Origin of the sequence: Synechococcus sp. MU1625 (assembly GCF_020514205.1) — a bacterium.
Lineage (GTDB): Bacteria > Cyanobacteriota > Cyanobacteriia > PCC-6307 > Cyanobiaceae > Parasynechococcus.
In genome coordinates this window covers 115,025-170,238 of the sequence record NZ_VTLA01000003.1, presented here as the reverse complement: position 1 = coordinate 170,238, position 55,214 = coordinate 115,025, and the positions used below count along the sequence as shown (strand labels likewise).

Sequence of the window (55,214 nt, the reverse complement as noted above, 5' to 3'; positions counted from 1 at the left end):
CCAGCAAAAGCGTGGTCTTGAAGGTGATTGCCGCAGGGATCAGCTACAGCTCCGATGCTGTGGTCGTCACGGTTGAGGCATCCCCATGAAGCGGGTGGCCGTGCTCGATCCAGGCCGCTGCAAATGTGGCCTTGTGCTGGCCGATCTTCAGCATGGTCTTGTTAGCGAGGGCCATGTTCTGACCCCAGAGGCCGTGGAACCCTGGCTCGAGCAGTGGAATCAAGACCAAGCTCTAGATCGCATCCTGATTGGCGACGGAACAGGAAGCCAAGCGTGGATCAAGCGGCTGGAAGGCCTGGGCAGCCTCACCGTGATTCCGGAGCAGGGGACCACCCTGCGGGCAAGACAGCGTTACTGGACGCTGTGGCCGGCTCGGGGTTGGCGCCGAGTTCTACCGAAAGGGCTGCGCATTCCACCGGTGGACCTGGATGCTGTTGCCGCCTTAGTCATGCTGGAAGAGCACCTGGGGTGCCACCTGCAATGGCCAGAGCCTGCACCCACTTTCGTGCTCAAAACCTGGCCCTGACCATGAAGGTGTAGTCACCTCCTGGTTCGAGCTTGTAATCAGAACGCACCAGGAACCGCCGCAAGGCATCCTCGATCAGGGCACGTCCTAAGGACGGCTCCACCATCAGCTCGCCGCGGTCAAAAGCCCAGGAAAACTGCCACTCAAAGCCTCCGGCAGAGACCTCACCCTCAACACATTTCGCCTGAAAACATTGGCGAAGCACCCGTAGATGGGCTGTTGTCGCCGGAAGAGCCGGCATCAGTCTTCGGACTCCAGGTCGTAGCGAAACCCGTTGATCCAGGTCCCGGCGCGCTCAAAGCTCTGACATTGAAGACGATGAATCCCTTCCAGGACAGCGTCTAGGACAGCGCCCACACAGGGTTGCTCCAGCTTGCTGAAGGGACCAAGCACGTGAGACACCGTTCGGGCACGACGCTCGGCAGGGTTCTCAGCCGGAGCACCAATCCCGATCCGCAGCCTGGGGAACGCCTGGGTGCCGAGATGCTGAATGGTGCTACGCAGTCCGTTGTGACCACCAGCACTCCCCTGAGCACGCAGCCTCAAACGGCCAAGGGGGAGATCCATGTCATCCACCAACACCAGCAGTTGATGGGGCTCGAGGCCAAACCAATCGAGCGCAGCACGAATGGCACGACCGCTGTCGTTCATGTAGGTCTGCGGCATGAGGAGGCGCAAACGCTGATCACCCACTCCTGTGTCGGCCGCCAAGCCATGCAATTTGGCTTGCTGCCGAAAGCTGAATCCGGAACGCTCCGAAAAAAGCTCCAAAGCCATGAAGCCGATGTTGTGGCGCGTGCCCGTGTATTTGGTGCCGGGGTTCCCCAGTCCCACGACAAGCTTGAGATCGGTGGTCATACCACTGCGGCGACTCAGTTGTGGCGACTCAGTCGCCGGGGGGAAGTTCTTCGATGGGTTTGGCAGCGTCCGCTGGCACCTCCGGATCTGCCATGGCTTTGTTGATCTCGCGCTCAAATTCCTTGGACGCGGATTGGAATCCCTTCAGGGTCTTTCCCAACGTGCGACCAAGCTCTGGCAAGCGCTTCGGACCGAAAACCAATAACGCAACGGCGCCGATAACCGCCATTTCGGGGAGACCGACGCCGAAGATATTCATGGGTTCAGATCAGCCGAGGCCGTTCCAGTTCACGTTGATGCCCTCAAGGATGAGGGACTTGTTGTAGAGCTGAAGGATCACCAGAAGGAACACCAAGAAAAGCACCATGAAGATGCCCATCACGGGAGTGGTGCCCCATCCGGGAACCACCTTGCCGTACTCGGAGTTCAGCGGGCGGAGAAGGTCTCCCAGACGGGTGCGTTGGGCCATGACGACGCTGGGTCTCGGGTGGTTTGAAGTCCCGATACTGTAGGGGCCGACTCCGGTTAGGGGTCGATCCTGTCGAGAGATGTGATGGAAACGTCGTCCCCAGCCCTGTCCGTTGCCATCGGTGTGCTCGCCGTTTTGTTCGGACTCACCGGTTTTGGTGTGTACCAGGCCTTTGGTCCGCCATCAAAAGCACTCGATGACCCGTTTGACGATCACGAGGACTGAGACAGCACGAGAGACACGAGGTCTCCGGGAGCGATCACCACTTGATCTGTTGCAGTTGAGTCGGCCTGAAAGCGAACGCGCCAGCCTGAACCGGGGGCCCATCTACAGCGAGCAGATCCCGCGTTCATCAGCTTCAGCAAGCAGTCACCGCCATTCCGCTGCAGAGCAACCGGCGTGAGCTGATTCGGGAGCGATGGGACCCACTGACGCAGCTCAGCGGGCAGAGGTGCACAACAACCCGGCTCGCGAAATGCAATCGCAGCCTGGGGTACACCGGCATCGCTCCAGGAGCCTGACAGCGGCATGAGGGCAAGACGCTGGCGATGCCAGCCCTGATCAGCACTGGGATCAGGCCAGGTTGGACCGCGCAGCAACGAAATGCCCAGTCGTGATGGAGACCAATCAACCCCCTGAGGACCATCCAGCAACACAGCCAACCCACCTCCAGGAGCCGCCGACTGTGAAGCGAACCAGGAGATCACAGGGACTTCCCAACGGGCTTTTTCCCGGGGTGTCATCGGCTCAGCAGGGCGTTCAATCACCCCTCCACTGGTGTCGGCACCGATCCGAACGGCGCGAGTCGCCAGCGGCAGCTCCAGGCGCAACAACTCGTGGGTCTGGCACCAGTCGATGCTGCAGATCAGCTCCAGCCAAGGCGTATCGGCCTTCAGCCGCAGGTCCAGGCGCATGGAACTGGCACCAATTTTGCGCCTCAGCACCAAATGGGCGACCAGGGGGCCCTTGTCGAGCCATTGCAACGATCCCGTGGAGTCAACACCCAGGGGATTGGAGCGGTAACCAGCAGCCAGATCCCAGGCATCCCAAAATTCTCCACGGTCTCGGTAGCGCTTGAGCTGCAGCGGCGCCGACAACTGCTCTCTTCCATCACGCCCCTTGAAAGCAAGGAGTCCGGCTGCGGAGACCTCAAGTTCAACCAAATCATTACCAAGACGCCAGGCTCCTGACCCCAGCGACGCGATAACCACGGGATGACGGGGTTCAGAAGGACAGTGCTTCAACCCTGGTTCAAGCCTGAGGGGCACAGAGCAACTGCCTTGCTGAAGTGGCAACTGCACCCAAGTTCCACCAACCGCAGCAGCCTGCTGGGGCAGTGAAACGGCATCGACCGACCACGATCCAGCTGGAAGCCGAACCAGTGGTGACCAAGAGGCCAAAGGTTGCAGACCCCACCAACTCCAGTCCACCGCGGAGTCATTCGCACGGGGCAGCCTTGCCAGTCTCCGGTCGCGTTCCTGGCGGGCCTGGCGCCGAGCCGTGCACCAGACCGGTTCCGCCTGCTCAAACACCTCCGGGATCGAAGTTCCCGGAAGGATGTCGTGAAACTGCTGAAACAACAGCGGACGCCAATCGCTGCTGCCGCTGTCCTGACCAGCGAGTGCCAATAGGGCCGAAGCAGCGTCGGCTTCCCGCAAAAGCCGCTCCAGCGTGCGGTTGTGACGCTTCTGATCTGGGCGGCTGGTGGCGCAGCCGCGGTGCAACTCCAGAAACAGCTCATCACGCCACACCGGCCAGGCCTGATCACCCCGCTCCAGCTCCGTCAGGAACTCACGCACCGTGCCGGCTTGGGTAGGCAACGCATTCGTTTGCCCCTCCCAGAGCTCGATCTGCTCCAGCAACTCATCGGTGGGACCACCACCGTGATCTCCAACACCAGGGATCCAGAGCGCCGTTTCTAGCCCCGTGGCCTCATGCCATGCACGCTGCTCCACCAACATTTCCACGGGGTCAGCACGACGCCCGATCGGCGGCAACATCAGGCTCCGCAGTTCGGATCGTCCCCGTCCACGCCAACGGAACACACGGTGCGGAAAAGGGTTCTCGGCATTCCAGGCCAACTTGTGCGTACAAAACCAGCGCACACCGGTGGCGGCAGCCACCGCAGGCAATCCTGCCGCGAAGCCAAAGCTGTCTGGCAGCCAGGCCAATTCATGGACCCATTCCGGGAAGCGGCGACGGCTGTCGTCCTGACCAAGAGCGAATTGATTCCACAACGACGCCGTGCTGACCAGAACGCAGTCCGTCTCCACCCAGGGACCATTAATCGGCTCCCAGCGGCCGTCGCGGCTGGCCTCCTGGATCTCAGCAAACAGAGCAGGGCGATGCTGCTCCATCCAGGCGTAAAGCGCCGGCGTGGAATGGGCAAAGCGCAGCTCTGGCCAGCGCCGCATCAGAGCCAATGCCGATCGAAAGGTGCGTTCAGCGGCCTGCCATGTATCGGCAACCGGCCAGAGCCAGGCCAGATCCAAATGAGCATGACCGAGCCAATGCATTGAACCTCCAGGGCTTGCCGCCTGGTGAAGGTGCGTCGCGACAGCGACCTGAGCCTCAGCGCCGCTGGGGTCCAGATCCGCCCAATGCGGCGGCAGATCACCATCCGCTGCCAGATGCAGTTCCAAGGCCGAGGGGAGCAGCGTGCCCTCTGGATCCGTGCTCGCTGATTGCGGCTCCAGGTCCAGATGGCTGCTGATCAGAGCTCCATCGTCATGCAGTGGGCTGCGAAGCTCCAGCAGAAGATTCAGCGCAGACCCCTGGCGGCATCGCTCGGGAAGAGGCCAGCGACAGGCGGTATCAAACAGATCCCCCTCATGCACCAGCACGTCGTCAACCCATAGCCGCATGTGCTCAGCCCACCAGCTCAGCACCAGCCGTGCACGGCAAGACTCCTTATTGCACCAGCCATCTGGCCAGAACAACCGCTGTTCAAGACGCAGCCATTGACGCCCCCTTGGCCAAATCAGCAGACCACGTTTGGCCCAGTCCGGGCGATGGGTCGATCCCCAAGTTTCATCAAGAAAAACACCGGCCTTGGCAGAACCTGACCGGCGCCAATCCGCACGCAGATCACGACGCGACCGACTGCGAAACGTTTCAATCCACTCCGATCGAGCGACCTGTTCAGGGTTCATGCCCCAGCTAACGCTGTTATGCCCCATAAGATGATGCCCTTGTCACAGACGCCGGTCGGTCTCCATGCTCGCCCTCAAGATCTCCGTCTATTCGGTCGTCTTCTTTTTCATCGGCATTTTCGTGTTCGGGTTCCTTGCGAGCGATCCAAGCCGCACTCCCAGCCGTAAAGACCTCGAAGATTGAGTGACCCTCTCGAACAGACCGCGCAACGCACTGGTCTGAACAAGGCTGGATCCTGGGGCTGAGCTGGCAGGATCGTGGCCCGCAGCAGGATTGCCTTGGGGGCTCATCGCCTTCTCTTCGCACTGACTGGAACCCTGATTACGGGATCGGTCTCGGCATTGCCAGTTTCAGCTTCATCGGCTGAACATATTTCCGCTGTGGCACCAGCACCTGCGCATCTGAAAATCAAGGCAGATCGTCAATACAGCGATCGCAACACCAAGGCCACAATCGCCGAAGGCAACGTCAGCATTCAGCTCGGAAACGCTGAACTGCGCGCCGATCGGATTGAATTCGATGCTGGCTTCCGCACGCTCTATGCACGCGGTGCCGTGCGTTTAAGACGCGGCAAGCAATATTTTCAAGCGTCAAGCTTCCGCTACAACCTCGTCCAAAACGAAGGTCAACTCAATGATGTCTATGGGGTCATCGACCTAGAGGAGCCCCTCACCAATCCGTTTACAACCTCTCGCACAACATCCCCAGCGACTGAGAAACGGCCTGAGACACCATCTGAGTCGCCGTCAAAGATTTCCTCCACAGAAGACACCCCAGAGAGCAACGAGAACATGCCTCCGGTGGCCTGTCCTCCTCTCCTCCCTCCGGTACCCGACTGGCATCCACAACCCTGGGCGGTCACGGCCTGGGGAGGCCAAATGATTGACGCCGCCTTCGGCGACACCTTCATGTTCAACGGTCGGATGCGACCGGAAGCCGTGCTGGGCTTGGGCGTGCAAAGGCGAATCATGCGCGCTGGGCCACTGGCCATCGAACTTGAGGCTGACCTGTTCAGCCACATGGCCAAGCAGCAACAGGGGGGCGAATTCAACCAGAGCAACCCCTATGCCGATCTACCCCCACAAGGCTTCGGCGAAGGGGTCCTCGGGATCGGAGCGCGCGTCTGGGTTCAGCCGTGGCTGAGCCTCAGCTTCGTGGAAGGCATCAGTTACAACTCTGACGTCAGCCTTTACGAGAAAACGTTCCGCGAGAACTACACCCAACTGCTGAACTATCTCGGCTTCGAGGTCGAGGCCGCTGTCTCCTCCGACCTGTCACTCGTCGGCCGAATTCACCACCGCTCCGGTGCGTTCGGTACCTATGGAGGGGTCAGCGAAGGCAGCAATGCCTACTTGCTCGGCCTGCGCTACCGCTGGGGACGGGACACACCCCAGCCGGAGAGCGCCATGATGCCTCCCCTGCCGGAGTGTGCAGATCCGGATCGCGACCATCGCGTCAAGCCTTCCTCCCTCTCTGACCGCCTCGACTCCATTGCCCTCGGTGACGGCGGTGACCCCCAGCGCCATGTCTCCAGTGATGGCAAAACCGAACAGGAAGCGATTCCCCCGGCCCAGCAGCAAGCCATGCGGACGGAGGCAATTGCCAAGATCGACCAGCGCGTCTCGGACATCGACTTCCAGGGCAGCTTCAGCATCGAACGACGCAGCGGCATCCCCGTTCAACGCCTGAATTCCTCAATCAGGGATGAAAACCGCTTCGGTGTGGTCAAAGTTCCTCAACTCAAGAGTCTGGGAAGCACAAATCTCCTTAATGGCACGATCAGCCGCTGGAGAATCCAGGCTTCGAAGGTCTTGATCACGGCGGATGGCTGGCAAGCCGACCGCATGGGATTCAGCAACGATCCGTTCACCCCTGCTCAAACCAGGATCGATGCAGAGGATGTGATTGCCAGGGAACAAGCCAATGGTGATGTGCTGATCTCGGCGCGTCGCAACCGCCTGATCGTCGAAGAGCGACTGCCCATCCCTGTGACACGTCGACAGCTCATCCAGAAGGAGGAGGAAGTTGAGAACCGTCTGGTTGTTGGCATCGACAACAAAGACCGCGGTGGCCTTTTTGTGGGACGCAACCTCCAGCCTCTAACCATCGGTACCAGCACGGAGCTATCCCTTCAGCCGCAGTTCATGCTCCAGCGCGCCATGGACGGCGATTTCAACAGTGCCGGTGATTTGTTTGGCTTGGACGCCAAACTTCGCGGCCGGTACGGGGATTACAGGCTGAGCGCCGACGCCGACATGAGCAGCTTTGATCCCGATGACATCCTCAGCGCAAGTCGCTTCTGGGGAAGCTTCGGCAGAGATATCGACCTGGGCAGCTTGGGCGTGCTGGAGACCAAACTGTTCGGGGCTTACCGCTATCGCACCTGGAATGGCTCCCTTGGTGAGACCGACATCAATGCGGCCTATGGCGTCTACGCCCAAACCCGGGGCAGCTGGTCGTCAGGGGACATAGACCACAACTATCTGATTCGAGGTGCCATCGGTGACTACGACGCCGATCGCTTCAACAGCAACCGCCCCTTACGTACTGGGCGTGGCAGCTTGTATGCCTCAATCACCAGCCAGATTCCCTTGTTGAAAGGGAACACAGCAGAGCTGATTCCAACGGCGGCCTATCGCTACTCCCCCGTTCCAATTGTTCCCGGGTTGAGTCTGAACACCAACGTCAACACTTCGGTGGCTGTCTATGGCGATGGCCGTCACCAAGAGACCCTGAGCCTCAGCGGAGGCCCCACCATCACCCTGGGCACCTTCAGCAAGCCTTTCCTCGATTTCACACAGATCTCGATCGTGGGCAGCGGCTCCCTGAAAAACGGCAACAGCCCCTTCGCCTTTGATCGGAACGTCGATCTCGCCACCCTTGGGATCGGGCTCACACAGCAGATCGTGGGGCCGGTCGTGCTGAGTACAGGCGTCAGTTACAACGTCGACCCCGGTTCGGAGTACTACGGCAAAACGGTCAACTCGAACGTCGAACTGCGCTGGCAACGTCGCAGTTACGACGTCGGGATCTACTTCAATCCGTACGAAGGTATTGGTGGCGTCCGCTTCCGTCTCAACGACTTTGGCTTTAAAGGCACAGGAGTGCCGTTTGTGCCTTACACCCCGACGAACTGGATGGAGACGAACAACTCGGATCGACCCTTCTGATCAGTCACCGCCCCCGATGATCAGATCACTTCCGAGCAGTGAAGCACCGGCATAACGCATGCCGGTGGTCCGAACGTTCGGCGCATAGGCATTGATCACCTGAGCGTCCCGCAGATCGGCATTGCGCAGATCCACACCAGACAGCTCTGCATTGGTGAGGTTGGCTCCCCGCAGGTCAGCTCCTTGCAGCAGGGCCCCCGTGAGATCAGCACCTTCAAGATTCGCCTCCCTGAGATCGGCTCCGCGCAAATCGCTGCCCCGAAAATCAGCGCCGATGAGGTGAGCCTGACGGAAATCCGCATGGCGCAGGTCACAACCAGGACAACTGCGATCCAAGGGATCGTGGGGCTGGACCTGAAGCGGCATCGCACCTGCGGGACCGACACCGACAAGAACCAACAACGGCAACAACAACCGCGACAACGAATGAGCCATCAACACGCAACCTCCTATCTCTTTCATAGACACAGGAGTCGCGCTTGACCGTCAATTGGCGGCGAATTGGTTGATGTACGGCAGTGATTGCATCAACGCTGCGACCTGAGGACCATGGTCCAGAAGCTGGGACGTGGCATCCCAGCGACCGCTGCGCAGCATGTCCAAAGGGCCGGCATCGATCGACACAGGCCAGCTGGACTCCGCCGACGTCAATTGCAAACCAGCAAGGTCCAGCTGCCACGAGCCACCTGGTTCACGAGACACCTGCGCCTGAATCGCCTTGATCTCATCCGGCGCAGCCGTTGCACAGGGAATGCCCAGAGCGAGGCAGTTGCCATAGAAAATCTCGGCAAAACTGACACCGACCACTGCACGGATTCCCCAGCGCATCAACGCCTGGGGTGCATGCTCACGGCTGGAACCGCAGCCGAAATTGCCATTCACCACCAGGATCGAGGCACCCTGATAACGGGCCTGATCAAAGGGATGCTCGCCGGAGAGTTCCAGACGGTCATCAGCAAACACCTGGTCGCCCAGCGCCTCGAAACTGACGCATTTAAGAAAGCGTGCCGGAATAATCCGATCCGTATCGATGTCTTCGCCTGGCACGGCAATGGCCGTTCCACTCACATGCTGAACAGGACCAGTCGGGAAGAGAGCCATCACGATGCTGACGGAGAAATCAAAGTACGGACATCAGTCACACGACCATTCACGGCAGCAGCGGCCACCATCGCTGGACTCATCAACAAAGTCCGCCCACTGGCCGATCCCTGCCGACCCTTGAAATTTCGATTGCTGGAGCTGGCGCTGATTTGGCGTCCCTCCAACCGGTCAGGATTCATGGCCAGACACATCGAACAACCAGGTTCCCGCCACTCGAAACCTGCGGCACGGAAAACCACATCCAGCCCTTCCGCTTCAGCGGCTTTTGCCACCTGCTCCGAGCCGGGAACCACAAACGCCTTGATGCCCTCAGCCACCTGGCGCCCACGGGCCACATCGGCAGCGGCACGGAGATCGCTGAGACGACCATTGGTGCAGCTGCCGATGAAACAGACATCCACAGGGACTCCAGCAATGGCCGTTCCTGGCTGGAGATCCATATAGCGGTAGGCCTCCTCCGCGATCGGACGCTCCCCTGAATCCAGCTGATCGAGGCTGGGAACCGTTTCATCGATCCCCAATCCCTGGCCGGGAGTGATGCCCCAGGTCACCGTGGGTGGAATCGCAGCCGCATCGAAGACCACCTCATCGTCGACCGTTGCATCGGGGTCGGTGGACAGGGAGCTCCACCAGGAGACAGCGCGGGTCCAGGCATCACCCTCCGGGGCATGGGGACGACCTTTCAGATAGTCAAAGGTGATCTGGTCAGGATTGACGTAACCGCAACGGGCTCCACCCTCGATCGCCATGTTGCAGAGGGTCATCCGCTCTTCCATAGACAGCGCCTCGATCGCAGGCCCTGCGAACTCATAGGCGTAACCAACGCCGCCTTTCACGCCAAGGCGGCGAATCACATGAAGGATCAGATCCTTGGCAGACACCCCCTCCGACAGGAGGCCATTCACCTGAATTCGGCGCACCTTGAGCTTGTTCATGGCCAGGCTCTGGCTGGCAAGCACATCGCGGACCTGACTGGTCCCGATTCCGAAGGCGATCGCCCCGAAGGCGCCATGGGTGGAGGTGTGGGAGTCACCGCAAGCCACCGTCATCCCCGGCTGGGTCAGACCGAGCTCCGGGGCAATCACATGAACGATGCCCTGCCTTCCGCTGCCGATGTTGTTGAGAGGAATGCCGTACTCCTGACAGTTCCGCTCCAAGGTGCTGAGCATCTCCTCCGCCAACGGGTCGGCGAACGGACGTTGCTGGGAGGTGGTCGGCACAATGTGATCCACCGTGGCGACAGTACGCTCGGGACAACGCACCGTCAGGCCCTTGTCCTTCAGAGCCGAGAACGCCTGGGGACTGGTGACCTCATGGATGAGATGAAGACCGACAAACAATTGGGTGGATCCGCCGGGAAGCTCCGCCACCCGATGCAGATCCCACACCTTGTCGTAGAGGGTGCCGGAACTCAACTGTTCAGCCGCAGTAACCGTCGACCCTAAACCTGAGCGAGCAAGCGCAGACGAAGACGGTCTAAGCCGCGGATCACGCTCAACCTCTGAATAGCCGCCCGGCCACGGCGCTCACCGAAGCGGTGCACCCAAGCCTCACAACCATGGGGGCCGGCCAAGGCAAGGTGCACCAAGCCCACAGGCTTCTCGGCGCTTCCACCTCCAGGCCCGGCAATTCCACTCACCGCAATCGCCCAGTCACAATTCAGGCGCTCCCTGGCTCCCCGGGCCATCGCTTCGACCACTGGCTGCGAGACAGCACCGTGGGTCATGAGCAAATCCGTCGACACCCCAAGCAGGCCCTGTTTCACCGCATTGCTGTAGGCGATGACGCCACCCTGAAAAACCGATGAAGAGCCTGCAACAGCCGTGAGAGCCGCCGCCAGTGCGCCTCCGGTGCAGGATTCAGCCACCGCCAGAGACTGATCCTGTTGCTTGAGCAGGCTGATCACCACCGACGCCAGGCTGTCCTCATCCACGCCGTAGCAGTGGTCCCCTGTGCGGCGCCGCAGCTCCGCTTCAAGCGGCACCAGCATCTGAACTGCAGCATCGGCACTCGGGGCACAGGCTGTGAGCCGTAATTTCACGTCTCCAAGGGAGGCATAGGGCGCCACCGTTGGATTGGTGGAGGCCAACAGATCAGCAACGCGCTCGGCCAGATCGGATTCACCAATGCCGCTGAAGCGAAGTTGACGGCTAACAAATATCCCGGTGGCACCACCATGCGCTTGGAGCCACGGGACGGCCGTCTCCGTCCACATTGCCTGCATCTCCGAGGGCACCCCCGGAAAGGTGAGGATGGTGAAATCCGGTCGCGGCGACCAGATCATCCCGGGAGCCGAGCCCTTTGGATTGGGAAGAACCTCAGCCCCCCGGGGGAGAAAAGCCTGGCTGCGATTGCTGGGAGCCACCGGCCGGCCTCCCGCTGATAACTTCCGCTGGATCTCCAGCCAGAGCTCTGGACGTTCCTCCAGAGGAGTCTCGAAGGCAGCAGCCAGGGCATCTGTGGTGAGGTCATCCGGCGTGGGGCCCAAACCGCCTGTCGTCACCAGAACCCTGCAACGCTGCGAAGCCTCACGCACGGCGGAAACCAAGCGGTCTTTGTTGTCGCCGACGACCGTCTGGCGGTAATGCGGCAACCCCAAACCAGCCAACTGTTCAGCGATCCATCGGGCATTGCCATTAAGGATGTCGCCCAACAGCAACTCCGTGCCCACACACAGAACTTCAACGCCCGATTCAGCCACGCGGCTTGCCAAGGGCAGCAGGGTCGACGGGTGTGGCACGCGGCGTGGTGCTCATCAGGGCCCGCTCGTGTTGCAGCTGACGACGACTAATCACGACCGTAGCCACCAGGATGGCTGTTGCGAGAGCCAGCCAGAGGAAGCGCATCTCAGCGTTGGCAACTACCAGGGCAAGGGCTGCGAGCCACTGGGTGAAGACGTAGATCAACAGAACCGTGCGCCGATGACTGAACCCGGCGCGAAGCAAACGGTGATGGAGGTGACGGCGGTCGGGATAGAAGGGAGAGCGGCCTTCCCGCAGCCGGCCCATGATCACGGCCGACATGTCGGCCAGCGGCAACGAGAGAATCAGGAGCGGCAGCAGCAAGCTGACGGTTGTGAGCCCCTTGGCGGGTCCCACGATGCTGACGGCAGCGAGGGTGAACCCGAGGAAGTAGGAACCCCCATCGCCCATGAAAATCCGGGCTGGGTTGAAGTTATGTCGCAAGAAACCAAGGCAGCAGCCAGCCAGTGCAGCGGCCAGGAATCCAGCGGCCACCTGATGAAGCGAAAAGCTGACGGACACCAGTCCGACAGCAGCAATGCCAGCAACCCCAGCGGCGAGGCCATCAAGGCCATCCAACCAGTTGATGGCATTGGTAATCCCTACCAGCCAAACAACGGTTGCCAGAAGGCTGAGGCCGTCCGGCAAGGCAATCGGACCTGCGGAAGCGGTGAGCCAGGGGAGATCGATTGCTCCAATCCGAACGCCCTGGCTCCAAACCGCACAAGCCACGGCGACCTGCCCAGCCAGTCGAGGCCACGGGGAAAGGGCGAAGAGGTCATCCGCCAAGCCGATCAGAAAAAAGCAGAGTGAACCGGCCAGGGTGCTCCAAATCAGTTGATCCCTTGCCGGAGCCAGCAGTCCGAAGCCCCCCATCGACCAAACCGCCGCCAAGGCCAGACAAAAACCCAGCACCATGGCAACCCCCCCAAGTCTCACCATGGGGGTGATGTGCTGCTTGCGCTCATCGGGCTGATCGGTCCACCCGAAGCGAAGACCCAGCCGTAGCACCCGGGGCACCAGCACCGTGGTGATCACCGCGGCCAGAAGAAAACTGACCGAGGCAACCGCAATAGGGCTGGCCAAGAGATTCACAAAAGCTCCGGGAAAGAGACGGTCCCCCGGTCAGAAGGAGTAATCCCAATCCTAAAGAGCTTGCAACCCGCACAGCAAAACCCACCCAAGCTGCTTCGAGTGGAAGGGCCGAACCTCACGCCAGAACAGGCTGCTTGCTGTCGGCGTAGAGGGGGAAGCGCTCACAGAGAGCAGCCACACGGTCCAGGCAACGCTGCCGAATCGCGTCATCCTCGGGATTCAGAAGACGGTCGGCAATCACATCAGCGACCTCGCGGAAGGCTTGAACATCAAAACCGCGCGTGGTCAGTGCAGCAGTTCCCAGCCGCAGGCCACTGGTGACGAAGGGTGATTCGGGGTCAAAGGGAACCGTGTTCTTGTTGGCCGTGATGTGCACATCACTCACCAGCAGATCAGCCACTTTTCCTGTCATCGAAATGCACCGCAGATCAAGCAGCACCACATGATTATCGGTGCCACCACTGACGACATCGACGCCGCGGGCAATCAGCTGTTCGGCGAGGGCCGCCGCATTGGCGACCACCTGCTGGCTGTAAGCCTTGAACGAAGGCTGCAACGCTTCACCAAAAGCCACAGCCTTGGCCGCGATCACGTGCTCTAAAGGGCCGCCCTGACTGCCGGGGAAAACGGCCTTATCGAATTTTTTGGCGAAATCAGCATCGCGGCACAAAATCAAACCACCACGGGGGCCGCGAAGGGTTTTGTGGGTGGTGGTGGTCACCACATCGCAGTGAGGCACGGGACTGGGGTGGACGCCAGCAGCCACGAGGCCGGCGATGTGGGCCATATCGGCCAGCAGATAGGCACCAACTTCATCCGCGATGGCACGGAACGCAGCGAAGTCAATCGTTCGCGGATAGGCGGAATAGCCACAAACAATCAGCTTGGGCTTGTGCTCCAGAGCAAGCTGCCGAATCGCCTCCATATCCAGGCGTTGGGTCTCCTTATCGACGCCGTATTGAACGACGTTGAACCACTTGCCACTGACGTTGACCGGAGAGCCATGGGTCAGATGACCGCCATGGGACAGGTCGAGCCCCATGATCGTGTCCCCGGGCTGCAGCAGGGCCAGAAAAACGGCGAAGTTGGCTTGGGCACCGCTGTGGGGCTGCACATTGGCCCATGCAGCCCCGAACAACTGCTTGGCCCGCTCGATGGCCAACTCCTCAATGGCATCAACGTGCTCACAACCGCCGTAATACCGCTTGCTGGGCAGACCCTCGGCGTACTTGTTGGTCAGGACAGAACCCTGAGCCTGCATCACCGCGCGGGACGCGAAGTTCTCCGATGCGATCAGCTCAAGGTGGGTTTCCTGACGCTGCTGTTCCCGGTTGATGAACGCAGCAATATCCGGATCCGATTGAGCCAGATCAGCGTCGATGGCGCGTCCAGAAGCCTGGCCCATGAAATGTCAGTAAAGCTTTGACCAATCGTAAGAAACCACAGCGATCAGGCCGAGCGATCAACCAAAAAAAAACTGCCCATGGGGGCAGTTGAAACGCGCCTGGAGAGATTCGAACTCCCGACCCTCTGATCCGTAGTCAGATGCTCTAATCCGCTGAGCTACAAGCGCTGGCGTGGGACTATCAGACCCCATCGAGGGTCCGCTCGTCAACCGGGCCCCGGCCGCGCCAGGATTCAGGTGTTTCTGAGCCCGAGCAATGCCGATCCGCTGGTATGGCCCCGCTAACCCTGAGGATCCGACCTACCGGCATTTCGAGCGCATCGTGAACCTATGCCTTCACGGCGGCATCTTCGCCGCGGTGAACAGCGGCAGTTGGTTCCTGCAAGAGATGCGCCATCCCTTTCCTCCGGGAAGCTTGACCTGGGTCACCGGACTCTGGGCAACCTTGTGGCTGGGCCAGTTGATATGGGTAATTCTTCAGCGACCCAAGCCAGAGGAATAACGCCAGCATGGAGGAATCCCCCTCGCTCCTCCTGGGCTGATGTCCCTTTCCGCCAGCGATCTGCAGGACCTTCAAAGCGCTTTAGCTGATCGCCTTTACGTTCAAATCAGCGGCTGGCATCTTTACCTCGGCGATGCCGAGCTGGCCTCCGCCCTCGCGATCGAATGCAGTGCTCGCGTCAATCAAGGAGCTGAAGTTGCTGCTCGGCAGGCGCTTGATGCCGTGAAGGTTCCGCTGGCAGGAGGCGCTAGTCAGCTCCCCCTCGCCAAACTCATTCCCCCCAGCCAGCTCCGTGATCTCGAAGAGATCCTTGAGCCTTACTGCGGATAAGGTTGCAGTCCATCCGCCGCGGTTGGTGTGCTGATTATTGAAGTCACCAACTCGAGAGACGTCGTTCGCCAGCGCATCGGCCGACTGGGTGAACGGCTGATTGGACGGGTGGTCGATGCAGAGGCCCAGGTCGAAAAGGCCCTGATTCAGGAACTGGAAACCGCCTTCAAGGAGTTCGGGATCGAAGCACGGATCGTTTCTGTTCAAGGACCACAGCTCGTGGGTCGCGAACAGTTGGAACTTCCCATCCAGGTGCGTGAAGAGCGTGATATTCGTCTCAGCGAGACCTGAATCGACCCACCAAAAGCTGCGTGATCTCACGCACCTCCGCCACCTTGAATTGAGCACCGATCAAGGCAAACAACAGCAGACCCAGCAGGCCAGGTGCAGACACCTTCAGGAGCAGGCCCACGACTCCTGAAGGCCAGCTCACCACGGCCAACAGAATCCCGGCGGCGCCTGCGGCCAGCACACCAGCGATGGCCAGCCGCAAAAGATCAAGCCCCCAGCGCCGCAATGGGAGGCCTGAGATCCGTTGCTGCAAAGCAACCAGCAAGGCAAGACAGGTGAGCAGGTTGATGGCGACCGTGGCAAGCACTAACCCGGGCGCTCCGAAATTGAACGGCGACTGATTCCCCCAAGGGGTCGGGCCACCCACCAACAGCCAATCAAAAACCACGTTCAGACCGATCCCCGCCAGCGAGAGCCGAAAGGGCGTCGTCCCATCGCCGAGGGCATAAAAGACACGCACCAGCACATCCCGACCGAGGTAGGCCGGCATGCCAAGGCCGTAGGCCATCAGCAAACCCGTCACCAGCTGAGCCGCTGTCGCATCGAAGGCTCCACGCTCGTAGATCAGGGCGACGATGGGACCACCCAAGGCGATGAACAAACCGCCGAGAGGAATCATCGATGCGGTGGAAAGCATGAGCCCCTGCCGGATCCGTTCGATCAGCTGCGGTCGATCGGCCGGCGCCGTGAGCCTGGCGAAGGTGGGCAGCAAGGGCACCAGGAGTGCATTCGAGATCAGGCCCAGCGGCGTTTGCACCAGCAAATTGGCGTACCCCAGACCTGCAGCCGCACCGACGATTCCAGAGGCGAAAAACAGATCCGTGAACACATTGATCTGAAGCATTCCGGACGACAGCGTCGCGGGCCCCATCACACGCCAGACCTCTCGCACGCCGGGATGCCGCCAGTCCCAGACCAATTGGAACCGAGCCAACCCCTGCTGGATCAAAGCCGGCAGCTGGATCAACCACTGCAATAAAGCCCCCACCAACGTGGCGAATGCCAACACCACACCCCCGGTCATGGCGGCGGACGGCAAGGCAATGTCAGCACCGAGCTGCCACCACAGAAGTCCCACACCCAGGATCAAGGCCCCGCTGGACATCAGCGGTGAAATCGCCGGAATCCAGAATTCATCTGCGGCGTTGAGGGAACCGAAGCCGAGCCCAATCAGTCCGGCCAGCAGCGCCATCGGTGCCATGACCTGCAGCTGAACCCTGGCGATGGCGTGAAGATCGGGTGCCAGACCCGGCCCCACCAGGGTGATCAGGGGATCCGCCGCCAGCACCAGAACGATCGTGACCAGCAAAAGAAGAGCGCTGACGCTGGTGTTGAGAGCAGCAAGGATGTGAGCCCCTTCAGCCCGGGGGCGCCGGCTGAGAACACTCACCATGGCGCTGTGGAAAGGGCCGTTGATCCCCCCGAGGAGGATCAGAAGAAATCCAGGCAGCACATAGGCGTAGTTGTATGCGTCATAGGCAGCACCAACCCCAAAGGCCGCTGCGATCACCAGCTGCCGGATGAGGCCACCCACCTTGCTCAGCAGGGTGCCAAGGGTCACCACCAATGCGATCCCCTTGAGTGAACGCGCCATTCCGCCCCCAGCACTGGGCGCATTGTGAATGCATCGCACGAGACCATGGGCAGATCTCGGCTGCTGCCATGACTGGCCTTCCCTCTCCGGGCAATGCCCTGCTGCGTTTTGAACCCCTGACGGAGGGCGTGCTGCTGAAGCGCTACAAACGCTTTCTCGCCGATGTGGAACTGAGCAGTGGTGAAACCGTCACGGCCCATTGCGCCAACACCGGTCCAATGACGGGGGTCTTGATCCCTGGCCAACGGGTGCGTCTCCGCCACGCACCCTCTCCAAAACGCAAGCTGGCCTGGACCTGGGAACAAGCCGAAGTTCCAGGTGCAGAGGGCAAACCCTGCTGGGTCGGCATTAACACCGCCCTCCCCAACCGCTTGATTCGGGCCACGATCGAAGCGGGGTGTCTGGACACTCAACTCGGTGCGATTGCGGGAATCCGCGGAGAGGTGGCCTACGGAACAAACAAGCGCAGCCGGATTGACCTCCTCCTGACCCCGGCAGAACAGAACCCCGATCAACGACTGATCTACCTCGAGGTGAAGAACACAACCTGGACCGACGGCAGAACCGCACTATTCCCTGACACGGTGACCGAGCGGGGCCAAAAGCATCTGATCGAGCTCATGGGTGTGCTTCCGGAAGCTCGCGCGGTGCTCGTGCCCTGCCTCAGCCGCCCAGATGTGAACGAGTTTGCTCCCGGCGACAGTGCTGATCCGCGCTACGGAGAACTGTTTCGCCAATCCACCGGCAGCGGCGTGGAAGTTCTGCCGTGCTGTTTCAGCTTTGCCGCCGACGCGGTGCATTGGCAGGGAGTGCGCCCAGTTAGACCAGTTTGAATTTTGGTAGCAGATCGAACATGGCGGGTGCCAGTCCCCAGGCAGGTTGGTTTGGTTCGTCTGGGAACATTCCAGACGTGTCTCGCAGCTCTGCAACCTCGTTCATGACAACTGCATTCCACGCGCCTCCAGAACGGCGACGCAAAACACTCCAAGAGGCCAGCCTCCTGGAAGGCCCGATGCTGCTTCTCAAGAGCATCCGGGGCTTCAGCTCCAACCGCGCCATGACCTGGCTCGCCTGTGCGCCCTTGGCGCTTATGGGGCTGGGCATCTTCACGCTGTCTGCCAAAGCCGAAGAGCTACCTGAACTCTCCGCAGCTTTTCTGGCCAACAACCTCTGGCTTCTGGTCGCCACCATCCTGGTGATCTTCATGAACGCCGGCTTCGCCATGGTTGAAGCAGGCATGTGTCGGCAAAAGAATGCCGTCAATATCCTTGCCAAGAACCTGTTCGTGTTCGCCCTCGCGGTGACCGCCTACTGGTTCGTGGGCTACTCCTTTATGTATGGCGATGCCGCGATCGACGGCTGGCTGTACTTCGCAGGATTCTTCTTCGATCCAACCGTCACCGCTGAGACCATCAGCGATGCCGGCCTGGTCCCCACCGTTGATTTCCTGTTCCAGGCAGCCTTCGCCGGAACAGCTGCAACGATCGTTTCCGGCCTTGTGGCGGAGCGCATCAAGTTTGGTGAGTTCGTGATCTTCGCGCTCGTCCTCACTGCCTTCATTTATCCGGTTGCTGGCAGCTGGGAGTGGAACGGTGGCTGGCTCAACAGCGTGGGCAATGTCGAATTCATTGACTTCGCTGGCTCCTCGATTGTGCACTCCGTTGGTGCCTGGGCCGGCCTGGTCGGCGCCCTGCTGCTTGGACCCCGCATCGGCAAATACGTCGATGGAAAGGTGCAGGCCATCCCTGGCCACAACATGTCCATCGCCACCCTCGGCGCTCTGATCCTCTGGATCGGCTGGTATGGCTTCAACCCCGGTTCCCAGCTGGCCATGGACCAGTGGGTTCCCTATGTGGCCGTCACGACCACCCTCGGCGCTGCCGGCGGTGCCATCGGTGCCACGGTGATCTCCACGATCACCTCTAAAAAGCCTGACCTGACCATGATCATCAACGGCATCTTGGCCGGCCTGGTGAGCGTGACCGCTGGTTGCGGCAACCTGACCCTGGCGGGCTCATGGGTGGCAGGTCTGGTGGGAGGCATCATCGTCGTCTTCTCCGTCGCTGCACTCGATGCCGCAGGCATTGATGATCCGGTGGGAGCCTTCTCCGTTCACGGTGTGTGCGGTGTGTGGGGCACGCTCGTGATTGGCCTCTGGGGCTATGACATCCAGGGCGACGGCTCACCTCTCGGCCTGCTTGTTGGCGGTGGTGTTGAGCAGCTCGGCATCCAGGCCCTGGGTACCGCTGCCTACGCCATCTGGACTGTGGTCACCTGCTACATCGCTTGGCAGATCATCGGTGCCCTCTTCGGTGGTATCCGCGTCACCGAACAGGAGGAGACCGAAGGGCTGGACATCGGCGAACACGGCATGGAGGCCTACGCCGGTTTCTCCACCATCAACAACTGATTCCGTTTAGGCACAGTTATTGATCTCAAGCCCGGCCGATCGGCCGGGCTTTTTTGCTGCCTGGATCGCAGCTTCAGGCCACATAGAGTTACCCCACACCGGCGCACCCCATGGACACCCACGCCTTCAAGCGCTCCCTCCATCATTCCGAGCGTTACAACCGGAGAGGCTTCGGGCGTGCCGAGGAAGTGGCAGAAAGCCTCGAACAGGCCTACCAGAGCGGTCTGATCGGCACAATTCGGGACAACGGCTATCGACTTGAACACGGTCGGCTCGACGTTCGACTGGCCGAAGCATTCGGTTTCTGCTGGGGCGTCGAACGTGCCGTGGCAATGGCCTACGAGACCCGCAGGCACTACCCAAGCGAGCGTCTCTGGATCACGAACGAGATCATTCACAACCCCTCTGTGAACGATCATCTGAGAGAGATGAATGTCCAATTCATTCCCGTTGAACAAGGGGTGAAGGATTTCTCCGGTGTCACCTCCGGTGATGTGGTGATCCTTCCGGCCTTTGGCGCCACCGTTCAGGAAATGCAGTTGCTGAATGAGCGGGGCTGTCACATCGTTGACACCACCTGTCCCTGGGTCTCCAAGGTGTGGAACACCGTGGAGAAACACAAAAAGCACACCTTCACCTCGATCATTCACGGCAAGGTGAAGCACGAGGAGACACTCGCCACGAGCTCATTTGCCGGTACCTATCTGGTGGTGCTGGATCTGGAAGAAGCCCAGTACGTCGCCAATTACATCCTCGGCAACGGAAATCGCGATGCCTTCATCGAACGCTTTGCCAAAGCGTGCTCCCCTGGTTTCGATCCCGACAGAGACCTCGAACGCCTGGGTGTGGCCAACCAGACCACGATGCTCAAGAGCGAAACGGAGGAAATCGGACGCCTGTTCGAGCGCACGATGTTGAGCAAATACGGCCCCACCCAGCTCAACGATCACTTCCTGGCCTTCAACACCATCTGCGACGCAACCCAGGAGCGTCAGGACGCCATGTTCTCCCTGGTGGATGAACCGTTGGACCTGATGGTGGTAATCGGTGGCTTCAACTCGTCGAACACCACCCACCTGCAGGAAATCGCCATCAGCCGAGGCATCCGCTCCTTCCACATCGACACGCCCGAGCGCATTGACGTCGGCAGCAATTCGATTGAGCACAAACCCCTTTCCGCCGAGCTCTGTCGTGAAGGCGATTTCCTTCCTGAAGGACCCGTCAAGGTGGGAATCACCTCCGGTGCCTCAACCCCAGACCGGGCTGTGGAAGAGGTGATCGAAAAACTGATGCAATTGAGCGAAAACTGAATCGCAAGGAGCTTTACATTGGTTCATCTTTAATCCGCCCATCGTCGGCAGCTCCCTATCCGTGACTGTCTTGTCGCCCACTGAAACCGACAATCAGCTTCATGGTGCCGACCCCCAGGTGCGCTGCTACAGCAGCCACTTCGAGGATTCGATGCAGATGCTGGCTCCCCAAGCAGTCGTGGCGCGCTACCTGGATGACCACCAAAGCTGGTTTCAGCGTTGCGCTAGTCCAATGCAGGTCGAGGCCATCGACCTGCAGTCCTACAGCCTGACCCTGGGGCGGTTCGGAAACTTCGGCTTCGAAGTGGAGCCAACGATTGCTCTGAGACTGCTGCCGCAACAGGAAGGGATTTACCGGATCGAAACACTGCGCACGGTGCCGCAGACCCTCGCACTGCGAAATCACTATGACGTCGACTTCCGCGCTGGGATGCGACTGATCCCTGAACAAGAGCAGACCTCAGTGCAGTGGGACCTTGATCTCAAGGTCTGGATCCGGCTACCCAAAGTGATTTCGATGTTGCCGGATCAGTTGGTCCAGAGCAGCGGTGACCATCTGCTGAAACAGATCGTTCGACAGATTTCGCGTCGGCTGACATGGAAGGTCCAAGAAGATTTCCATGCCAGCCATGGTCTGAGCTGCCCACCCCGTCAACGGGCAGCCTTTTAAAGCAGCAGGGATGGGGCTTAGCTCACTTGCTCACAAGTTCGCTCCTGCACCCACACATCCAAGTTCCTGCCCACAGGCAACCGCTTGGAGCAATGCTTGCCTGACATAGACCTTGGGCTAGATCACGGCATCTGCGAGTGGTAGACCGAGGACGAGAGCAGCCATGACTGCAGTACCGAGAGTTCATCCCGTCCCCTTGTGGGAGTGGGTGGCGTCATTGCAAGCTGCGATCGCTAGACGCCAGGACCCTCACCAGCTTCCACAATCGCCGATGAGTGCAACATCCCAAATTTCAAGAGAGGGATAACGAGATCCGAAAAACAGCCTCATTCTGCTGACCAACCGAATAACAACTGAAGGGTTCAACATGCGTGACAACAAGACTGTTTTGAGCCGTGACACACGTGATCACAGACGCAGCATGGAGATCGAAGCGCTGAAAGGTTTTGAGGTCCACCTGATGAGCGGCACCTCCAGCCGAATCACTGCCTCCAATCGTCAGCTCCGATCAGCAGCTCCCCGAGCTTTCCATCATTGATCGACCGGCGACGAATCAAGCATCAAATAATTCTTCAAGTTGGCCATGAAATCATGGATCTCCACCCGTTCTCGCTCTTGCGAACTTGTAAGAACAACACTCCATGGCAACGGAAGATCGATGCCAGTAGCAATCTTCAACCAATGCATCCGTTCGATTTGATCGTCTATATGGCACAAATAACTACTCATCTTGGCAACAAATTTTTGAGATTAGGAATAATTTACCCAGGCCCCATTGCACAATCCTGATCAGGGAAACAAGAGAATCTGCCAGTATCAGGCAACGGTTTAAATTCGTCCATTCACGTCCTGAGAATGTCCAACTGGAGCGAGCAACTGCAGAGCATCGGCTTCGAAAAGACAAAGAAGGCCGATGGCAGCGTGAGCCACTGCTACGAAGCCGCCCATCGCCGCAGCTCCTTCTGGACCCAGATCACGGTGAAGCAAGTCGGTCGCCCCAATCCAGACTCATGGCAGGTGACCTATGCACGTTCTGAGATACAAATCGGCCTCTGGAAAATCCACAAGGTGGTTAAGACCATGGAGGTTGTTGTGCACACAAATTACAGCTCAATGCTTGGCGACATCCAGGAAAAAATGCGCCGCAAGCCAGATTTTTTAGATAAAATCAGCAACTGATCCAGCGCCCGAGCAACGCCCAAGACAGCGACGGGAAGTTGCATCTAAACGGGAATCACTCAGACAACATGGATACAAAGCCAGAACAATGAGACAATTTTTTGTGATGCGAACATAGAAAGCAATAGTTTTAAATAAATCAGCAAACCGAGCATGCATGATCAACCTGGCTCCACTTTGGTATTGGCTCTGCCATTTCACAGCATGGACACGGGCCTCTAAAGAGCTATAGCATTTGTATATTATTGAACTCGTCACTTCCGAGGCGGTTTCAACCTTGGGCATCAAACCTGCATGATCAAGCGTCCCCTCCTGGATGTTGAGTTTTTCGAGCTTGCACTCAACGATGCTGGCCTGGATCCATGCGAGCTTGAGATCATTGAACACATCCGCTACATCGGCATCTTCGATGAGCTTTCATTGAGGAAATCCCTTGCACTGCCTGCCAAGCCTCCAGCTCTTTACAAGCTGAACAAAGCCTGTGAAAAAATTGCTGCCCAGCTACCAGAACAGGCTCAGGAAATGATGGATTGGTCTGCCAGTCAGAGCCCGGATCAGATCAGCTGGAGAGGCAATCTGGTGTGCAGCATCGGCTTCAACGCTGACGGAGAACGACTCGAACCCGAATCAGGCACAGCTCTCTACCATACATTTGTTGTTCATAAAGAGCTGTTCAACGGACTTGGCACCGCCTGACCAGTTGCTTTAAATAGATCACTGATATCCCAGTAATGAACACGTATTGACTTCTTGAGCAGGACATCGACTGAAAAGCAGATTCATTCGTAGATTGCACAACATCATCGCGTCAAAAAAGTACTTTGGCTGGGCCTAAAAGCACTTATGATAATAAATCATAAGTAATGGCTCATGCGTTTCACTATCGTTTACGCATCAGCGACTGGCCACACAGAAGACATCGCAGAAAGGTTGAATATATTGCTACCAGGTTCAGAATTAAAAGATCTTGATAGAATTGATTTTACAAAAGAATTAGAGGAATCTGAGGCATTAATTTGCTGCACACCCACCTGGAATACCGGCTCTGATGTCAAAAGATCTGGCACAACTTGGGACGACCACATTGACAATATTCCTCACTTAAAACTTAAAAATAAACCCATTGGCATTGTAGGCTTAGGCGATTCAGCGGCTTTCAGCAAATACTTCTGCGATGCCATGGAAGAACTATACAGATCCTTTGAATCCGCAGGAGGTCGAATGATTGGCCATGTATCGATTGAGCAATATATTTTTGATGAGTCCAAAAGTGTTATCGACGGGATGTTCTGTGGACTCCCCATCGACGAAGACAATGAATCAGAAAAAACCGATGATCGCCTGCAAGCCTGGTCAAAAGCAATTATTCAAGAGGTCACCTCACGATAATCTTGAGAAAAAGTTGAACGCATTAGCATATTCAGCCAAGGCAAAATGATGATTTATTAGCGCACCAATGAGTTAAAATTTTTCTATACTCTATTTAGCTTTAGATTTCATAAAATCAACGGGCAATCCACCGCATATCGAAACAATTATTGGCGTCATTACCATGGCAACGACCAGCAATCCGATCGGCTGAGCGGTTGACTCGTGAATAGCTAAAACCAGAACACCAAAACACATTAAAACATATATAGCCAAGAAAAATCCGGGTTTCAGCAAGCCTTTCATCGAATCCATTCGCTTCACTTACAATGACAAACATCATTAAAAGTTCCCTAAATTAGCCCCTTGACTCTTACACCTATGCCAAAAAGTCGAGAAGGATTACTGAATGGGGAACAAGCTGAATTTTAAGCCAAAAGCCAAGATGCTTGATTTACTTTTTACATCTCAAGGTGCCACTATGATCGAAACAAATGAGGCAAGAAGGCGTTGATTCAAGTATTATGCTTCGAGCAAGTCAATCATTTTGTATCACTCAGATTTAACGTAATTTAATAAATTAGCTTACAGCGTATGGTCAATTATGGATGGATTTAATCGGAACAAAAACTAAGTTAATGAGGATATATTATTGATGATGGTTGAGCCTAATTGGGATTATTTTGTCCATGCACCTCTGAGTCAAGGTGTTATCCGCTTTGAAACCAAAACTGAACGCGCTCTTCACGCGAAGGTTGTTGCCTCAGAAGCTAATTGGATGGAATACCAAAGCAGTGAGCGCCTTATCATTTGGCTTCAAGCACGACAAGATTTAGAAGCTTTTCAGCAAGGATTTAGAACCAATCAAACAAATGAGGAAATTCAAAAATGATCGCAATTTAATGCTAGAAGTTGTGGTTCATGCCACGACTAAAGCCATCATCAATCAGCACCACGAAATTACTGCTGATCAAAAATTCATGCAAAACCTTACATGCATGATCTGCAGAAAGCTAATTAAATAACTATATTCGCCTAAGCCAGCAATGCTATCGGCAATAGTTTATCCAATTAACTCACAATCAATTAGAGACAGAGCGGAAGATCTTTTTGAACAATCCAAAAGTCAAGTTTGGTACATCACTCTCGGAACAGGGAAGTAAGGTATAAAAAATTTTTTTACATATGCATCAAGATTACACCGCAATCGCGCTGCTTCTTTTTACGGCAATCCCGCTGGCAGTTGTTGCGGCAACTGCATTCTTTTACATCACAAATAACGACCGTAAAACACCACTCAAAAGAGAAGACTTTCATCGTTAATCGAAAGATCGCAGCACAATTACCTTCAACAATTACGTTTAAGATCAAGCCGGAAGCCGCTTATCAGAGAAACAGCAGCAGCGTGTTCAGGAAAATATGAAGCTTATGCGCAATCACATTGCCCCACTTCATGAGCTGTGGGAGTGATACAACAATGGCAAGAATCCCTGTCAAGGCCAACTCGACCAGCAGGATGCTGTCCGCGACGATATGGCGCTGGGGAAACTTTTTCAGCGCGACATTTTTAGCCTTGATCCCAGATACATAGTCCAAGTATCGAGTGCACTCCAGCCTGATTCATTCAGGTGGATTTCCATACCACCCACGGGTGAGCTGCCCACCCGGTCAGTGGGCAGCCTTCTGAAGGATCTTCAGCGGTTGGTCCAGATCTTGTTGACGATCTCCATTCCGCTAAAGGCCTGCCAGAGGAACAGCGTCAGCATGCCCATGTTCAGTCCCACATGAGCCTTGCGCGCAATCAGATTGCCCCGTTGCATGAGGGGTGAGAGCGACGCGGCAACAGCGATCATCCCTGTCATGGCCAGACCCACCAACAGATGCGGTCCAACGAACAATTTGCCGTTGTTCAGATAGGTCACAGCCATGCCACCCAGCGTGCCGAGGGTCATCACCGCTAAGAGGATGCTGCCCCAGAGGTAATGGCGCTGGGCAAACTTTTTCGGCGCGAGATTCTTACGCTGCTCTGGCGTACCAGTGCGCGTTTTTTTGGCCTTGATCCCCAGGTAAAGGGCCCAACCACCCACGGCAAGCAAGCTCCACTCCATCAGTGGGTGAGCGAAATTGAGGCTGAAGGGAAGGGTGGCGAGCATCGGCGCGGAGCGTCAGTCTCGCGAGGCTAGGGGGCCGACGCCCCCCACCACCAGGGTTAATGAAGGAAATGACGGCGGCCCGTGAGCTGCATCGCCAGACCGAGCTCATCACAAGCCTTGATCGAATCGCCATCGCGCATGCTCCCGCCGGGATGGATCACGGCGGTGATGCCATGGCTGGCGGCCAGACGCACCGTGTCGTCAAAGGGGAAGAAACCATCACTGGCCAGCACCGCCCCCTGGGCCTGATCACCCGCAGCCTCCAAGGCAATCCGGGCCGATCCCACCCGATTCATCTGGCCAGCACCCACGCCGAGACTCTGGCCATCCCGAGCTACCACGATGGCGTTGGAGCGAACGTGACGCACCAAGCGCCACGCAAATTCCAAATCCAGCTTTTCTTGGGGTGTAGGCGGACGCTGGCTGGGCACAGTCCAGTCTGCCGGCGTGATCGCCTGGTCATCCAAATCCTGAACCAGGAGCCCGCCAAGAATGCTTCTCACATGATCGGGACCAGCTGCGTCGATGGCCTGAGGAGACAGCTCCAAAAGCCGCAGATTCGCCTTGGCCGCAAGCACCTCCCGCGCTTCGGCCGTAAATCCTGGTGCCACCACACATTCCAGGAAAAGACTGGTAATTTCACGGGCCGCCGTGGCTTCCACAACACCATTCATGGCAATGATGCCGCCGAAAGCACTAACCCGGTCAGCATCCAGAGCCCGGGTCAATGCGGCAGGCAACGTTGACCCGATCGCCACACCACAAGGATTGGTGTGCTTGACGACGACGGCCGCCGGTTGCAAAGCCGGTGCGTCACCATCGGCTCCGTAGCCAAACTCACGCACGGTGGCGAGAGCAGCCTCCAGATCCAAAAGGTTATTGGTGCTCAGCTCCTTGCCCTGCAGCTGAATCGCACCGCCCCAACCCTGCTTGGAATGACTGAACCAGCGCGCTTTTTGGTGAGGATTTTCCCCATACCGCAGGGTCTGGCGCAGAGGGGCAGCTTCCAGCCAGGGGCTGTCTTCCACTGAGCTTTGCTCGAGCATCCAGCGGCTGATTGCAGTGTCGTAAGACGCGGTGTGCTGGAACGCTTCAAGGGCCAATTGGCGACGCAGATCCGAAGGCACACTCCCGCCGGACTCCGCCATGGCGGTCAACAAACGATCGTATTGATCAGGGCTTGTGAGGACGGCCACATCGGCATGGTTCTTGGCAGCCGCCCGCACCATGGCGGGGCCACCGATGTCGATGTTCTCGATAGCCTGGTGCCAACTGACATCCGGCCGGGCGACCGTTTCTCGGAAGGGGTAAAGGTTGACCACCACCACATCGATGGGGGCGATGTTCTGCTGTTCAAGATCAGCCGTATGGGCTGCATCACCCCGCTTGGCCAGTATTCCGCCGTGCACCCTTGGGTGCAGTGTTTTCACACGACCGCCAAGAATTTCTGGAGCCCCGGTGTGATCCGCCACACGGGTGACCGGAAGGCCCGCCTGCTCCAGCACCTTGGCTGTGCCTCCACTGGAGAGCAACTGATAGCCATGGGTCCGATGCAGGGCCTCCGCCAGAGGCACCAGCCCGGACTTATCGGAAACACTCAACAGAGCGACAGGAGCCATCGAAGGGTCGTGACTGGGTCGTGAGCCAACCTACGCAGCAGTGATGTTGATGCCCGATGGATGGCCGGCTGGTGCTCCTCCACGGCTGGGGAGCCAATGGAGATGATCTGAAACCTCTGGGCGATCGCCTGGCCTGTGAAACCTCCAAGGAGCTTGATGTGGTGTGCCTGGAGGCCCCTGAACTCCACCCAGACCAACCGGGGGGACGTCAGTGGTACGGCTTGTTCCCCGCCCAGTGGAGCGCCGTGCCCACGGCCGTTGACCGCCTGAAGGCTCAATTGCAAGACCTGAGCAAGTCAGGCCTTGGCCTGGAACAAACGGTGGTGTTCGGCTTTTCCCAGGGGGGAGCCATGGCTCTGGACTGCAGCTGCTCCCTGCCTGTGGCAGGGGTCATCAGCTGCAGCGGCTACCCGCATCCCAACTGGGCTCCACCCGAGCAGCATCCCCCCGTTTTACTGATGCATGGTTCTGAAGATCCCGTGGTGCCTTTCCAGGCCATGCAAGCAATCGGCTCGCAATTGCAATCAGATCGATGCCAGACCCTGCCATTCAAAAACGGCCACACCATCCCTGATGAGATGGTGCAGCCAATCGTGCTGTTTATCGAGCGTGTTCTGAAGAGCGCCTGATCAAACGAAGGCGTACTCGTACTCCTCCATTTCCTCCCAATCATCAGCGCCAAGCTCAAGGCCTTCAAAGAGCTTGTCTTCGCCAATGGAATCAACGATGGTGCGCAACGACGGGAAGAGGAAATGATTCTCTTCGGCGTATTGCGCACTAAACAAGCCCTTCTCACCCCAGAAGAAGCGATCGGTGGTGTGCTCATTCCGGCGCACGTTCAGCAGCGCTGGAGATACCAAACCAGCCTCAGCGATGTACCGACGCGCGGCGGTGACGGGCTTGTACTCACCGGTTTCAAGGTGATGGGTTGGCACATGCGCCAAGACCCGCTGACCTGCCAGACGACGGCGACTGATGCGCTTGCGCTTCTTGGACATGGAAGGGCTCCGGTACGAAAGGAAGAACGGGGTGAATCGTCAGAACAGACGAAATCCGTTTCGGCGAAATGACCATCACCACGGAATCGTCAATAGCGGTCGGCGCAAAAACGCCAGACGCAAGGGACCGCGTCGAGGCAATTGCGGACGCACCACAATTGCCAGCAGAACACCAACACCCAAGCGGGGATCAGCTGAGGACACTTCAACCTCTGCTGTAGCTTTGGTTGCACAACAAATGCAACCGTTGTGAGAGATGGTGGGCGTCTGTTCACAAAGAACAGCGCCTCGGTCGATAAGAGGATCTTAAGACTTTTCCCAGATTTTTCAAGTCCCCCTCCCGCAGGCTTGCTCAAGCACGTGAATGGATCGACCGGATCTGATGCAACTCACCGATCGATTCTTTGAATTCACAGACCAACAGCTGGCTGATCTAACCGCCAAAGAAGGCATTCAGCATCTAGGGCTTTACGTCAGTGCACCACCCAATCAACAAGGTCCACCCTTGCTGCTTATCCGGCAATGGTCCGCCAATGAACGGTCCCTTCCCGCCGCCGACGCCGACCCGTACCTGCGCCTGCCGCATCAAAGTCGGCGTTGGTACCCCCTACAGGATGCCGGATTGATCCTGGGAGCACTGCGAGCCGATCTGGATCCTCAACGGAGCTGGAATCTGAGCTTGGACCAGCGAATGCGGCGCAGTGCTGCTGCCATCAGCCACGCTCTTGGACGAGACCTGGAATGCCTGCAACTCCGCCAGGAACTGAGCCAACAAAACGACCAACTGCGCACCCTCGTTCACCAATTGCGCAATCCATTGGCGGCCCTGCGCACCTACGCCCAGCTGCTAATGCGGCGCCTCGAAGCTGACAGCTCCCACCGTCCACTCGTGGAGGGCATGCTTTCGGAGCAAAGGCAACTGGGCCAGTACATCGACGTTCTGGATGACCTTGGACAACAGCGCCTGCCACAGCAGGAGACCCTGGGCCCGACCCTCTTACCCCCCGGGCCCGCTGCAGGCGAGGCAACGATGCGAAGCCTGCTGATGCCTCTGCTGGAGCGAGCGGAAGCGACAGCAAGCCTGCAGGGCCGCCCCTGGGAGGGGCCGCAAGCGTGGCCCCAATGGATTGATCAGCCGTCCCAAGACGGCACCATTGCAGAAATCGTCGCCAACCTCCTGGAAAATGCGTTCCGCTACAGCCCAGCGGGTTGCAGCGTGGGCCTGTGTCTGTTGCCCGACGGGCTCTGCGTCTGGGACGACGGACCGCCAATCCCCATCGAGGAGAGGGAGATGATTTTCGAGAGGGGAGCGCGGGGATCAACCGGCCAAGACCGTGCCGGCACCGGCCTTGGGCTCGCCCTCGCACGGTCCTTAGCGGAACGGCAGGGCCGCAACCTCCGCCTCTGCGTGGAGCCAACCACGATCGCTCCGGATCTGCCCGCTGAGGGCAATGCGTTCATCCTCAATTGGCCGGCAGAAACAACGCCAGGCCGAGCAGCGTGATCATCTCGGTCAGAACGAGAACCGCTCCATAGCTGTCGCCGGTATGCCCCCCCAGACGTCGCCCGAGGCCCTGGGCAACAAGGATCGCCACAACACCCCCCAAGAGAAGAGGGAGGGGCGCCACAAGCGCAGCTAGCAGCGCCACAGCCAGCAACGTGGGCAGTGCATCCCAGAGCGGCCTGGCGTTGTCGCGATGAAAAGCAGCGGTTCCATCGACCCGCAGATAGTCGAACCGCACCATGGCCCAAAGCGGTGACACCCGTGCCCAGAACGCAGCCAGACAGAGCACCAGTGGGGCCTGGGGCCCCAGTTGGATCAGCGCCGCGACTTGCAGCAGCAGCACCATCACGAGAGCCAGCACGCCACTGGCACCCACCCGGCTGTCCTCCATAGCCTCCAGCCTCCGTTCCACAGGCGCCCCGAGGCCATCCGCCGTGTCGATCAAGCCGTCGTGGTGCAACCCACCACTGAGTTGGATTCCGAGAGCCACCACGCAGGGGGCACAGGCTGCAGGAGGCCAACCCAACCCGGAAAGACAACTCCAGAGCAGCCCCTGCAGCGCTCCGATCAGCAGCCCCATCCAGGGAGCAAAGCGAGCGATGCGCTGAAACGAGGGCTGCGGCCAGGGCCATGCGGGCAGCACCGTGTAGAAGATCCAGGCTCCCGCCAGATCAGACAGCCAGGACGGAGCGCTCCGGGGAATGGCGTAACGGGTGCAATCAGCCCTCACCGTAGGTTCATTGCAGGGGCAGATCGGCCTTGTTCGGCTTTGAGATCAACGCGCATTGCGCCAACACAGCGGCCCGGTGCGGCACGTTTACGACCCCTCATGGGCCGGTTCAAACACCACGCTTCATGCCGGTGGGCACCCTGGCGACCGTTAAGGGCATCAGCACCGAGCAACTGAGCCACACGGGTGCCCAGATGGTGCTCTCCAACACCTACCACCTGCATTTGCAGCCCGGCGAAGAGATCGTGGCAGCGGCAGGTGGCCTGCACCGTTTCATGGGCTGGGACGGGCCGATGCTCACCGACTCCGGGGGCTTTCAGGTGTTCAGCCTGGGGGACCTCAACAAAATCGATGACCGCGGCGTGGTGTTCCGGAACCCCCGCGATGGACGCACCATCGACATGACACCGGAACATGCCACCCGCATTCAGATGGCCCTCGGGGCGGATGTGGCCATGGCCTTCGACCAGTGCCCGCCCTATCCGGCGACGGAGAACGACGTCATCGATGCCTGTCGCCGCACCCATGCCTGGCTCGAGCGCTGCGTCACAGCCCACACACGCGTGGATCAGGCCCTGTTCGGCATCGTTCAGGGCGGCTGTTTCCCGCATCTACGGCGGGAGAGTGCCCGTGCCGTCGCCTCCTTTGATCTACCGGGAATCGCCGTCGGCGGCGTCAGCGTCGGTGAGCCCGCGGAGGAGATGCACCGAATCGTGCGGGATGTCACGCCCTTACTCCCCACGAACAAACCGCGATATCTGATGGGCATCGGCACCCTGCGAGAGATGGCCATCGCCGTGGCCAACGGCATCGACCTCTTCGACTGTGTCTTGCCCACCCGACTGGGTCGCCATGGAACAGCACTGGTGGGCGGCGAACGCTGGAATCTGCGCAATGCCCGCTTCCGCCACGACCACACACCCCTGGATCCGAGCTGTTCCTGCGTGGCCTGCACTGGACACACCCGGGCCTATCTGCATCATCTGATTCGCAGCGAGGAACTTCTGGGCCTCACCTTGCTGAGCATTCACAACATCACGCAGTTGGTGCGTTTCACGTCCGCCATGGCACAAGCCATTCGCGACGGCTGTTTTTCAGAGGATTTCGCTCCCTGGGAGCCGGACTCACCAGCTCATCACACGTGGTAGCGTCCAGCCCAACGCCTTTTTGATGCAAGGGATGGCCGCCTTTACCCTCGACCTGCTGGCACAGCTGCCCGAGGCCTATCAGGCCTTCTCTCCGCTGATCGACATCCTTCCGTTGATCCCGGTCTTCTTCCTGCTGCTTGCCTTTGTCTGGCAAGCCTCTGTGGGCTTCCGCTGATCCCTCAACCCATCCGGATCACATCCACAACGAAGGCCGGCAGCGAAAGCATGCGTCGCCAACGGGAGGGTTCCTGGATGAGTCGATACAACCACTCCAGCTGCATCCGGCACATCCATCCGGGGGCACGTTTTTTGGTGCCGGCCCAGACATCAAAACTTCCGCCAACACCCATCCACAGCCCTGGCTGACCAGACGAAACCCGCTCAGACCAGGTTTCCTGACGCGGCACGCCCAGGGCCACCAAAACGAGATCCGGCTTCAATGTCTTGAGCTGAGCCTCAATGCCAGGCCAGACCTGGGGTGATTGATAGCCATCCACAGCGAGGGCAAGATTGAGCCCGCTGATGCGCTGGGGCAAGTCCGCCCGCAGGGTCTCCATCACCTCAGGTGAAGCACCCACCAAAGCAACTCGCCATTGATGGGCTGCTGCGTAATTCAGCAAGGTCCAAGCAAGCTCGATCCCTGCTGTTTTGACGACACGGATCCGCTGACGCGCCAGGGCCCAGACCACTCCAGCCCCATCCGGAATCACCAAATCAGCGGTCCCGATCGCTTGCCCCAGAGAGGCATCCGCCCGAGCAGACATCGTCATCTCGGCATTGAGGGTGACGATGCGTCCCCCTCCCCGAGCGTGCAGGCCGAGAGCTGCAGCACAGACGTCGCGGCAGGCATCCACAGGCACGCCGAGCACCTCGCAGCGGCGGCGGTCATTGGGAGTGGTGCTAACAGGATCCATGGCCGAGGGGCTGCGTTGGAGAATTTAGGGGTGGTGATGGATGAGGGCATGGTTGTGACGACGACGGAAACCCTTCCGCAGAACCACGCCACAAACCTTCAGCGTCTGGATCAATCGATCCAACGGGTCGTTCTCGATCGGCAGGACCCGATCAGCGGCCTGCTCCCCGCCAGCACCGCCCACACCATTCATGGCAACTATGGAGATGCCTGGGTGCGGGACTGCGTCTATTCGGTGCAGTGTGTTTGGGGACTGGCCCTGGCCCACCGCCGTCAACAGGGGCAAACCAGCCGACGATCCTGGGAACTGGAGCAGCGGGTGGTAGCCCTCATGCGCGGCCTGATGCGCTCGATGATGCGCCAATCCGTGAAAGTGGAGCGCTTTAAGGAGAGCCTGCATCCCCTCGACGCGCTCCACGCCAAATACGACAGCTGCACCGGTGAATCGGTGGTAGCCGATGACGCCTGGGGCCATCTTCAACTGGATGCCACCTCTCTGTTCTTGCTGCAGCTGGCGCAGCTGACCAAGGGCGGTTGCGCCGTGGTGCAGAGCCGTGACGAGGTGGATTTCCTCCAAAACCTCGTGCACTACATCTCAAGGGCCTACCGCACCCCCGATTACGGGATCTGGGAACGCGGTGACAAGGGAAACCATGGACTGCCGGAGCGCAATGCGAGCTCAATCGGCATGGCCAAGGCCGCCCTGGAATCGCTTGATGGGCTTGACCTCTACGGCCCCCATGGCGACGGCAGCTGCGTCCTGCTGATTCCTCAGGGGGCCATCGTGCGCCTGCGTCGCGCCCTGCAAGGGCTCCTGCCACGGGAATCCGCCAGCAAGGAAGCAGACAGTGCCTGTCTCTCCGTGATTGGTTATCCCGCCTGGGCAGTGGAAGATGCTGCCCTGGTGGAGCGCACGGGCCGTCGCATTCGACGGGAACTGGGCGGGGCCTACGGCTACAAACGCTTCCTTCGGGATGGTCACCAGACGGTGGTGGAAGACGTCAGCCGCCTGCACTACGAAGCTGAGGAGCTCGCCGCCTTTGAGGGGATCGAGTCGGAGTGGCCGTTGTTTCTGGCCTTCGAATTGGTCACCGCATGCTGCGAAGGCCGCTCGGACGAGGCCCAGCGCTTGCACAGCAAGCTAAAGGCGTTGGCGGTCGAACAAGACGGAGAACGTCTCTACCCGGAGCTTTATCAAGTCCCTGGCAGTGTGGTCGACCAGGAACGGATGAATCCAGGCAGCCAGGCCAGGGTGGCGAACACCAATCTGCCGCTGATCTGGACCCAAAGCCTCGTCTGGCTGGGGGAAATGCTGCTCAACGATCTGATCCGCCCCGAAGACATCGACCCCTGTGGGCGCAGGGATCCAAAGCAACTGGGCGCCGAGGCAGTTCTCGTGGCGATGGCTCCCGAGACGGATGCCGTGCGCCACGCACTACTGGCTGCAGAGGTGCCGATCGACCCAACCACGGTGATTCCCGTGCTGTCGTCCGACGAGCTGAAACAACGGCTGAAAGCGGCCGGCACCAATCCGCGGCTGGAGCTCAGCGGACGCCCTGGGCACCGCGTGGAAACTGAGGACACCGCTCGCGTCTACCGCCAAGACGGCTCTATCAGCGTGTTCACCCCGTCGGTTCTGGAAGACCGCAGCAGCTATCTGGCTGATGACCCTGAGGAGATGCTGGAAAGCGTTGTGGATGAGCTGCATCTGCTGCAACGGCACTGGCGGGGTGTGGGGCTGCCGCTTCTGGTCATTCCCATTCGTGAAACAGCCCTGGATCAGCATCGTGACGTCATCCTCAAACTTGCCGATCAACTCAGCAGCGGCGTGATTGAAACCATCCCCGTCCGGTTGGGCCGCCTGAGTCAGCTGGTGGATCAGGGGCAGGAGGTCCAGCTCCCACCGCTTCAGCAGAAGCCCGTCCCGGCATCCGATCAACCCCAGCATGTGCTGCGCGACGCCACCGATCTACGGGACCTGACTGCTGCTGAGGAGCAGGAGTTGGATGAGACCCCAATCGAACAGTTGAGCCAGCGCCTCTGGAGCAGTGGGCTGCTGCATGAACAAGCCGAAGTACTGGAATTGCTGCAACGGCGTCTCGGACCTCAAGGGATTCAACGCAGCCCCGATGGGCATCCGGTGGCCCTGAGCAACCTGCTCGAGGAGGTTTATCAACGGGGCTTGCGATGTGAAGACTGGAATGTGGTGCGGCGCTGTGCCGGCGCCATGGGCATGGTGCATCCCCAGCTGGAAGATGCCCTGACCGATCTTCTCGTCCGCCAGAAACAAGTGGTGGTGGGACGCAACTACACCGGCGACTCCAGGCTCCGTCAACCGATGGACAGCGCTGCCATCGCCGAACGGATTGAGACGACCAGCGGGATCGACGGTCGTGAACGCATGCTCGAGCAGGAACTCCTGCTGGCCCTCGACAGCGTGGCGCGGCGGGAGCCAGCCCTACTCAAAGGCAGCCTCACCCTGCAGCTGGGGCAGCTGATGCTGCTGCTGACATCGGAGCTGGCCGTGGAGAAAATGCTCAGTCAGGACGAGGCCTTTGAAGCCCTCTGCAGCGAAGCACCCCACGCCATCCGCAAACGGTTGCGCGCGGTGCTCGAGGATGTGGACCATGCCAAGGCAGCCCTGCAACGTGGCGAACAGCTGCACGTGAGCGGGAGGGTGCAGTGGTCCGTTCCCGACCCATTGGAAGAAACGCCCGGAGGCGGCGACTGGCTTCAACACCGCATCCGTCTGGGCTCATTCCAGAAAGTTCCCCGCGATTTCTATGCCGGCATCTGGTCCCTGTTGCAACACTGCCGCGGCCTTGTGATCGGCGACAAGCTGGAACGGCGCAATCGACTCAACAGCCGTCTCGTCCTTGAGAAAACACCCGGCGAACGCAATTTCGCCGTCCAAGTCGACCATCTGCTTAGTCGGATCAAAGCACCGGAATACCGGCAACTCTGCAGCGAATGCCTGCTCTCGCTGATGGCCTTTGTCGAAGCCAATCCGGAGGTGCGCTTCGAGGATGACCTAGCCCTCGACGTGGTGATCGGTCATGCCGTCCGAGTGGGCTGGCAACAGAGTCATCCATCCCTCAGTCCTGAGAACTACCCGCAGCAGAAAGCCCAGGCCTGGGGGCAGTTCTATCGATCTTCTCCCGGTGACTGTCGGCGCTGGCAGGTCACGGCGTTGCGGGAGCTGGCCGCACAAGAAGGGCTGGTCTGATCCGAGTCAGGCCCGTCAGATGGGTGCAGGCAAGGGTGCCCCGGTATCCGGGTGTTCGACAGCCTGCTCGATCAGGTCGGCCAGCTTGAGTGCACGCGACGCTTGAAGACCATCCACAGCAGGGGTTTCCCGGCCGCGCACGCACTGGAGAAAGTGCTCAAGCTCGGCGTAGAGCGGTTCGATGGACGTGGTGCTCACCTCCTCGATGAAGCCGTCATTGCGGTACAGCAGCTCACCGTGATCTGCGGAATACCACTCATGGGCGCGGCGATGGATGTGCAGGGTGTGGTTGAGGAAGTCGGTTTCCACCAGGCTTGAGCGGCAGTGCGCACTCAGGCTGCGGATCTTGCGGTGGCTCATCTTGCTGGCCGTGAGGCTGGCCACAACACCATTCTCAAAACCCAGCGTGGCATTGACGTAATCAATCGGTCCCTCGGCACTGCGACCACCGGCAGCGGCAAGCCTGACAACGGGTGCCTTGGCCAGCTCCAGCACAAGGTCAATGTCATGAATCATCAGGTCCAGCACCACGGAGACGTCGTTAGCCCGATCGGAATGGGGGCTGTGGCGACGCCCCTCGAGGACCACGACTTCTTCGTTGGCCACCACCTTGGTGAGTTCACGAAAAGCGGGGTTGAACCGCTCGATGTGACCAACCTGCAGCAGACAACCGGCTGCTGTCGCAGCCTCGATCAGCGCGGTGGCCTCGTCTTGACTCGCCGCGATCGGCTTTTCGATCAGAACATGCACACCCGCTCGAAGACAGGCCAGGCCGACGGGGTGATGCAGAAGGGTGGGAACAGCGATGCAGACCGCCTCCACCTCAGAAAGCATGGCGTGGTAATCCCCAAACCAGCGGCAGCCGAATTGCTCCGTAGCGAGCTGTCCGCGCTCGGCATCGGGATCCGCAACTCCCACCAAGTCGGCATCCCGCAGAAGGCTGAGCACACGAGCGTGGTGCCAACCCATGTTGCCGATTCCGATCACCCCGACCTTCACTGGGACCATGGGGTCGGGAGACATCAGAACGGGCAGTCGGTTGGGGGAAGACTATCGGCCTTCAGTCGGAATCATCCTCTGGACTAGGAAGAACGAGCCGGACGCGGTCAATCCGCGGCCCTGCCATGGCCGTGATTTCAAACTGCAGGCCGTTGAAATGCAGCGCTTCCCCAGCGGATGGAATGTGCTGAAGCCGCTCCAGCAGGAAACCCGCAAGGGTGTGATGGTCATCCGCCTCGGGCAGATCGAGGTCCAGCTGACGGTTCAGCTCGAAGATCTCCAGATCTCCCGCCACCAGCCAAACACCAGGGCAGTCCTTTTCCTCGAGCAGATCTGGCTCATCGGTCTCGCCGGGATCCTCATCACCAACGATTTCTCCGGTGAGATCTGCTGCTGTCACGAGCCCCTCAGTGCCGCCGTGCTCATCCACCACCAACAGAAGCGGCTGGCCACTTCGAATCATTGGCAGCAGCTCCGCCAAGGTGCAGGTCTCCAGCACGGGCACCGCAGGCTGGAGATAGGGCTCAAGCAGCGAATCGGCCTGGAGCTCTCCCCGTGCAATCGGTTCAGCCATCTGACGGAGATCCAGCACGCCACGCACATCGTCCAGCGACTGGCCAATCACCGGGAACCGCGCGTGACGGGTGTGATGCACGGCTTCCATCAGCTCCGCGAAACGGACCGTGGCCGGCAGCGTGACCATCCCGGAGCGAGGCACCATCACCTCCCGCACCTGGGTGTCCCGCAGGGCGAAGACTCCTTCAAGAATGTTCTTTTCATCGGGAAACAATCCCGTGACCCGCCCGGATTCCACGAGGGTTTCCAGCTCACCGGCAGAGAGTGCTGGCACCAATACATCCCACTGGGGAGCCAGGCCGAGCAGGCGCATCAGCAGGCCTGCCAGTGCCTCAAGCAGGTTGAGCAGCGGAGCCAAGCAGCGCATCACCACCTCCAGCAACGGCACCAGTCGGAGCGCGGAGGATTCCGGACGGTTCAGCACCCAGGCCTTGGGCAGTAAACCGGCGACCAACGTGGCGAGCAGCACGATCCCGAGAAACAGCGCCGTATCCCGCCAGGCCACACCTAGGGAGCCATCCGACCAGAGCCGACCCCCCAAACCGCGGCCTGCCCAGCCCAAAGCCACTAGAGCGAGGGTGGAACCCAGCTGAGAAACCAACAAAGCCCGCCGCAGGCGTCGCTGCAGACGCTGAATGGAGCGGGCCCCGGTCTGCTCTTCCTCCACAAGCACTTCGACACGGCTGGGGCGAAGCCGCAACAGGGCCACCTCTGCGGCCGCGAAGAAGGCCGGTAAAACCAGCAGGACAGCCAGCAGTAAAAGCCGCATCAACAGGGGGGAATGGGGGTCGCGAGGATCGAACTCGCCTTAGGCGAATTATGAGTTCGCTGCATTCACCAGATTGCTAGACCCCCTCAAAGAGAGTGTTACCACAGGGGAGTGACGTCGGGGAAGTCATCGGGCATTGGTCGTTCCAGGTCGGATTCGTTTATGTCGGAGGCGGCCAGGCTGCCGTCGAATCCGCTCGGAATATCGAGGTTCCGCAACGGCAGCGGCGGACTCTGCTCCTCCAGCAGAGCTCCGGTCGTGTTTTGCAGGGCGGATCCGTCCCAGATCAGGGTCTGATCCGGAAAGCCCAGGCCCATTACCCGATTCCCCTCGATTCCTCCAACCGCGATACCCAGAAAATCAGTCAGTTGATGAAGGGGATCCACACCCCTGGCCATGGGTGAGGTCCAAGTGAACAGGCGACGGTTGATCAGCTCACTGGTGGTCTCCGTGGGATGGCACACCGTCACTTCCACGGGAGCAGAACCACTGCCCGGTGGAGGAGCCTCGATGCTGGTCGTGCAGACCAGCGGGCCTGCTAGCACCGATGGGCCAGCGAGCACCAACAATCCCGAGCGAAAGAACGAGCGCAGCAGCACCGGAGGAAACAGCTCTAAGCGCAAACTAAGGACATCTGCGAAGCGCGGCCAGACCCATGCCTGAATCGTCGAGTGTCCCGACTGAGCGGGAGCAACTGCTGAGCCGCCTGGCCACCTTGGCCTACCGGCACGGAGACTTCACCCTTGCGTCAGGCCGCAAGAGCGAGCACTACGTGAACTGCAAACCAGTAAGCCTGAGCGGCTCTGGCCTGGCCTTGATTAGTCGCGCCATGCTGACCCACGTGGAAACTGATGCAGTCGCCGTGGCCGGCCTCACCCTCGGAGCAGACCCACTGGTGAGCGGTGTCGCCATGGCCGCCGCCGATCAGGGCCGTGATCTCGATGCATTAATCGTCCGTAAGGAGGCCAAAGGCCATGGCACTGGAGCCTGGCTGGAGGGACCACTACCAGCGCCCGGGGCACTGATCACCGTGCTGGAAGACGTTGTAACCACAGGGGGGTCCTCCCTCAAAGCGGTCCGGCAGCTGCGCGACGCCGGCTACTGCGTCAAGAGGGTCGTCACCATCGTCGACCGGGAAGAAGGGGGCGATGCCGCCATGGCTGCTGACAATCTCGAGCTGATCAGCCTGTACAAATTGTCTGAGATCGCCGCCGTCACCAAGGTATGAGCAGGCTGTTTTGGGACGCCACATTCCCCCAACTGCGCCTGAGCGGCAGCGGAGCCTGCCAGTTTCTTCAGGGTCAGACCAGTGCTGACCTCAACGCACTCCAACCCGGTGATCTCCTGCAGACCTGCTGGCTGACCGCAACGGGACGCTTACGGGCGCTGCTGGAAGTCCGTCTGGATACGGATGGAGCCGATGTGATCGTTCTGGCGGGAGATGCTGCTGCGGTTCACGCCGGATTCGATCAGGTGATCTTTCCAGCCGATCGTGTGCGACTCCAACCCCTGGCCCAGCGGCGCCGGCTGCAATGGCTGGAGCCTGACGCTGCAGTGATCTGGCCTGAGCCGGATGTGGCATTGCCAGAGCCATGGGCATTAGGAAAGCCCGCCACCGCCGCGGCATTGGAGCGTCGGCGGCTCCAGAGCGGCTTCCCACCAGGGCCAGGTGAACTCAATGGCGAGACCAACCCTCTGGAACTGGGACTCGTGGCTCGAATCAGTACAGAGAAAGGCTGCTACCTGGGACAGGAGACCATGGCCAAACTCATCGGGAAAGCGGGGGTGAAACAAGAGCTGCGCTGTTGGAGCTGCCGCAGCCCGCTGTCGAGCGCCACAAAACTCACCCTGAAGGGAGAGCGGGCCGGGGTGATCACCAGTGCTCTCGAACACGACAACGCGTGGATTGGACTGGCCCTGGTTCGCCGCCAATGTCTTGCCAGTGAAACGCTGGAGGGACCCAATGGGGAACTGCTCCAGCTCAGCCGACCTGAGGCGTTTCAGGATCCCGACGTCTGATCCTGTTGCAGCAACCAGGCGGCAACAGCCCAGGTGGCTAGGCAGTCATCGCGGTTGTAATCGAAGATCCAGCTCAGCCCATGCCTGTTGCCGCGTCGATCTGGGCCATCGCCCTGCCACTGCCGCCACCACAACAAGGCCCTGGCCCCGTCAGCACCGACCTGACTCCAACGGAACCCCTGCCAACCGGCCACGGCCTTGAGGCCGTAACTGGCCAATGGCAAGCGCCAGTGACGCCGCACCCGGGCATGAACATCCACGAGACGGTGACGAAGTTGCTGAAGTTCAGCCTCATCGACACCTTGCCGCTCGGCCATGCGCCTTAAGGCCAGGCTTTCTGTTTCCCCGTAGTGAAGAATGGGCCACCCCCGGTAGTGATTCAGCAGGCGTTGCAACCGAAGCCAGCAACGGGGTTCACCGTGCTCGGCCAGGGCCAGGATCGGGTGATAGGCCACTGAAGCGAGGTCCCAGTCCCCACGTTCGGTTCTGTGCAAGACCAGAAAACCGTGGAGAAAGTCGTGACGGGCGTCGGGGTCGGATTCGATGTCGTAAAGGAGCACACCAGGGCAGTCACGAAGTTCCGGAAGTGCCGGTGCAGCGTCCAAGCGTTCCACCCGACCATCGCGCTGCGCCCTGGCCTGGGCCACCAAGGCTGCAGCCACCTCACCATGCTGATCACCGAAGCGTTGAAGCTGCTCAGCGAGCTGCATCGGATCAGCAGCGGCCAGATCAGATAGGCCGCGAATCCCAAGCTCCAGCAACATCTCGCGGCGCTTGGCTCCGATGCCGCTGACCTCACTTAAGTGCCCTTGCTCCGCCGCCACGGCGTTACAAACACCCCGCCAGCTGCAGAGTGAGCACTTGCGTCGATCGGCTGCCAAAGGAGGGGGGACCGACCGCTCAAGGTCCTCACGCAGTTTGCGCAACCCTTCCGAAAGCTGTCGCCGCATGCTGTTCGACAGATGGACCCGCTCCTGTTCCAGCCGCCGGCCGCCGCCGCCGAGAACCAGCATGGATGGGACATCGCCCTGTTGCACCTGCTCGAGCAGCAGAGCCATCAGCGCCAGGGGCAGCTGATGTTCCCGAGTAGTACGACGGCCCTGACGTGCCAGCACCGGTTGATAGGCGAAGTCGCCCCAGCGGCTCTGGCCCTTGACCCGCCTGAGCAGGGGAGGATGCGCCTCCAACGGTTCCCCGGAAGGGCCCAGACCCTTCAGGCGCAGACCCACCACGGCGTCGGCACCGGCAACACAGGCGGCCCAGCCATGGCCTGGTTTGCGGGGCATCAATCCCACAAAACATCGCTGCTGGTCATCCAGCAGCAGATTGCGATGGGCGGTCCAACGTCGCTCAGCAGGATTTCCATGGCGATCGAGCCAGGCCTTGCGACGACAACGCAGCCAACTGCGCAGCAACCGGTCGGTGAGGGCGTTGTCGGCAGGCGGGGTGTCACCCATCCGCCGACCCTACGGCTGCCAGCTGCTAGATCCACTGAAGTGCAGGCTGTGCCATGGCATCGGCTCCCCTCCCCCTAAGCCCAGCTCCAATCAAGTTCGGCACCGATGGCTGGCGCGGAATCATCGGTGTCGACATCACCGTGGAGCGCTTATTGCCCGTTGCCGCTGCCGCGGCCCAGGAGCTCGCGCATCGCGCCCCAGAAGGCCACAACAGCCGAACGGTGGTCATCGGTTATGACCGGCGCTTCCTGGCTCCCGAACTAGCGGAAGCCATCGCCGCCGCCGTGCGGGGTTGTGAACTCGAGCCCCTACTAACAGACACCGCTGTCCCCACACCGGCCTGCAGCTGGGCCGTGGTGGAGCGCAAAGCCCTTGGAGCGCTGGTCATCACCGCCAGTCACAACCCGCCGGAATGGCTGGGGCTGAAGATCAAAGGCCCCTTCGGCGGGTCAGTCGAGGGCGACTTCACCGCCGCAGTCGAACGACGACTGGCCGCCGGCGGCATCACAGCACCGATCAAAGCGGAGGTCGCCCGTTTTGATGGTCGGGGCGAGCATCTCGAAGGTCTCCGCCGCAAGCTCGACCTCACCGCACTGCTGCGGGGCCTCAAGGCCATCAACCTGAAGGTGATCGTGGATCCGATGCACGGCTCAGCCGCCGGGTGTGTGACGGAGCTACTCGGGCCTGAGGCCCATGGGGTGGTGGAAGAAATCCGCAGCGATCGCAATCCTTTATTCGGTGGTCATCCGCCGGAACCCCTTGCGGCCTATCTCGAAGAGCTGATCACAGCGGTGAAGACCTCAACCGACGCGGGGAGCCCTGCCGTGGGATTGGTCTTCGACGGCGATGGGGACCGCATTGCCGCTGTGGATGAAACAGGTCGGTTCTGCAGCACTCAGCTGCTGATGCCCCTGCTGATCGATCACCTGGCCCGCGCCCGGCAGCTGCCAGGAGCAGTGGTCAAGACCGTGAGCGGATCTGATCTGATGCGACTGGTGGCGGAAGCGCAGGGACGCGACGTTCTCGAGCTCGCTGTGGGCTTCAAGTACATCGCCGCGGAGATGCTGGCGGGGGACGTACTGATCGGCGGCGAGGAATCTGGTGGAGTTGGATTCGGCATGCACCTGCCCGAACGGGATGCACTGTTCGCAGCAATGCTGGTGCTGGAAGCCCTTGTTGAAGGGAAGCAACCCCTGGGAGCTCGACTGGATGCTCTCCAGGCGCAGCACGGAGGCAGTAGCCACTACGACCGCTTCGACCTGCGACTGGCTGACATGGAGGCACGCCGACGGCTCGAGACCCTGCTGGCCCAGAGCACACCTTCGACCATCGCAGGGGCAAAGGTGCTGGAGGTGATCACCACAGACGGGATCAAACTGAGAATGGGGCCCAGCCACTGGCTGATGCTGCGCTTTTCCGGAACCGAACCTCTACTGCGGCTCTACTGCGAAGGGCCCGATGCCGATCGGGTGGATGCTGTGCTGGCCTGGGGCAGGCAGTTCGCGGAGGCCGCATGAAGGCACTGGTCATCGCCAGCGGAAACGCCGGAAAGATTCGTGAATTCCAGGGTCTGCTGCAGGCCCTCCCCGTCACAGTGCGGCCCCAGCCTGAGGGTTTGGAGGTGGAGGAGACAGGCAGCACGTTTGCCGCCAATGCCCGTCTCAAAGCTCAAGCGGTTGCAGCTACTACAGGGGAATGGGCGTTGGCCGACGATTCAGGCCTAAGCGTGGACGCCCTGGATGGCGCCCCGGGTGTTCACTCCGCCCGCTACGCCCCCACCGATCCGGAACGCATCGCGCGGCTGTTGAAGGCGCTGAACGGCTCAGAGCAACGCCAAGCCCATTTCTGCGCTGCGCTCTGCATCGCAGCCCCCGATGGATCCGTTCTGCTTGAGGTGGAAGGCCGTTGCGACGGTTTGATCACGGCGTCGCCTCGGGGGGAGCAAGGCTTTGGCTACGACCCGATCTTCGAAGTCGCTGGAACGGGCCGCACCTTTGCCGAGATGCCCCTGGCTGAGAAAAAACAGCATGGCCATCGCGGCAGAGCCTTCAGCCTCCTGGAACCCCAACTGCGTCATTTGCTCCAAGCAACGTGAAGCAGACGCGTTAATTCGTAGTCAGTTCAGCCATGGTCTGTACGGTGAGGCCTGCCGCTGACGAGGTCCATGGCCATCGCCATGACCACGGGTTACAGCGCGCAGACCGAAGGCGCTCTTCTGTGCATTGAAGCCGCCTCGGACTGGGCCTTGACTTGTGTGAATCAACTGGCTGTCGCAGACAGCCATGTCCTGATCGATTACGGAGCTGCCGATGGCGGCACTGCTGTAGGGCTCTGGAATCAGGTGCTGGATCGCCTGCATGCCAACCAGCCGAATGCTCATCTGACGCTGATCGGCAACGACTTACCGAGCAACGACAACCTCGCTCTGGCAGAAAACCTGGCTCTGCAGATTCCCCGGGATCCAAAGCCAACAGTGCTGGTGAGTGCCCGCAGCTTCTACGAGCCCTCCGTGGCCCCGGACAGCGTGAGCTTCGGCTTCTCCGCAACCGCCATGCACTGGCTGAGCGCTTCGCCCGGACCACTCGATAGCCACACCCATGTGCTGGCCTCCAGTGATGCCGATGCCCTTGAGCGTTTCACCGCCCAGGCGATGAAGGACTGGAACTACATCCTCGAACTGCGTAGTCGCGAGCTGAAGGTGGGCGGGCGACTGCTGACCGTGAACCTCTCACGCGATAACGAAGGACGCTATCTCGGTCATAACGGCGGCGAAACCCGCAATGTGCACGACCAATTGCACCAGATCTGGCGCGGCATGGCCGAGGAAGGTCTGATCAGCGCAGAGCAATACAAAAAAGGCACCGTTCTGAATTTCTACAAGTCCCCCGAGGAGTTCATGGCTCCGCTGAAGGACGAGAGCAGCGCCGCCTACCGCAACGGACTGCGCCTCGTGGACGAGCGGACAGTCTATGTGAAGTGCCCCTACAGACGCCGCTGGAACAACAACGGTGACACGACCGCTTTCGCCGCGGGCTTAATGGCGACGATCCGCAGCTGGAGTCGCCACAGCTTCGCCAGTGCTGCCGGGGACGCCGCTGCAGACACGGTGTACGAGCGTCTGCAACAGCGCATCGCCGAAACCCCCAGCGAATGGAGTCTCGACTACGTCGAACACCACCAGATGATGGAGAAGGTGGCCTGATGAGCAGCAGCAAGAAAGCATCCCCGACTGTGTCGGTGCTGGCGGAACACGTCTCCGACCACCTCTCGGTGTTCGTGGTGGCGGAAGACACTGATGCCAAGCGCCCCGCCAACGGGGGCCTGCGCCTGCTGAATTACCCCAGCGATGAGGCCTGCATCGCTGACGGACAGCGGCTGGCGGGGTTGATGACCCACAAGCACGATCTCTACGGCACCGGTTTTGCTGGAGGCAAGATCGTCGCCCGGGCAGCGGAGCCCGATGCGGTCAAGGATGAACTGATCAGCGTCACCGCCGAGCTGCTGGAGTCGCTCGATGGCGCCATGATCACTGGCTGCGATCTCAACACCAGCCTGGAGGACATGGAGCGTCTGACGGCGCTCACACCGCATGTGCTGGCGGCGGTCGGCAGCCCAGTAGACGCCAGTGCCGCCACTGCCCATGGCACCCTCGGCGCCGTGGAGGCAGTGCTGGAGAAGGACCTCAAAGACGCCATTCCCGGCCGGGCCCTCGTGCACGGCTGCGGTGCCGTCGGCGGAACGGTGGCCCGTCATCTCGTCGATCACGGCTGGACGGTGTTCACCGTGGATCTGGATCGCGAGAGAGCCAGTTTTCCCGGCGCGACGCCTCTGCCGGAGAGCTGTGCCTGGTGGGAACTGGACCTCGACCTGGTGCTGCCCTGTTCCATCTCCGGGTTGATCAACGCCGAAATGGCAACGGCCTTGAAGACCCCCGCCGTGGTTCCTGCAGCCAATGCCCCCTTCCAGCAACCGCAGTTAGCAGACGACCTGCGTCGCCGCGGTGTGCGGGTGCTGCCGGACCCTCTTGTGAATGCTGGCGCCGTGATCGCCGATTCGATCGAGCGGTTCTCCCCCGATGCCTGGAAGGACGCAGGCGCCACGGACGTCTATGCCTTCGTACGCGATGAGGTGCGCCGGCGGGCAAGCGACTATCTCAATCAGCGCGAACAGGGTTTGTCGGTTGGGGCCGCCCTCGAGGAAGTGGCGGCGACACCCTCCACCGATCCCATCGGCCTCAGCTTTGGAGATAGCGAATGAGCACGCCCTCCTCACTGCCCAGCCGCGCAGCGGTCGTGATCGTCGGCGGCGGCATGGCGGGCCTGAGCTGCGCTGCATCCCTTGCCCGCCGCGGCGTGCGCGATGTGGTGCTGCTCGAAGCCAAGACCCTGGCCCACGCCAAGGCCAGCAGCTACGGCGAAACCCGGATGTTCCGGGAGATGTATTCCGACCCGGTGCTCTGCCGTCTGGCCCAGGAGGCCAATCGCCTTTGGCGGGAAGAGGAAACTCACGCCGGCGAGCAGCTGAGAGAGACCCACGGCCTGCTCTTCTACGGCGAAAGCTGGGATGAGGAAACGATTGAGGGATCGATCCCCGGGGCCCGCCGGGTCATGGACGATCAGGGGATCCCCTATGAGGCCCTCAATGCCGAACAGATCGCTGCCCGTTTCCCGCTGAAGCCGAAGACGGGTTTCACTGGCCTGTTCGAACCCACCGCCGGTGCAGTGCGCAGCGACAAAGTTGTCACCCACTGGATCAATACCGCCCGTAACGCCGGCCATCAGCTGATCGAGCACTACCCAGTGGCCGGACTGGATCCCGATGGTGGAGGCGTCACCCTGCAGAGCGGCGAGCACATCGCCGCAAGCCAACTGGTGGTGGCCTGCGGGATCTGGAGCCAACTGTTGCTGGCCCCCCTCGGCTTGGCACCGAAACTGGAGGTGTGGCCGATGCTTTGGGCCCACTACACCGTCAACCCAGCACTCGCTGATCGCTACCCCCAGTGGTTCTGCTTCCAGCAAGAACGAGGCGACGACGGTGGCCTGTACTACGGCTTCCCCGTGTTGAGCCAAACGGCGGATGGCCGGCCCCGGATCAAGGCCGGTATCGACTGGGCCCCAAGAGAACTGAGAGTCGCCGCACCCAACGCCATGGCCACCGAGCCACCAGCCCGACTGGTGGAGCTGCTCGACACCTTCTTGTTCAACGAATTGGAGGGAGTTCAGGAGCGAGTCGAGACCGTGATCAGCCCGTACTCCATGGCCAGCGATGTGAACTTCGTGCTGGATCGGCTCACCCCAAAGCTGAGTCTGTTTGCAGGGGGATCCGGCCAGGCCTTCAAGTTCGCTCCCCTGATTGGTGATTCTCTGGCACGCCTCGCCAGTGGTGAACAACCTGCAGTGGATCTCTCCTGCTGGAGCCACCAACGCGACGCCGTCCGAGCCTGACCTTTCACCCCTCATCCGATGTCTGACAACCCCGCAAACCAGCGTTCCTGGTGGCAACAGCCCCCTCTCTGGGTCGGCGCCATCCCCCTGCTGATTTTTCTGTTGGTCTCGGCCATCGACCTGGCTCTGGCCAAGCATTTCACTGAAACCGGCAAAGCCGTGATCAGTGATGCCCTTGGGGGAGTTTGGCAATGGATGGTGGTGCTGCTGTTTCTGATCGCGCTGATCCTTGCCATCAGCCCTATCGGCAAACTCCGGCTTGGCGGAGCGGACGCCAAGCCGAGCTTCAAATTCTTCGATTGGTGCGCGGTGCTGATCTGCACCCTGCTGGCGGGAGGTGGTGTGTTCTGGTCTGCAGCCGAACCGCTGTATCACTTCCAAACACCATCACCGGTCTTTGAAGGTGTCGAAGGCAGCACAGCCGCAGCGGTGGATCCTGCCCTGGCGGTGAGTTTTCTGCACTGGGGGTTCCTGGCCTGGGCTCTTGTAGCCACTACCACCACGATCACCTTCTCGATCCTCGAACGTCGCGGTGAACCCCTGCGTCCCCGCACCCTGCTGGTGAACATCGTGCCGCGCAGCTGGGTGGATGGCCCGATCGGCCACCTGGCGGACGGCTTGTCTGTGGTGGCAGCGATCGCCGGCACCGTTGGCCCCCTGGGATTCCTTTCCCTGCAGCTCAGCAACGCTGCAGGGAAACTGCCGTGGCTCACCGACAGTGCCGGCTTGCAATCCTTGGTGGTGGTGCTTCTGACGGCCGTCTTTGCGACATCCACCGTTAGCGGCATTCAAAAGGGCATCAAGTGGCTGTCGGAGCTCAACGTATGGCTCACTCTGGCCATGGCGGCAGGCCTTCTGTTCTTAGGCCCTGGCTTCTGGCTGATCCAGCACTTTTTCAGCGGCTTTTTCAGTTATCTGGTCCATCTGCCGCAGATGGCTCTTGCACCCAACGCAGCGCCTTCGAACTGGGTGAACGGCTGGACTGTCTTCTACTGGGGTTGGTTCCTTGGCTATGCGCCGCTAATGGGGCTCTTCACCGCCGGCGTCAGCCGCGGCCGCAGCATCCGTGAGCTGGTACTGGCCGTAGCGATCCTCTGCCCGATCGTGACCAATCTCTGGTTCACCCTGCTTGGGGGCACCGGATTACATCTCGAGCTAGCCGGAGGTGGCATCAGTGAAGCCCTGGCCCAAAACGGAGCCGCCGCTGCGCTGCTGACCATCCTCAGCCAGTTGCCCCTAGCCGGCCTGCTGATTCCGATCGGCCTATTGCTGGTGGTGCTGTTCATGTGCACCAGCGCCGACTCGATGAGTTACGCCGCAGCCATGGTGGTGAGCGGCCGCAATGAGCCGCCCGCTCTGCTGCGGCTGTTCTGGGCCTTGATGATTGGCAGCCTCACACTGGTGTTGCTGCGCATCGGCACGGGCCTGGGCGACAGCACCTCCATCGACGCCTTGCAAGCCTTCATCGTGATCACAGCGGTTCCTGTCACGCCCTTGGTGCTGGCAACCCTCTGGAGCGCGCCACGGCTGGCCTGGAAAGAGGCCAAGCGCGAAGGCCTTAGCTGATCTAAACCGCCTTCAAACAGCGGCGTCGTACAGAGAAAAGAAACGACGCCGCAAGCGCCAGGGGAAACGCAGCTCCCTCAGCACGCGAACCATCAGATCTCGCATCTCCTTCCGCTCCGCCTCGGCCCCAGGCCCCGAATAAACCTGTTGCCCCGCAGGCCGCACTGGGAAGAGGCTGTCCCAACTGACACCCCAGTGTTGCTGTGCAAAAGCCTCGTTAGAGCTGGCATAAAAGGCCGACACCCTGTCATGAAGCGGTTGATCAAAACCGTCAAACTTCTCCCGATCCCAGCCAAGTTCGATCGCGAGGTCACGGATGACCTTGCCCTTCCGCTTCAGCACTTCCGGATCGAAACCCGTCTCCACCATCAAGCGGCGACACAGAGCCGACATCCAGATACCCCGGGCGCCAGGCTGGATGTTCTGCTTCGAGGAACGGCCCGCCAACCAGCCCTGTTCACCCGATGGAGCATCCAGACCCAGAGCATCAACCAAGGCCAGAAACGGATCGGTGATCGCCACCTGCTTGGACAAAGGAAGAAACAACGTCGCAATCGAGGGGAAGCGACTCAGCACACGAAATTTGGATGGATAAGAAATATCCCACGAGTCAGAATCATGCATAATGTAATCACAATATCGCTCAAAATCAGGCGTCTCTCGAAAACGTCGAACTCGATGTGCGTAGACTGAATTCAACCAAGACTGCTGATCTCTAACGAAGTAACTGACTCCTAATTTGAACCCCTGACGCTCAACCAGGGCCTGCAATCTGCCCAAGGCAGTTCGACTAAGGATCCGATCATCCAAAGAGGAACTACTAAGTAAAACCCTGTGAAGTGAAGAAGGCAGGGTGGCCAGCGCTTCCTCAACGGGTTCATAGTTTTTTTGTGCAATGGCGTTGGCCAGACGATTGTCATCACCGTCCATCAACACACCTTGGGCTGCGAGATGGTCCCGGTTTTGCCGAAGTCGCTCGGTGACGTAACTACTGGCTGCCTTATGGGGACCGGCATGGATCCACAGCATCCGCTCATCACGTTTGATTTGCGGACGCGTGAATGACGTTGGCACCCGTGAGGCCTGCGAGGGGCCTCAACGTATCAGCGTTGGGGTGCCCAGCTGCCGTGCAAGCCATGGGGAACAGCCAAAGGCAGCTCCAGCACCGCAACTTCCGCGAGATCGCGGGCATTGAGGATGACCAGATCAGATGCGGCACGGGCTCCGTTCCAGACCAAATCCAGAACCCAGCCGTCGTCCTCGGACTCCGCACCGGGTCGGCGCACCATCAGCGGCTCACTCACGAAGCCACGGGGTGCCGCACTCCAGGTGTGGGTGGCACCGGAATCGAGGTCAAGCTTCTGGATCGCCTGCAGCGGATCATTGCCCGTCTCACGCTCGGCCACTGCCATCCAGGCATAGCGAGCGCTGAGACCCTGACGCTCGGGGTTGACCATGGCGAACTCACAGGTGCGCTCGCTGATCCGCTCGGTCTGCACCGATTCCCGGCTGAGGTCGAGGCGACAACGGTGCAGGATTCCTTCCGGCACCGTGTCGAAATCCACCTGAGCGAAGTCGTCATCGGGACCGATGGACGGGAAATCGTCGTAGACGATGCTCTCCACCACGAGATGATCACCGTCTTCAAACGCATTCAGATGATGGAAGACGAAGCCGTCGGGGGCTTCGAGGATGCGCGGCTTCTGACCGGCAAAATGACCGGAGTCTCGCGGTATCAGCCAAAAACGCCCTTTCCCACCGGGTTGGGATGCCAGGCACTGAGCCGCACCCTTTTCGCCGGTTACGAAAGGAAGGGGGTTGAAGGCGATGGCGTTCTGCAGGAACACCGCCCAGTTGGGGGTGATGGCGAAATCGTGGAGGAAGGCGAAACCGGGAAAGCTGTCGGAGCGGTCGTGCAGTAACGCCCCGGCCTGGGGGCCATCGGTGGCGAACTCCATCAAGCGAATGGTGCTGCGAGGTCCGGTCTTCACCCCAAAAGTGACCATGCAGGGACGGCCGTTATGGCCGGGATCGAAGCGGGGGTGGGCACTGAAGGCTTCACCCTTTTTCAGCACACCATCGAGCCGCGAAAGACCGCGAGTCTCCAGGCTGCGGGGATCCAGCGCATGGGGCTCGGCAGCCTCCCAAAGAGCGAGCAGCTGATCGCCGAGGCGCACCACGTTGGTGTTGGCGATGTTCTTCAGGCGCAGATCAAACGCATTGGCCAAACGACCACCGGGCTTCTGGCTACCGAAGACCCCCCGGTAAAGCACCTTGCCAGCCTTCTCCTCCGCCAGCCAGCCCTCGGTGCGGACATAGCGGTTGCTGAGCTGGACGCTGCCGTTCTCAAACCGCATCGCCGCAATCATGCCGTCGCCATCGAAGGGGTGATGGACGCGGTGTCCATCGCGCTCCAGACGCCCGGGGCCATTGCGGTAGAAGGTGCCCTGAAGCTCCGCCGGAACGCTTCCACGCACCGGCGTTAAGGCCACATCGGTGAGCTCCTCCTCCACATTGACGAAGGCGCTGGACCAGTCGCTGCGGTCGTAGCTGCTGGCGGGGGCGACGGTCACGGGCGAACGATCAACGTCCTCCCATCCTCTCGTAACGGACTGTGAAGCGCGGCGCCGCTATCAGTTGGCGCCGGCCTGCTCCAGAACCCCTTTGCTGCTGGGGATGGCACCGGCCCGGCGTGGATCCACCTCGGTGGCCATGCGCAGGGCCCGGGCAAAGGCCTTGAAACAGGCTTCCACGATGTGGTGTGAATTGACGCCATCCAGCTGACGGATGTGCAGGGTGAGGCCACTGTTGTTGACCACCGCCACGAAGAACTCCTTGACCAGCTCGGTGTCGTAGCTGCCGATCTTCTGGCTGGGAATCGTCAGGCTGTAGCTGAGATGCGGGCGACCGGAACAATCCAGTGCCACCTGCACCAGGGCCTCATCCAGCGGTGCCACGAAGTGCCCGAAGCGATGGATACCACGGCGGTCTCCCAGGGCCTGAGCCAAAGCTTGCCCCACGGCAATCCCCACGTCCTCATTGGTGTGGTGATCGTCGATATGGGTGTCTCCCACCGCATTGATCTCCAGGTCGATCAGTCCGTGGCTGCTGATCTGATGAAGCATGTGATCGAGGAATGCCACTCCGGTATTGGCCTGGCACTGGCCGGAGCCATCCAGATCCAGACGCACCTTCACATCGGTTTCACCGGTGACCCGATGAATGTCTCCCTGGCGTGCCATCACTCCACCTCCTCTGTTCACATCGTGCCTTACATCCCCGTGACGCAGTAGCCCGCATCCACATAAATGGTCTGACCGGAAATGCCGCTGGCCAGATCGCTGAGCAGGAAGGCTGCGGTGCCGCCCACTTCCATCTGGGTGACCGTGCGACGCAAGGGAGCCTTCTCCTCCACGTTGTGGATCATCTCGAGGATGCCGCCAATGGCGGAGCTGGCCAGGGTGCGGATCGGGCCAGCACTAATGGCATTCACGCGCACCTGCTTCTCGGGACCCAGCTCAGCGGCGAGGTAGCGAACAGACGCTTCCAGCGCGGCCTTCGCCACACCCATGACGTTGTAGTTCGGGATGGCCCGCTCAGCGCCGAGATACGACAGGGTGATCACGCCGGCCTTCTCGCTGAACAGCGGCTTGGCATGAGCACAGAGAGGAGCCAGGGAATAGGCGCTGATATCGAGGGAACGAGCAAAGCCTTCAGCGGTGGTGGCGCTGTAGTCGCCGATCAGCTCTTCCTTGCCTGCAAAAGCCAGGCAGTGCACCAGGCCGTCGAGAACCCCCCACTTTTCCTTGATCTCCCCGAAGACCTCGGCCATCTGTTCGGCGTCCTGCACGTTCAGTGGCAAAAACAGGCTGGGCTCCAGGGGTGCGGTGAGTTCGCGCACCTTGGACTCAAAGCGGCCCTTTTCATCCGGCAGATAAGTGATGCCCAGCTCAGCGCCCGCCGCCTTCAACTGCTGAGCAATGCCCCAGGCGATGGAACGGTTGTTGGCGATGCCGGTAACGAGAATCTTCTTGCCGGTGAGATCAAGCAGCATCAGGACAGACCGGAACGGGTTGAATTCGCGCGATTCTCCCCCATCCCCCGCCAAGATCACCGCTCCTTTGCTGACGAAGGCCGGTGCCCAGCGCTGCGTCACCCCCGATCAACGGCGACCTGCCGCGGCAATTCGCCTCCCGCGATGCCCTCAATGCCCTGTTGGCGCAAGAGTTTCCAGAGGCGGAAGGGACTCTTAGCCCGATACGCGGTGGTCGTGAGGCAGCCGAAGACAAACTGCGGCGCATAGACGCGAGGCGCTATGCCAAAAGCCGCAATCACCTCAGGGGCGCGGTCACCGGGCTGTCGCCCTACATCCGCCATGGTGTTTTGGGCCTCGCGGAGGTTCGCGATTCCGTGTTTGCACGGATCCGCAACCGCGATGAGGGCGGAAAGCTGATCAACGAACTCGGGTGGCGGGACTTCTGGCAACGGATGTGGCTCGATCTAGGGGATGGCATCCATGACGATCAGGAACCGTTCAAGACTGGCCATGACGCTGCTGCCTACGCCCGGGAGCTGCCGGCCGATGTGCGCGCTGGGACCACAGGGCTGGCCTGCATGGATGGCTTCCGCGATCAACTGGTGAGCACCGGCTGGCTGCACAACCACGCCCGCATGTGGATGGCCGCCTGGCTCGTGCACTGGCGAAGGGTGCACTGGAAGGCTGGAGCCGACTGGTTTCTTGAGCACCTGCTGGATGGCGACCCGGCCAGCAACCATCTGAGCTGGCAGTGGGTGGCCAGCACCTTCAGCCACAAGCCCTATTTCTTCAACCGCGGCAACCTGGAGCGCTACAGCGACGGGCACTACTGCGACAGCTGCCCCAGCGCGAAAAGCTGCCCCTTTGAAGGCAGCTACGACCAACTCGAGAACCAGCTGTTCGCCCCGATGCCAGCCATTCGGGAGACCGGCAACAACCGCAACCAGCAGCGCAACCGCCAACGCCGGAGCAGCGGAGGCGCCAGTGCCGCCCTGGCCCGTCCCAAGCGATAAGCAGGAGAGTCCTCATGTCTTTTGAACGTCCGATCCTCTGGATTCACGAGGAGGCCCTTGGTGCCAACAACCCAGCGCTGCAGGCCTGGCCCGAGGCACCTGCGGTGTTCGTGTTCGACACTCACTGGATCCAAGACGCAAGAATCAGCCGCAAACGGCTTGGCTTCCTCTACGAAAACGCCCTCGACCTTCCCGTCACCCTGCGAAAGGGGGGCGTTGCTGATGAGGTGCTGGCCTTTGCGCGTCGCCATCAGGCCGATGGTGTGGTGAGCAGTAGCGCAGTGGATCCACGCCTGGAGCGCATTGGCGCTGCCATCGAGGCGGAACTGCCGCTTGACCTGCTGGATCCCAAGCCCTTCGTGGAGCTGGAACGTCCACCGCGGCTGGGGCGTTTCAGCCGCTACTGGCGGGACGCCGAAGCAGTGGTTTGGGAGGGCTACTCCCCATCCTGCTGATCCTTAAGCAACTGCCGGACCCGCTTCAGTTCCTCCACAGGATTGGTCAGCAGGTCCTCTTCCTCCAGAGATGGCAGCTGAACGGGGAGCACTTGGTCTTCGCTGAGGGGCGGCTCAGTCCACTGCCAGCGCTCATCTGATGCGCGGGCCTCGCATAGTGCCTCCAGCTCCTTCTCCAGCAAAGCCCGCACATCACGCCGGGACACCGCATCGAAAAACTCCTGGCGGGTCGCAAGACCAGAACTGAACGGGGTGGATCCGTTGCCGTTGAACAGGCGGGCTGGATCCGGCAGCCATCGGGGACGACAGACCCCCGGGAAGCTGGTGTCTGTTTCCAAATAGATATGAATCCCATACCCATCCGGCTGGCTCACCACGGCCACGCCGTCATGGGGCACATACCGCTGCAAAGGG

The 55,214-nt window shown here is 60.2% G+C and carries 60 protein-coding genes and 2 tRNA genes (2 of these 62 running past the window's edge); 31 read left to right on the top strand and 31 right to left on the bottom strand.

From position 1 onward, the window contains the following. Together FZX13_RS08010 and FZX13_RS08005 are read left to right on the top strand one after the other, a co-directional pair. Window positions 1-89: the end of a DUF3084 domain-containing protein gene (locus FZX13_RS08010; protein ID WP_115024956.1), read on the top strand. 1,063 nt of this gene lie to the left of the window's left edge; 89 of the gene's 1,152 nt are visible here — the last part of the coding sequence; its start codon lies beyond the left edge, outside the window; it ends in the stop codon at window positions 87-89. Then, a complete protein-coding gene (locus FZX13_RS08005; protein ID WP_115024955.1) occupies window positions 86-526 on the top strand; it encodes a resolvase in 441 nt (146 codons plus the stop codon). Before FZX13_RS08010 ends, FZX13_RS08005 begins: the two co-directional genes overlap by 4 nt. On the opposite strand, the gene FZX13_RS08000 is transcribed toward FZX13_RS08005, so the two are convergent. The 4 genes from FZX13_RS08000 to psbH are packed head-to-tail and all read right to left on the bottom strand — an operon-like array spanning window position 510 to window position 1,853. Continuing rightward, window positions 510-767, bottom strand: a complete 258-nt coding sequence (locus tag FZX13_RS08000; RefSeq protein ID WP_115094359.1) for a DUF3146 family protein — start codon at window positions 765-767, stop codon at window positions 510-512. The genes FZX13_RS08005 and FZX13_RS08000 overlap by 17 nt on opposite strands. Further along, on the bottom strand, window positions 767-1,384 hold the full coding sequence (pth, locus tag FZX13_RS07995; protein WP_226409070.1) for an aminoacyl-tRNA hydrolase: 618 nt from the start codon (window positions 1,382-1,384) through the stop codon (window positions 767-769). Before pth ends, FZX13_RS08000 begins: the two co-directional genes overlap by 1 nt. 28 nt (window positions 1,385-1,412) lie before the next feature. Beyond that, window positions 1,413-1,643 carry a TatA/E family twin arginine-targeting protein translocase gene (locus FZX13_RS07990; RefSeq protein WP_226409068.1) on the bottom strand — a complete coding sequence of 77 codons (231 nt, stop codon included), beginning with the start codon at window positions 1,641-1,643 and terminating at the stop codon, window positions 1,413-1,415. 9 nt (window positions 1,644-1,652) lie between these two features. Then, complete coding sequence (gene psbH, locus FZX13_RS07985; protein WP_006849996.1) at window positions 1,653-1,853, bottom strand: photosystem II reaction center phosphoprotein PsbH; 201 nt, start codon at window positions 1,851-1,853, stop codon at window positions 1,653-1,655. A gap of 84 nt (window positions 1,854-1,937) precedes the next feature. On the opposite strand from psbH, the gene psbN reads away from it, so the two are divergent. Beyond that, window positions 1,938-2,078 (top strand): photosystem II reaction center protein PsbN, encoded by a 141-nt coding sequence (gene psbN, locus FZX13_RS07980; protein ID WP_011363291.1) that lies wholly within the window; start codon window positions 1,938-1,940, stop codon window positions 2,076-2,078. Here the strand turns inward: psbN and FZX13_RS07975 are convergent. After that, window positions 2,066-5,005 (bottom strand): glycoside hydrolase family 38 C-terminal domain-containing protein, encoded by a 2,940-nt coding sequence (locus tag FZX13_RS07975; protein WP_226409066.1) that lies wholly within the window; start codon window positions 5,003-5,005, stop codon window positions 2,066-2,068. The genes psbN and FZX13_RS07975 overlap by 13 nt on opposite strands. A 64-nt stretch (window positions 5,006-5,069) precedes the next feature. On the opposite strand from FZX13_RS07975, the gene FZX13_RS07970 reads away from it, so the two are divergent. Then, a complete protein-coding gene (locus FZX13_RS07970) occupies window positions 5,070-5,189 on the top strand; it encodes a photosystem II reaction center protein I (RefSeq protein ID WP_006172424.1) in 120 nt (39 codons plus the stop codon). 197 nt (window positions 5,190-5,386) lie between these two features. Next, window positions 5,387-8,176 (top strand): DUF3769 domain-containing protein, encoded by a 2,790-nt coding sequence (locus tag FZX13_RS07965; protein ID WP_370630802.1) that lies wholly within the window; start codon window positions 5,387-5,389, stop codon window positions 8,174-8,176. Here the strand turns inward: FZX13_RS07965 and FZX13_RS07960 are convergent, their stop codons facing one another. From FZX13_RS07960 to FZX13_RS07930, 7 genes are all read right to left on the bottom strand, one after another. Continuing rightward, complete coding sequence (locus FZX13_RS07960) at window positions 8,177-8,611, bottom strand: pentapeptide repeat-containing protein (RefSeq protein WP_115094947.1); 435 nt, start codon at window positions 8,609-8,611, stop codon at window positions 8,177-8,179. Window positions 8,612-8,662: 51 nt separating this feature from the next. Beyond that, window positions 8,663-9,277, bottom strand: a complete 615-nt coding sequence (locus FZX13_RS07955; protein WP_226398385.1) for a 3-isopropylmalate dehydratase small subunit 2 — start codon at window positions 9,275-9,277, stop codon at window positions 8,663-8,665. Next, window positions 9,277-10,695 (bottom strand): 3-isopropylmalate dehydratase large subunit, encoded by a 1,419-nt coding sequence (leuC, locus tag FZX13_RS07950; protein ID WP_226409062.1) that lies wholly within the window; start codon window positions 10,693-10,695, stop codon window positions 9,277-9,279. Before leuC ends, FZX13_RS07955 begins: the two co-directional genes overlap by 1 nt. Window positions 10,696-10,721: 26 nt before the next feature. Beyond that, on the bottom strand, window positions 10,722-11,981 hold the full coding sequence (locus FZX13_RS07945) for a competence/damage-inducible protein A (protein ID WP_226409131.1): 1,260 nt from the start codon (window positions 11,979-11,981) through the stop codon (window positions 10,722-10,724). Next, window positions 11,974-13,116 carry an MraY family glycosyltransferase gene (locus FZX13_RS07940; protein WP_226409060.1) on the bottom strand — a complete coding sequence of 381 codons (1,143 nt, stop codon included), beginning with the start codon at window positions 13,114-13,116 and terminating at the stop codon, window positions 11,974-11,976. The genes FZX13_RS07945 and FZX13_RS07940 overlap by 8 nt, the downstream gene beginning before the upstream one ends. A gap of 115 nt (window positions 13,117-13,231) precedes the next feature. Continuing rightward, complete coding sequence (gene glyA / locus FZX13_RS07935; RefSeq protein ID WP_226409058.1) at window positions 13,232-14,521, bottom strand: serine hydroxymethyltransferase; 1,290 nt, start codon at window positions 14,519-14,521, stop codon at window positions 13,232-13,234. A 94-nt stretch (window positions 14,522-14,615) separates the two neighbouring features. After that, window positions 14,616-14,689, bottom strand: a tRNA-Arg gene (locus FZX13_RS07930). An 88-nt stretch (window positions 14,690-14,777) separates the two neighbouring features. On the opposite strand from FZX13_RS07930, the gene FZX13_RS07925 reads away from it, so the two are divergent. Genes FZX13_RS07925 through FZX13_RS07915 form a run of 3 tightly spaced genes read left to right on the top strand, consistent with a single transcriptional unit; the run spans window position 14,778 to window position 15,644 of the window. Then, window positions 14,778-15,023 (top strand): hypothetical protein, encoded by a 246-nt coding sequence (locus FZX13_RS07925; RefSeq protein WP_115024945.1) that lies wholly within the window; start codon window positions 14,778-14,780, stop codon window positions 15,021-15,023. A gap of 39 nt (window positions 15,024-15,062) precedes the next feature. Next, window positions 15,063-15,353: a DUF3181 family protein gene (locus tag FZX13_RS07920; RefSeq protein WP_115024944.1), complete on the top strand. Its 291-nt coding sequence runs from the start codon at window positions 15,063-15,065 to the stop codon at window positions 15,351-15,353. Between the two features lie 27 nt (window positions 15,354-15,380). Next, window positions 15,381-15,644, top strand: a complete 264-nt coding sequence (locus tag FZX13_RS07915; protein WP_115024943.1) for a cytochrome-c oxidase — start codon at window positions 15,381-15,383, stop codon at window positions 15,642-15,644. Here FZX13_RS07915 and murJ read toward each other — a convergent pair. Beyond that, the gene (murJ, locus tag FZX13_RS07910) at window positions 15,631-17,238 is read right to left on the bottom strand and encodes a murein biosynthesis integral membrane protein MurJ (protein WP_226409056.1); all 1,608 of its coding nucleotides are present in this window, start codon (window positions 17,236-17,238) and stop codon (window positions 15,631-15,633) included. The genes FZX13_RS07915 and murJ overlap by 14 nt on opposite strands. 68 nt (window positions 17,239-17,306) lie before the next feature. On the opposite strand from murJ, the gene sfsA reads away from it, so the two are divergent. From sfsA to FZX13_RS07890, 4 genes are all read left to right on the top strand, one after another. Next, window positions 17,307-18,071: a DNA/RNA nuclease SfsA gene (sfsA, locus tag FZX13_RS07905; protein WP_226409054.1), complete on the top strand. Its 765-nt coding sequence runs from the start codon at window positions 17,307-17,309 to the stop codon at window positions 18,069-18,071. Between the two features lie 104 nt (window positions 18,072-18,175). After that, window positions 18,176-19,648 carry an ammonium transporter gene (locus FZX13_RS07900; RefSeq protein WP_115025056.1) on the top strand — a complete coding sequence of 491 codons (1,473 nt, stop codon included), beginning with the start codon at window positions 18,176-18,178 and terminating at the stop codon, window positions 19,646-19,648. Window positions 19,649-19,758: 110 nt separating this feature from the next. Then, on the top strand, window positions 19,759-20,958 hold the full coding sequence (locus FZX13_RS07895; RefSeq protein ID WP_115024940.1) for a 4-hydroxy-3-methylbut-2-enyl diphosphate reductase: 1,200 nt from the start codon (window positions 19,759-19,761) through the stop codon (window positions 20,956-20,958). A gap of 61 nt (window positions 20,959-21,019) precedes the next feature. Further along, window positions 21,020-21,628, top strand: coding sequence for a DUF1997 domain-containing protein (locus FZX13_RS07890; protein WP_226409052.1), 609 nt, complete (start codon window positions 21,020-21,022; stop codon window positions 21,626-21,628). Between the two features lie 292 nt (window positions 21,629-21,920). Here FZX13_RS07890 and FZX13_RS07885 read toward each other — a convergent pair whose 3' ends face one another. Beyond that, window positions 21,921-22,124, bottom strand: a complete 204-nt coding sequence (locus tag FZX13_RS07885) for a bifunctional hydroxymethylpyrimidine kinase/phosphomethylpyrimidine kinase (RefSeq protein WP_226409129.1) — start codon at window positions 22,122-22,124, stop codon at window positions 21,921-21,923. Between the two features lie 359 nt (window positions 22,125-22,483). On the opposite strand from FZX13_RS07885, the gene FZX13_RS07880 reads away from it, so the two are divergent. The 3 genes from FZX13_RS07880 to fldA all read left to right on the top strand — a co-directional run bounded on the left by FZX13_RS07880 (window position 22,484) and on the right by fldA (window position 24,196). Continuing rightward, window positions 22,484-22,807 (top strand): hypothetical protein, encoded by a 324-nt coding sequence (locus FZX13_RS07880; protein WP_115024936.1) that lies wholly within the window; start codon window positions 22,484-22,486, stop codon window positions 22,805-22,807. A 294-nt stretch (window positions 22,808-23,101) separates the two neighbouring features. Further along, on the top strand, window positions 23,102-23,503 hold the full coding sequence (locus tag FZX13_RS07875; RefSeq protein ID WP_226409050.1) for a hypothetical protein: 402 nt from the start codon (window positions 23,102-23,104) through the stop codon (window positions 23,501-23,503). Window positions 23,504-23,677: 174 nt separating this feature from the next. Beyond that, a complete protein-coding gene (fldA, locus tag FZX13_RS07870; RefSeq protein WP_115024934.1) occupies window positions 23,678-24,196 on the top strand; it encodes a flavodoxin FldA in 519 nt (172 codons plus the stop codon). A 90-nt stretch (window positions 24,197-24,286) separates the two neighbouring features. On the opposite strand, the gene FZX13_RS07865 is transcribed toward fldA, so the two are convergent. Beyond that, a complete protein-coding gene (locus tag FZX13_RS07865; protein WP_136987757.1) occupies window positions 24,287-24,481 on the bottom strand; it encodes a hypothetical protein in 195 nt (64 codons plus the stop codon). 349 nt (window positions 24,482-24,830) lie between these two features. Between FZX13_RS07865 and FZX13_RS07860 the strand changes: the two genes are divergently transcribed. Continuing rightward, window positions 24,831-25,067 (top strand): hypothetical protein, encoded by a 237-nt coding sequence (locus FZX13_RS07860; protein ID WP_226409049.1) that lies wholly within the window; start codon window positions 24,831-24,833, stop codon window positions 25,065-25,067. A gap of 494 nt (window positions 25,068-25,561) precedes the next feature. Here the strand turns inward: FZX13_RS07860 and FZX13_RS07855 are convergent, their stop codons facing one another. The 3 genes from FZX13_RS07855 to purH form a co-directional block, all read right to left on the bottom strand. After that, window positions 25,562-25,771, bottom strand: coding sequence for a hypothetical protein (locus FZX13_RS07855; RefSeq protein WP_226409047.1), 210 nt, complete (start codon window positions 25,769-25,771; stop codon window positions 25,562-25,564). A 98-nt stretch (window positions 25,772-25,869) separates the two neighbouring features. Beyond that, the gene (locus FZX13_RS07850; RefSeq protein ID WP_226409045.1) at window positions 25,870-26,328 is read right to left on the bottom strand and encodes a DUF4079 domain-containing protein; all 459 of its coding nucleotides are present in this window, start codon (window positions 26,326-26,328) and stop codon (window positions 25,870-25,872) included. 56 nt (window positions 26,329-26,384) lie between these two features. Further along, on the bottom strand, window positions 26,385-27,947 hold the full coding sequence (gene purH / locus FZX13_RS07845; RefSeq protein WP_226409043.1) for a bifunctional phosphoribosylaminoimidazolecarboxamide formyltransferase/IMP cyclohydrolase: 1,563 nt from the start codon (window positions 27,945-27,947) through the stop codon (window positions 26,385-26,387). A 56-nt stretch (window positions 27,948-28,003) separates the two neighbouring features. On the opposite strand from purH, the gene FZX13_RS07840 reads away from it, so the two are divergent. After that, entirely contained in the window at window positions 28,004-28,576 is a 573-nt protein-coding gene (locus FZX13_RS07840) for an alpha/beta hydrolase (protein WP_115024931.1), read from the top strand. Here FZX13_RS07840 and FZX13_RS07835 read toward each other — a convergent pair whose 3' ends face one another. Continuing rightward, the gene (locus FZX13_RS07835) at window positions 28,577-28,945 is read right to left on the bottom strand and encodes a DUF3155 domain-containing protein (protein ID WP_115024930.1); all 369 of its coding nucleotides are present in this window, start codon (window positions 28,943-28,945) and stop codon (window positions 28,577-28,579) included. A 382-nt stretch (window positions 28,946-29,327) separates the two neighbouring features. On the opposite strand from FZX13_RS07835, the gene FZX13_RS07830 reads away from it, so the two are divergent. After that, window positions 29,328-30,449, top strand: coding sequence for a sensor histidine kinase KdpD (locus tag FZX13_RS07830; RefSeq protein WP_226409127.1), 1,122 nt, complete (start codon window positions 29,328-29,330; stop codon window positions 30,447-30,449). Here the strand turns inward: FZX13_RS07830 and cobS are convergent. Beyond that, on the bottom strand, window positions 30,409-31,179 hold the full coding sequence (gene cobS / locus FZX13_RS07825) for an adenosylcobinamide-GDP ribazoletransferase (RefSeq protein WP_226409041.1): 771 nt from the start codon (window positions 31,177-31,179) through the stop codon (window positions 30,409-30,411). The genes FZX13_RS07830 and cobS overlap by 41 nt on opposite strands. Before the next feature lie 29 nt (window positions 31,180-31,208). Between cobS and tgt the strand changes: the two genes are divergently transcribed. Both tgt and FZX13_RS07815 read left to right on the top strand, forming a co-directional pair. Further along, window positions 31,209-32,327 carry a tRNA guanosine(34) transglycosylase Tgt gene (gene tgt, locus FZX13_RS07820; protein WP_115024928.1) on the top strand — a complete coding sequence of 373 codons (1,119 nt, stop codon included), beginning with the start codon at window positions 31,209-31,211 and terminating at the stop codon, window positions 32,325-32,327. A gap of 31 nt (window positions 32,328-32,358) precedes the next feature. Next, window positions 32,359-32,502, top strand: coding sequence for a photosystem II reaction center protein K (locus FZX13_RS07815; protein WP_025362038.1), 144 nt, complete (start codon window positions 32,359-32,361; stop codon window positions 32,500-32,502). Window positions 32,503-32,506: 4 nt separating this feature from the next. Here the strand turns inward: FZX13_RS07815 and FZX13_RS07810 are convergent, their stop codons facing one another. Then, the gene (locus tag FZX13_RS07810) at window positions 32,507-33,241 is read right to left on the bottom strand and encodes a WecB/TagA/CpsF family glycosyltransferase (RefSeq protein ID WP_226409039.1); all 735 of its coding nucleotides are present in this window, start codon (window positions 33,239-33,241) and stop codon (window positions 32,507-32,509) included. Between the two features lie 48 nt (window positions 33,242-33,289). Here FZX13_RS07810 and FZX13_RS07805 point away from each other — a divergent pair, with 48 nt between their 5' ends. Next, window positions 33,290-36,466, top strand: coding sequence for a glycoside hydrolase family 15 protein (locus tag FZX13_RS07805; protein WP_226409037.1), 3,177 nt, complete (start codon window positions 33,290-33,292; stop codon window positions 36,464-36,466). Window positions 36,467-36,481: 15 nt separating this feature from the next. Here FZX13_RS07805 and FZX13_RS07800 read toward each other — a convergent pair whose 3' ends face one another. The 4 genes from FZX13_RS07800 to FZX13_RS07785 all read right to left on the bottom strand — a co-directional run bounded on the left by FZX13_RS07800 (window position 36,482) and on the right by FZX13_RS07785 (window position 39,409). Continuing rightward, window positions 36,482-37,489 carry a Gfo/Idh/MocA family protein gene (locus FZX13_RS07800; protein ID WP_226398372.1) on the bottom strand — a complete coding sequence of 336 codons (1,008 nt, stop codon included), beginning with the start codon at window positions 37,487-37,489 and terminating at the stop codon, window positions 36,482-36,484. Between the two features lie 37 nt (window positions 37,490-37,526). Then, window positions 37,527-38,810, bottom strand: a complete 1,284-nt coding sequence (locus FZX13_RS07795; RefSeq protein WP_226409035.1) for a hemolysin family protein — start codon at window positions 38,808-38,810, stop codon at window positions 37,527-37,529. A gap of 13 nt (window positions 38,811-38,823) precedes the next feature. Then, window positions 38,824-38,896: transfer RNA gene (locus tag FZX13_RS07790), tRNA-Ile, on the bottom strand. A 12-nt stretch (window positions 38,897-38,908) separates the two neighbouring features. Next, entirely contained in the window at window positions 38,909-39,409 is a 501-nt protein-coding gene (locus FZX13_RS07785) for a hypothetical protein (protein ID WP_226409033.1), read from the bottom strand. A gap of 56 nt (window positions 39,410-39,465) precedes the next feature. Between FZX13_RS07785 and pyrE the strand changes: the two genes are divergently transcribed. Both pyrE and FZX13_RS07775 read left to right on the top strand, forming a co-directional pair. Further along, window positions 39,466-40,038 (top strand): orotate phosphoribosyltransferase, encoded by a 573-nt coding sequence (gene pyrE, locus FZX13_RS07780; RefSeq protein WP_226409031.1) that lies wholly within the window; start codon window positions 39,466-39,468, stop codon window positions 40,036-40,038. Next, entirely contained in the window at window positions 40,035-40,829 is a 795-nt protein-coding gene (locus FZX13_RS07775) for a folate-binding protein YgfZ (protein ID WP_226409030.1), read from the top strand. Before pyrE ends, FZX13_RS07775 begins: the two co-directional genes overlap by 4 nt. Here FZX13_RS07775 and FZX13_RS07770 read toward each other — a convergent pair. Beyond that, on the bottom strand, window positions 40,811-42,286 hold the full coding sequence (locus FZX13_RS07770) for a TM0106 family RecB-like putative nuclease (protein WP_226409028.1): 1,476 nt from the start codon (window positions 42,284-42,286) through the stop codon (window positions 40,811-40,813). The genes FZX13_RS07775 and FZX13_RS07770 overlap by 19 nt on opposite strands. A 53-nt stretch (window positions 42,287-42,339) precedes the next feature. Here FZX13_RS07770 and FZX13_RS07765 point away from each other — a divergent pair, with 53 nt between their 5' ends. From FZX13_RS07765 to FZX13_RS07740, 6 genes are all read left to right on the top strand, one after another. Next, window positions 42,340-43,803 (top strand): phosphoglucomutase/phosphomannomutase family protein, encoded by a 1,464-nt coding sequence (locus FZX13_RS07765; protein WP_226409026.1) that lies wholly within the window; start codon window positions 42,340-42,342, stop codon window positions 43,801-43,803. Further along, on the top strand, window positions 43,800-44,381 hold the full coding sequence (gene rdgB / locus FZX13_RS07760; RefSeq protein WP_226409024.1) for an RdgB/HAM1 family non-canonical purine NTP pyrophosphatase: 582 nt from the start codon (window positions 43,800-43,802) through the stop codon (window positions 44,379-44,381). Before FZX13_RS07765 ends, rdgB begins: the two co-directional genes overlap by 4 nt. A gap of 69 nt (window positions 44,382-44,450) precedes the next feature. Next, window positions 44,451-45,488: a class I SAM-dependent methyltransferase gene (locus FZX13_RS07755; RefSeq protein WP_226409022.1), complete on the top strand. Its 1,038-nt coding sequence runs from the start codon at window positions 44,451-44,453 to the stop codon at window positions 45,486-45,488. After that, entirely contained in the window at window positions 45,488-46,543 is a 1,056-nt protein-coding gene (locus FZX13_RS07750; RefSeq protein ID WP_226398364.1) for a Glu/Leu/Phe/Val dehydrogenase dimerization domain-containing protein, read from the top strand. Before FZX13_RS07755 ends, FZX13_RS07750 begins: the two co-directional genes overlap by 1 nt. Further along, window positions 46,540-47,730, top strand: a complete 1,191-nt coding sequence (locus FZX13_RS07745) for an FAD-dependent oxidoreductase (RefSeq protein ID WP_226409020.1) — start codon at window positions 46,540-46,542, stop codon at window positions 47,728-47,730. Before FZX13_RS07750 ends, FZX13_RS07745 begins: the two co-directional genes overlap by 4 nt. 18 nt (window positions 47,731-47,748) lie before the next feature. After that, entirely contained in the window at window positions 47,749-49,296 is a 1,548-nt protein-coding gene (locus FZX13_RS07740; RefSeq protein ID WP_226409018.1) for a BCCT family transporter, read from the top strand. Between the two features lie 12 nt (window positions 49,297-49,308). Here the strand turns inward: FZX13_RS07740 and FZX13_RS07735 are convergent, their stop codons facing one another. The 4 genes from FZX13_RS07735 to fabI all read right to left on the bottom strand — a co-directional run bounded on the left by FZX13_RS07735 (window position 49,309) and on the right by fabI (window position 53,350). Next, on the bottom strand, window positions 49,309-49,872 hold the full coding sequence (locus FZX13_RS07735; protein ID WP_226409016.1) for a hypothetical protein: 564 nt from the start codon (window positions 49,870-49,872) through the stop codon (window positions 49,309-49,311). 527 nt (window positions 49,873-50,399) lie between these two features. After that, window positions 50,400-51,869, bottom strand: coding sequence for a carotenoid oxygenase family protein (locus FZX13_RS07730; protein ID WP_226409014.1), 1,470 nt, complete (start codon window positions 51,867-51,869; stop codon window positions 50,400-50,402). A 60-nt stretch (window positions 51,870-51,929) separates the two neighbouring features. Further along, the gene (gene hisB, locus FZX13_RS07725; RefSeq protein ID WP_226409012.1) at window positions 51,930-52,538 is read right to left on the bottom strand and encodes an imidazoleglycerol-phosphate dehydratase HisB; all 609 of its coding nucleotides are present in this window, start codon (window positions 52,536-52,538) and stop codon (window positions 51,930-51,932) included. A gap of 29 nt (window positions 52,539-52,567) precedes the next feature. Continuing rightward, complete coding sequence (fabI, locus tag FZX13_RS07720; RefSeq protein WP_166016435.1) at window positions 52,568-53,350, bottom strand: enoyl-ACP reductase FabI; 783 nt, start codon at window positions 53,348-53,350, stop codon at window positions 52,568-52,570. Window positions 53,351-53,433: 83 nt separating this feature from the next. Here fabI and FZX13_RS07715 point away from each other — a divergent pair, with 83 nt between their 5' ends. Beyond that, window positions 53,434-54,345, top strand: a complete 912-nt coding sequence (locus FZX13_RS07715) for an FAD-binding domain-containing protein (RefSeq protein ID WP_226409011.1) — start codon at window positions 53,434-53,436, stop codon at window positions 54,343-54,345. Window positions 54,346-54,359: 14 nt separating this feature from the next. After that, entirely contained in the window at window positions 54,360-54,800 is a 441-nt protein-coding gene (locus tag FZX13_RS07710) for a hypothetical protein (RefSeq protein ID WP_226409009.1), read from the top strand. Here FZX13_RS07710 and FZX13_RS07705 read toward each other — a convergent pair. Further along, window positions 54,782-55,214, bottom strand: partial view of a hypothetical protein gene (locus FZX13_RS07705; protein ID WP_226409007.1) — the 3' portion only. 86 nt of this gene lie beyond the right edge of the window; 433 of the gene's 519 nt are visible here — the last part of the coding sequence; its start codon lies beyond the right edge, outside the window; its stop codon occupies window positions 54,782-54,784. The two genes, FZX13_RS07710 and FZX13_RS07705, sit on opposite strands and share 19 nt — an antisense overlap.

Bases quoted from the DNA above. Each gene is read 5' to 3' on its own strand.
- fabI (WP_166016435.1), bottom strand. From the start codon at position 53,350: ATGCTGCTTGATCTCACCGGCAAGAAGATTCTCGTTACCGGCATCGCC.
- FZX13_RS07840 (WP_115024931.1), top strand. From the start codon at position 28,004: ATGGATGGCCGGCTGGTGCTCCTCCACGGCTGGGGAGCCAATGGAGAT.
- FZX13_RS07975 (WP_226409066.1), bottom strand. From the start codon at position 5,005: ATGAACCCTGAACAGGTCGCTCGATCGGAGTGGATTGAAACGTTTCGC.
- FZX13_RS08005 (WP_115024955.1), top strand. From the start codon at position 86: ATGAAGCGGGTGGCCGTGCTCGATCCAGGCCGCTGCAAATGTGGCCTT.
- murJ (WP_226409056.1), bottom strand. From the start codon at position 17,238: ATGGCGCGTTCACTCAAGGGGATCGCATTGGTGGTGACCCTTGGCACC.
- FZX13_RS07805 (WP_226409037.1), top strand. From the start codon at position 33,290: ATGGTTGTGACGACGACGGAAACCCTTCCGCAGAACCACGCCACAAAC.
- FZX13_RS07880 (WP_115024936.1), top strand. From the start codon at position 22,484: ATGTCCAACTGGAGCGAGCAACTGCAGAGCATCGGCTTCGAAAAGACA.
- FZX13_RS07800 (WP_226398372.1), bottom strand. From the start codon at position 37,489: ATGTCTCCCGACCCCATGGTCCCAGTGAAGGTCGGGGTGATCGGAATC.
- FZX13_RS07955 (WP_226398385.1), bottom strand. From the start codon at position 9,277: ATGGCTCTCTTCCCGACTGGTCCTGTTCAGCATGTGAGTGGAACGGCC.
- sfsA (WP_226409054.1), top strand. From the start codon at position 17,307: ATGACTGGCCTTCCCTCTCCGGGCAATGCCCTGCTGCGTTTTGAACCC.
- glyA (WP_226409058.1), bottom strand. From the start codon at position 14,521: ATGGGCCAGGCTTCTGGACGCGCCATCGACGCTGATCTGGCTCAATCG.
- FZX13_RS07765 (WP_226409026.1), top strand. From the start codon at position 42,340: ATGGCATCGGCTCCCCTCCCCCTAAGCCCAGCTCCAATCAAGTTCGGC.
- FZX13_RS07770 (WP_226409028.1), bottom strand. From the start codon at position 42,286: ATGGGTGACACCCCGCCTGCCGACAACGCCCTCACCGACCGGTTGCTG.
- FZX13_RS07860 (WP_226409049.1), top strand. From the start codon at position 24,831: ATGATGGTTGAGCCTAATTGGGATTATTTTGTCCATGCACCTCTGAGT.
- FZX13_RS07710 (WP_226409009.1), top strand. From the start codon at position 54,360: ATGTCTTTTGAACGTCCGATCCTCTGGATTCACGAGGAGGCCCTTGGT.
- FZX13_RS07850 (WP_226409045.1), bottom strand. From the start codon at position 26,328: ATGCTCGCCACCCTTCCCTTCAGCCTCAATTTCGCTCACCCACTGATG.
- FZX13_RS07830 (WP_226409127.1), top strand. From the start codon at position 29,328: ATGCAACTCACCGATCGATTCTTTGAATTCACAGACCAACAGCTGGCT.
- fldA (WP_115024934.1), top strand. From the start codon at position 23,678: ATGCGTTTCACTATCGTTTACGCATCAGCGACTGGCCACACAGAAGAC.
- FZX13_RS07960 (WP_115094947.1), bottom strand. From the start codon at position 8,611: ATGGCTCATTCGTTGTCGCGGTTGTTGTTGCCGTTGTTGGTTCTTGTC.
- rdgB (WP_226409024.1), top strand. From the start codon at position 43,800: ATGAAGGCACTGGTCATCGCCAGCGGAAACGCCGGAAAGATTCGTGAA.
- psbH (WP_006849996.1), bottom strand. From the start codon at position 1,853: ATGGCCCAACGCACCCGTCTGGGAGACCTTCTCCGCCCGCTGAACTCC.
- FZX13_RS07795 (WP_226409035.1), bottom strand. From the start codon at position 38,810: ATGCGGCTTTTACTGCTGGCTGTCCTGCTGGTTTTACCGGCCTTCTTC.
- pth (WP_226409070.1), bottom strand. From the start codon at position 1,384: ATGACCACCGATCTCAAGCTTGTCGTGGGACTGGGGAACCCCGGCACC.
- FZX13_RS07740 (WP_226409018.1), top strand. From the start codon at position 47,749: ATGTCTGACAACCCCGCAAACCAGCGTTCCTGGTGGCAACAGCCCCCT.
- FZX13_RS07895 (WP_115024940.1), top strand. From the start codon at position 19,759: ATGGACACCCACGCCTTCAAGCGCTCCCTCCATCATTCCGAGCGTTAC.
- FZX13_RS07865 (WP_136987757.1), bottom strand. From the start codon at position 24,481: ATGAAAGGCTTGCTGAAACCCGGATTTTTCTTGGCTATATATGTTTTA.
- FZX13_RS07815 (WP_025362038.1), top strand. From the start codon at position 32,359: ATGGCCGCCTTTACCCTCGACCTGCTGGCACAGCTGCCCGAGGCCTAT.
- FZX13_RS08000 (WP_115094359.1), bottom strand. From the start codon at position 767: ATGCCGGCTCTTCCGGCGACAACAGCCCATCTACGGGTGCTTCGCCAA.
- FZX13_RS07835 (WP_115024930.1), bottom strand. From the start codon at position 28,945: ATGTCCAAGAAGCGCAAGCGCATCAGTCGCCGTCGTCTGGCAGGTCAG.
- psbN (WP_011363291.1), top strand. From the start codon at position 1,938: ATGGAAACGTCGTCCCCAGCCCTGTCCGTTGCCATCGGTGTGCTCGCC.
- FZX13_RS07970 (WP_006172424.1), top strand. From the start codon at position 5,070: ATGCTCGCCCTCAAGATCTCCGTCTATTCGGTCGTCTTCTTTTTCATC.
- FZX13_RS07810 (WP_226409039.1), bottom strand. From the start codon at position 33,241: ATGGATCCTGTTAGCACCACTCCCAATGACCGCCGCCGCTGCGAGGTG.
- FZX13_RS07745 (WP_226409020.1), top strand. From the start codon at position 46,540: ATGAGCACGCCCTCCTCACTGCCCAGCCGCGCAGCGGTCGTGATCGTC.
- FZX13_RS07925 (WP_115024945.1), top strand. From the start codon at position 14,778: ATGCCGATCCGCTGGTATGGCCCCGCTAACCCTGAGGATCCGACCTAC.
- pyrE (WP_226409031.1), top strand. From the start codon at position 39,466: ATGCCTGAATCGTCGAGTGTCCCGACTGAGCGGGAGCAACTGCTGAGC.
- FZX13_RS07755 (WP_226409022.1), top strand. From the start codon at position 44,451: ATGGCCATCGCCATGACCACGGGTTACAGCGCGCAGACCGAAGGCGCT.
- purH (WP_226409043.1), bottom strand. From the start codon at position 27,947: ATGGCTCCTGTCGCTCTGTTGAGTGTTTCCGATAAGTCCGGGCTGGTG.
- FZX13_RS07900 (WP_115025056.1), top strand. From the start codon at position 18,176: ATGACAACTGCATTCCACGCGCCTCCAGAACGGCGACGCAAAACACTC.
- FZX13_RS07990 (WP_226409068.1), bottom strand. From the start codon at position 1,643: ATGAATATCTTCGGCGTCGGTCTCCCCGAAATGGCGGTTATCGGCGCC.
- hisB (WP_226409012.1), bottom strand. From the start codon at position 52,538: ATGGCACGCCAGGGAGACATTCATCGGGTCACCGGTGAAACCGATGTG.
- FZX13_RS07875 (WP_226409050.1), top strand. From the start codon at position 23,102: ATGATCAAGCGTCCCCTCCTGGATGTTGAGTTTTTCGAGCTTGCACTC.
- FZX13_RS07750 (WP_226398364.1), top strand. From the start codon at position 45,488: ATGAGCAGCAGCAAGAAAGCATCCCCGACTGTGTCGGTGCTGGCGGAA.
- FZX13_RS07920 (WP_115024944.1), top strand. From the start codon at position 15,063: ATGTCCCTTTCCGCCAGCGATCTGCAGGACCTTCAAAGCGCTTTAGCT.
- FZX13_RS07775 (WP_226409030.1), top strand. From the start codon at position 40,035: ATGAGCAGGCTGTTTTGGGACGCCACATTCCCCCAACTGCGCCTGAGC.